46 protein-coding genes and 2 tRNA genes (1 of these 48 only partly in view) are annotated in these 57,671 nt (G+C 62.7%); 18 read left to right on the top strand and 30 right to left on the bottom strand.

Going from position 1 to position 57,671, the window contains the following annotated elements; all coding sequences use genetic code 11:
• The 4 genes from aspS to NKH28_RS04040 all read right to left on the bottom strand — a co-directional run.
• A protein-coding gene (aspS, locus tag NKH28_RS04055; RefSeq protein ID WP_352970558.1) for an aspartate--tRNA ligase crosses the window boundary here: on the bottom strand, nt 1-681 show its 5' portion. It extends 1,110 nt beyond the left edge of the window; 681 of the gene's 1,791 nt are visible here — the first part of the coding sequence; the start codon lies at nt 679-681; its stop codon lies beyond the left edge, outside the window.
• Between the two features lie 213 nt (nt 682-894).
• Nucleotides 895-1,719 carry a carbohydrate ABC transporter permease gene (locus NKH28_RS04050; protein ID WP_352977903.1) on the bottom strand — a complete coding sequence of 275 codons (825 nt, stop codon included), beginning with the start codon at nt 1,717-1,719 and terminating at the stop codon, nt 895-897.
• A gap of 36 nt (nt 1,720-1,755) precedes the next feature.
• Nucleotides 1,756-2,628 carry a carbohydrate ABC transporter permease gene (locus NKH28_RS04045; RefSeq protein WP_352472057.1) on the bottom strand — a complete coding sequence of 291 codons (873 nt, stop codon included), beginning with the start codon at nt 2,626-2,628 and terminating at the stop codon, nt 1,756-1,758.
• A gap of 68 nt (nt 2,629-2,696) precedes the next feature.
• Nucleotides 2,697-3,965: an ABC transporter substrate-binding protein gene (locus tag NKH28_RS04040; RefSeq protein WP_352926119.1), complete on the bottom strand. Its 1,269-nt coding sequence runs from the start codon at nt 3,963-3,965 to the stop codon at nt 2,697-2,699.
• A 388-nt stretch (nt 3,966-4,353) separates the two neighbouring features.
• Here NKH28_RS04040 and NKH28_RS04035 point away from each other — a divergent pair, with 388 nt between their 5' ends.
• Together NKH28_RS04035 and rnd are read left to right on the top strand one after the other, a co-directional pair.
• Nucleotides 4,354-5,601 (top strand): MFS transporter, encoded by a 1,248-nt coding sequence (locus NKH28_RS04035; RefSeq protein WP_023674455.1) that lies wholly within the window; start codon nt 4,354-4,356, stop codon nt 5,599-5,601.
• Between the two features lie 73 nt (nt 5,602-5,674).
• On the top strand, nt 5,675-6,826 hold the full coding sequence (gene rnd, locus NKH28_RS04030; RefSeq protein WP_023674454.1) for a ribonuclease D: 1,152 nt from the start codon (nt 5,675-5,677) through the stop codon (nt 6,824-6,826).
• A gap of 12 nt (nt 6,827-6,838) precedes the next feature.
• On the opposite strand, the gene NKH28_RS04025 is transcribed toward rnd, so the two are convergent.
• Genes NKH28_RS04025 through guaB form a run of 3 tightly spaced genes read right to left on the bottom strand, consistent with a single transcriptional unit; the run spans nt 6,839 to nt 9,360 of the window.
• On the bottom strand, nt 6,839-7,258 hold the full coding sequence (locus NKH28_RS04025) for an MAPEG family protein (protein ID WP_352472046.1): 420 nt from the start codon (nt 7,256-7,258) through the stop codon (nt 6,839-6,841).
• A gap of 28 nt (nt 7,259-7,286) precedes the next feature.
• Nucleotides 7,287-7,826 carry a hypothetical protein gene (locus NKH28_RS04020; protein WP_352542392.1) on the bottom strand — a complete coding sequence of 180 codons (540 nt, stop codon included), beginning with the start codon at nt 7,824-7,826 and terminating at the stop codon, nt 7,287-7,289.
• A gap of 31 nt (nt 7,827-7,857) precedes the next feature.
• Nucleotides 7,858-9,360, bottom strand: a complete 1,503-nt coding sequence (gene guaB / locus NKH28_RS04015) for an IMP dehydrogenase (RefSeq protein WP_352458563.1) — start codon at nt 9,358-9,360, stop codon at nt 7,858-7,860.
• A 295-nt stretch (nt 9,361-9,655) separates the two neighbouring features.
• Here guaB and NKH28_RS04010 point away from each other — a divergent pair, with 295 nt between their 5' ends.
• Entirely contained in the window at nt 9,656-11,077 is a 1,422-nt protein-coding gene (locus NKH28_RS04010) for an MFS transporter (protein ID WP_352977901.1), read from the top strand.
• Nucleotides 11,078-11,258: 181 nt separating this feature from the next.
• On the opposite strand, the gene NKH28_RS04005 is transcribed toward NKH28_RS04010, so the two are convergent.
• Both NKH28_RS04005 and NKH28_RS04000 read right to left on the bottom strand, forming a co-directional pair.
• Nucleotides 11,259-11,954 (bottom strand): RlmE family RNA methyltransferase, encoded by a 696-nt coding sequence (locus NKH28_RS04005; protein WP_352472049.1) that lies wholly within the window; start codon nt 11,952-11,954, stop codon nt 11,259-11,261.
• Nucleotides 11,951-13,333 (bottom strand): Ppx/GppA phosphatase family protein, encoded by a 1,383-nt coding sequence (locus tag NKH28_RS04000; RefSeq protein ID WP_352977899.1) that lies wholly within the window; start codon nt 13,331-13,333, stop codon nt 11,951-11,953. Before NKH28_RS04000 ends, NKH28_RS04005 begins: the two co-directional genes overlap by 4 nt.
• 328 nt (nt 13,334-13,661) lie before the next feature.
• On the opposite strand from NKH28_RS04000, the gene NKH28_RS03995 reads away from it, so the two are divergent.
• Nucleotides 13,662-14,594 (top strand): lysylphosphatidylglycerol synthase domain-containing protein, encoded by a 933-nt coding sequence (locus NKH28_RS03995; RefSeq protein ID WP_352977897.1) that lies wholly within the window; start codon nt 13,662-13,664, stop codon nt 14,592-14,594.
• A 110-nt stretch (nt 14,595-14,704) separates the two neighbouring features.
• Nucleotides 14,705-14,778: transfer RNA gene (locus NKH28_RS03990), tRNA-Gln, on the top strand.
• Nucleotides 14,779-14,946: 168 nt separating this feature from the next.
• Here the strand turns inward: NKH28_RS03990 and NKH28_RS03985 are convergent.
• Together NKH28_RS03985 and NKH28_RS03980 are read right to left on the bottom strand one after the other, a co-directional pair.
• The gene (locus NKH28_RS03985; RefSeq protein ID WP_352977895.1) at nt 14,947-15,867 is read right to left on the bottom strand and encodes a DUF2971 domain-containing protein; all 921 of its coding nucleotides are present in this window, start codon (nt 15,865-15,867) and stop codon (nt 14,947-14,949) included.
• 415 nt (nt 15,868-16,282) lie between these two features.
• Nucleotides 16,283-16,714 carry a YybH family protein gene (locus tag NKH28_RS03980; protein ID WP_352977893.1) on the bottom strand — a complete coding sequence of 144 codons (432 nt, stop codon included), beginning with the start codon at nt 16,712-16,714 and terminating at the stop codon, nt 16,283-16,285.
• A gap of 271 nt (nt 16,715-16,985) precedes the next feature.
• Here NKH28_RS03980 and NKH28_RS03975 point away from each other — a divergent pair.
• Nucleotides 16,986-17,059, top strand: a tRNA-Gln gene (locus NKH28_RS03975).
• A 166-nt stretch (nt 17,060-17,225) separates the two neighbouring features.
• Here the strand turns inward: NKH28_RS03975 and NKH28_RS03970 are convergent.
• The 7 genes from NKH28_RS03970 to NKH28_RS03940 form a co-directional block, all read right to left on the bottom strand.
• Nucleotides 17,226-17,468, bottom strand: a complete 243-nt coding sequence (locus NKH28_RS03970) for a hypothetical protein (RefSeq protein ID WP_352977891.1) — start codon at nt 17,466-17,468, stop codon at nt 17,226-17,228.
• Between the two features lies 1 nt (nt 17,469).
• On the bottom strand, nt 17,470-19,020 hold the full coding sequence (locus NKH28_RS03965) for a C25 family cysteine peptidase (protein WP_352977889.1): 1,551 nt from the start codon (nt 19,018-19,020) through the stop codon (nt 17,470-17,472).
• Nucleotides 19,021-19,060: 40 nt separating this feature from the next.
• Nucleotides 19,061-19,360, bottom strand: a complete 300-nt coding sequence (locus NKH28_RS03960; RefSeq protein ID WP_352977887.1) for a hypothetical protein — start codon at nt 19,358-19,360, stop codon at nt 19,061-19,063.
• Between the two features lie 98 nt (nt 19,361-19,458).
• Nucleotides 19,459-19,854, bottom strand: a complete 396-nt coding sequence (locus NKH28_RS03955; RefSeq protein WP_352977885.1) for a hypothetical protein — start codon at nt 19,852-19,854, stop codon at nt 19,459-19,461.
• Nucleotides 19,855-19,954: 100 nt separating this feature from the next.
• Nucleotides 19,955-20,935, bottom strand: a complete 981-nt coding sequence (locus tag NKH28_RS03950) for a heme-binding protein (protein ID WP_352977883.1) — start codon at nt 20,933-20,935, stop codon at nt 19,955-19,957.
• Nucleotides 20,936-21,020: 85 nt separating this feature from the next.
• Nucleotides 21,021-21,677: an acyl-homoserine-lactone synthase gene (locus tag NKH28_RS03945; RefSeq protein WP_352977881.1), complete on the bottom strand. Its 657-nt coding sequence runs from the start codon at nt 21,675-21,677 to the stop codon at nt 21,021-21,023.
• An 83-nt stretch (nt 21,678-21,760) separates the two neighbouring features.
• Nucleotides 21,761-22,483, bottom strand: a complete 723-nt coding sequence (locus tag NKH28_RS03940) for a LuxR family transcriptional regulator (protein WP_352614152.1) — start codon at nt 22,481-22,483, stop codon at nt 21,761-21,763.
• A 151-nt stretch (nt 22,484-22,634) separates the two neighbouring features.
• Between NKH28_RS03940 and NKH28_RS03935 the strand changes: the two genes are divergently transcribed.
• From NKH28_RS03935 to NKH28_RS03925, 3 genes are read left to right on the top strand one after another with little or no spacing between them, the layout of a single operon-like run.
• Complete coding sequence (locus NKH28_RS03935) at nt 22,635-23,282, top strand: cysteine hydrolase family protein (protein WP_352977879.1); 648 nt, start codon at nt 22,635-22,637, stop codon at nt 23,280-23,282.
• Nucleotides 23,279-24,598 carry a type I glutamate--ammonia ligase gene (locus tag NKH28_RS03930; protein ID WP_352977877.1) on the top strand — a complete coding sequence of 440 codons (1,320 nt, stop codon included), beginning with the start codon at nt 23,279-23,281 and terminating at the stop codon, nt 24,596-24,598. Before NKH28_RS03935 ends, NKH28_RS03930 begins: the two co-directional genes overlap by 4 nt.
• Complete coding sequence (locus tag NKH28_RS03925) at nt 24,598-25,374, top strand: N-formylglutamate amidohydrolase (protein ID WP_352770131.1); 777 nt, start codon at nt 24,598-24,600, stop codon at nt 25,372-25,374. Before NKH28_RS03930 ends, NKH28_RS03925 begins: the two co-directional genes overlap by 1 nt.
• Before the next feature lie 61 nt (nt 25,375-25,435).
• Here the strand turns inward: NKH28_RS03925 and NKH28_RS03920 are convergent, their stop codons facing one another.
• Nucleotides 25,436-26,200 carry a hypothetical protein gene (locus tag NKH28_RS03920; protein WP_352977876.1) on the bottom strand — a complete coding sequence of 255 codons (765 nt, stop codon included), beginning with the start codon at nt 26,198-26,200 and terminating at the stop codon, nt 25,436-25,438.
• 60 nt (nt 26,201-26,260) lie between these two features.
• Complete coding sequence (locus NKH28_RS03915; protein WP_352501475.1) at nt 26,261-27,136, bottom strand: DUF7847 domain-containing protein; 876 nt, start codon at nt 27,134-27,136, stop codon at nt 26,261-26,263.
• A gap of 152 nt (nt 27,137-27,288) precedes the next feature.
• Between NKH28_RS03915 and NKH28_RS03910 the strand changes: the two genes are divergently transcribed.
• From NKH28_RS03910 to NKH28_RS03885, 6 genes are all read left to right on the top strand, one after another.
• Nucleotides 27,289-27,915, top strand: a complete 627-nt coding sequence (locus tag NKH28_RS03910) for a DUF4129 domain-containing protein (protein WP_352977874.1) — start codon at nt 27,289-27,291, stop codon at nt 27,913-27,915.
• Nucleotides 27,912-29,111: a DUF4350 domain-containing protein gene (locus NKH28_RS03905; RefSeq protein WP_352977872.1), complete on the top strand. Its 1,200-nt coding sequence runs from the start codon at nt 27,912-27,914 to the stop codon at nt 29,109-29,111. The genes NKH28_RS03910 and NKH28_RS03905 overlap by 4 nt, the downstream gene beginning before the upstream one ends.
• A complete protein-coding gene (locus tag NKH28_RS03900; RefSeq protein ID WP_352449246.1) occupies nt 29,098-30,054 on the top strand; it encodes an AAA family ATPase in 957 nt (318 codons plus the stop codon). Before NKH28_RS03905 ends, NKH28_RS03900 begins: the two co-directional genes overlap by 14 nt.
• Complete coding sequence (locus NKH28_RS03895; protein WP_352977870.1) at nt 30,051-31,358, top strand: DUF58 domain-containing protein; 1,308 nt, start codon at nt 30,051-30,053, stop codon at nt 31,356-31,358. Before NKH28_RS03900 ends, NKH28_RS03895 begins: the two co-directional genes overlap by 4 nt.
• On the top strand, nt 31,355-32,386 hold the full coding sequence (locus NKH28_RS03890; RefSeq protein WP_352820539.1) for a stage II sporulation protein M: 1,032 nt from the start codon (nt 31,355-31,357) through the stop codon (nt 32,384-32,386). The genes NKH28_RS03895 and NKH28_RS03890 overlap by 4 nt, the downstream gene beginning before the upstream one ends.
• 64 nt (nt 32,387-32,450) lie before the next feature.
• Complete coding sequence (locus tag NKH28_RS03885; protein WP_352977869.1) at nt 32,451-33,239, top strand: RDD family protein; 789 nt, start codon at nt 32,451-32,453, stop codon at nt 33,237-33,239.
• A gap of 668 nt (nt 33,240-33,907) precedes the next feature.
• Here NKH28_RS03885 and NKH28_RS03880 read toward each other — a convergent pair.
• Entirely contained in the window at nt 33,908-34,594 is a 687-nt protein-coding gene (locus tag NKH28_RS03880; protein WP_352977867.1) for a D-lyxose/D-mannose family sugar isomerase, read from the bottom strand.
• Between the two features lie 246 nt (nt 34,595-34,840).
• Between NKH28_RS03880 and NKH28_RS03875 the strand changes: the two genes are divergently transcribed.
• Nucleotides 34,841-35,899, top strand: a complete 1,059-nt coding sequence (locus tag NKH28_RS03875; RefSeq protein WP_352978100.1) for a D-TA family PLP-dependent enzyme — start codon at nt 34,841-34,843, stop codon at nt 35,897-35,899.
• A 226-nt stretch (nt 35,900-36,125) separates the two neighbouring features.
• On the opposite strand, the gene NKH28_RS03870 is transcribed toward NKH28_RS03875, so the two are convergent.
• The 8 genes from NKH28_RS03870 to hutI form a co-directional block, all read right to left on the bottom strand.
• Nucleotides 36,126-36,878, bottom strand: a complete 753-nt coding sequence (locus NKH28_RS03870; protein ID WP_352820534.1) for a heme ABC transporter permease — start codon at nt 36,876-36,878, stop codon at nt 36,126-36,128.
• A gap of 446 nt (nt 36,879-37,324) precedes the next feature.
• Nucleotides 37,325-39,094, bottom strand: a complete 1,770-nt coding sequence (locus NKH28_RS03865) for a glucan ABC transporter ATP-binding protein/ permease (protein ID WP_352473659.1) — start codon at nt 39,092-39,094, stop codon at nt 37,325-37,327.
• Between the two features lie 363 nt (nt 39,095-39,457).
• Nucleotides 39,458-48,034, bottom strand: coding sequence for a glycoside hydrolase family 94 protein (locus NKH28_RS03860; protein WP_352977865.1), 8,577 nt, complete (start codon nt 48,032-48,034; stop codon nt 39,458-39,460).
• A 267-nt stretch (nt 48,035-48,301) separates the two neighbouring features.
• The gene (locus NKH28_RS03855; RefSeq protein WP_352977863.1) at nt 48,302-48,889 is read right to left on the bottom strand and encodes a HutD/Ves family protein; all 588 of its coding nucleotides are present in this window, start codon (nt 48,887-48,889) and stop codon (nt 48,302-48,304) included.
• An 8-nt stretch (nt 48,890-48,897) separates the two neighbouring features.
• Nucleotides 48,898-50,568: a urocanate hydratase gene (gene hutU / locus NKH28_RS03850; protein ID WP_352819690.1), complete on the bottom strand. Its 1,671-nt coding sequence runs from the start codon at nt 50,566-50,568 to the stop codon at nt 48,898-48,900.
• Nucleotides 50,569-50,600: 32 nt separating this feature from the next.
• On the bottom strand, nt 50,601-51,419 hold the full coding sequence (gene hutG, locus NKH28_RS03845) for an N-formylglutamate deformylase (RefSeq protein ID WP_352819688.1): 819 nt from the start codon (nt 51,417-51,419) through the stop codon (nt 50,601-50,603).
• A 409-nt stretch (nt 51,420-51,828) separates the two neighbouring features.
• Nucleotides 51,829-53,364, bottom strand: coding sequence for a histidine ammonia-lyase (gene hutH, locus NKH28_RS03840; protein ID WP_352571517.1), 1,536 nt, complete (start codon nt 53,362-53,364; stop codon nt 51,829-51,831).
• The gene (gene hutI / locus NKH28_RS03835; RefSeq protein WP_352682120.1) at nt 53,361-54,611 is read right to left on the bottom strand and encodes an imidazolonepropionase; all 1,251 of its coding nucleotides are present in this window, start codon (nt 54,609-54,611) and stop codon (nt 53,361-53,363) included. Before hutI ends, hutH begins: the two co-directional genes overlap by 4 nt.
• Nucleotides 54,612-54,709: 98 nt before the next feature.
• Between hutI and NKH28_RS03830 the strand changes: the two genes are divergently transcribed.
• Nucleotides 54,710-56,062 carry a formimidoylglutamate deiminase gene (locus tag NKH28_RS03830; RefSeq protein ID WP_352819686.1) on the top strand — a complete coding sequence of 451 codons (1,353 nt, stop codon included), beginning with the start codon at nt 54,710-54,712 and terminating at the stop codon, nt 56,060-56,062.
• Nucleotides 56,059-56,820, top strand: coding sequence for a histidine utilization transcriptional repressor HutC (gene hutC, locus NKH28_RS03825; RefSeq protein ID WP_352682124.1), 762 nt, complete (start codon nt 56,059-56,061; stop codon nt 56,818-56,820). The genes NKH28_RS03830 and hutC overlap by 4 nt, the downstream gene beginning before the upstream one ends.
• A gap of 401 nt (nt 56,821-57,221) precedes the next feature.
• Here the strand turns inward: hutC and NKH28_RS03820 are convergent, their stop codons facing one another.
• Entirely contained in the window at nt 57,222-57,566 is a 345-nt protein-coding gene (locus tag NKH28_RS03820; protein WP_023674415.1) for a RidA family protein, read from the bottom strand.
• Nucleotides 57,567-57,671 lie beyond the last annotated feature (105 nt).

Raw genomic sequence — 57,671 nt, 5'->3', positions numbered from 1 at the left:
GGCGCGCGGGTCCTCGTCGCGGAAGCAGGGCGCAATCTGGAAGTAGCGGTCGAAGCCGGACACCATGATCAGCTGCTTATATATCTGCGGTGCCTGCGGCAGCGCATAGAAAGTGCCGGGGTGGATGCGCGACGGCACCAGAAAGTCGCGCGCCCCTTCCGGCGACGAGGCGGTCAGGATCGGCGTCGAGAATTCCGTGAAGCCGACCTCGCCCATCAGCTTGCGCATCGAGGCGATGATTTTCGTCCGCGCAACGATATTCTTGTGCAGCGTGTCGCGGCGCAGGTCGAGGAAGCGGTATTTGAGGCGGATGTCCTCTGGATAATCCGGCTCGCCGAAGACCGGCAGCGGCAATTCCCTGGCGGCCGACAGTACCTCGATCTCGCGCGCGAAAATCTCGATCTCGCCGGTCGGCAAATTGGGGTTCACGGTGTCGGCGAGGCGCGCCTTGACCTCGCCGTCGACGCGCACAACCCATTCGCCGCGCAGGGTCTCGGCGATCTTGAAGGCAGGCGAATCCGGATCGGCGACGATCTGGGTCAGGCCGTAATGGTCGCGCAAATCGATGAACAGCAAGCCGCCATGGTCGCGCACGCGATGCACCCAGCCCGACAGGCGAACGGTCGAGCCGACGTCGGCCTTCCTCAACTGGGCACAGGTATGGCTGCGGTAACGATGCATTGTCATTCTTAAAGTCCGGATGTTGGGTTGCGGCCAAGGCATGATGGCCCAGCCTGAAAATTTGCGCGAAAAGCACATGAGAGGGTGCATTTGTCAAGGCAAGCGGCAGCCGGGTCGAGTTCGCGTTCTTCCCGCCCCTTCCCACCGGCATCAATTTATGCTCGAGGCGTCAATCTGAGTTCGCTGCTCTGTGCCCGCAGTTCAACTATGCACTCACCCCTTCACCCCGCCCGCCGTGAGACCGGAAATGATCTTGCGCTGGAAGATGAGAACGAGGACGACGAGCGGCACGGTGACGATCACCGATGCGGCCATGATGTTGCCCCACGGGATCTCGAACTGCGAGCTGCCGGAGAGCAGCGCGATCGCCACCGGCACGGTTCGCTGCTCGTTGCTGGAGGTAAACGTCAGGGCGAACAGGAACTCGTTCCAAGCACCGATGAAGGCGAGGAGCCCGGTGGTCGCCAGCGCCGGCCACATGAGCGGCAGGAAGACGCGGCTGATGATGATCCAGGGCGTGGCGCCATCGAGGATCGCCGCTTCCTCCAGTTCGATCGGCAGGTCGCGAACGAAGGCGGTGAGCACCCAGACGGTGAACGGCAAGGTGAAGATCATGTAGGACAAGATCAGCGCGAACGGCGAATTGTAGAGGCCGAAGGTGCGGATCAGCTCGAAAAGACCGGCAAGCACCGCCAATTGCGGGAACATCGAAACGGACAGGATAATGAGGAGCAGAGCCGAGCGGCCGCGGAAGCGGATGCGCGCCAGCGCATAGGCAGCGGTGACACCCAGGAACAGCGAAATGACGACAACGGCGCTCGAGATGAACAGCGAGTTCACGAGGTTGCGCAGGAAGGTCCCCTCGGTGAACACGGTCCTGTAATTGCTGAAGGTAATCGTCTTCGGCCAATAGTCGATCTGGAAGAGCGCCGTCCCCGATTTCAGGCTGGTGATGATGGCGTAGTAGAACGGGAACACCGTGACGACGACGATAACGGCGACGAGGAGGTAGAAAGCCGTGCGCTTGACGATCCACATGGTCAGTTGTCCCCCATGATCAATAGTCCCCCATGATCAATAGTCCTTGTCCAGTCGTATCCGGCCGAGCCAAAGAACGAGCATGGTCAGCAGAGCGAGGATAAGGAAGAGAAGCGTCGAGGCGGCGGAACCGGAAGCGAACTTGTCGAACTCAAACAGGCTCTCGCGGGCAAACACCGACATCGATTTGGTGTGTATGTTGTTTGGCGTAAGCACGTAGATCAGATCGAAGATGCGCAGGGCATCGAGACCGCGAAAGATCATGGCCACCATCAACGCCGGTCGGATGAGCGGCAAAGTGATCTTCCAGAAAATTCTCCACGCGCCGACGCCGTCGAGCTTGGCGACCTCGTAGATTTCTTGTGGAAGCATCTGGAGGCCGGCGAGAATGAGAAGCGCCATGAAGGGGGTCGCCTTCCAGATGTCGACAACAAGGACGGCGACCATCGCCGTGTCGGCGCTGGCCGTCCAGGCGATCTTGGTGCTGATCAGGCCGAGCTTGAGCAGGACGTCGTTGATGATGCCGAACTGGTCGTTGAGCATCCACTGCCACATTTTCGCCGAGACGATCGTCGGGATCGCCCAAGGGATGAGGATCGCGGCGCGCACGATGCCGCGGCCGCGAAACCTGGCGTTGAGCACCAGCGCGACGATCATGCCGAGCACCGTCTCGCAGGTCACCGAAATCACCGCGAAGCGCACCGTGTTCCAGACGGCGCGCCACCAGACCGGATCGGCGAGCAGCCCGTCATAGACGACGCGGCCGCTCGGCATTTGCACGACGGAGAAATAGTTGGCGAAACCAACCCAGCGGCGGGCTTCGAGGTCGGCGAGCGAGGCATCGGTGAAGCCGAAATAGATCGTGCGCATCAACGGCCAGCCGGCAACGGCGGCGAGCACGATGAGCATCGGAGCAAGCAGCAGCCATGCCGAGCGCACACGCTGACGCGCCAGCAGCGAGCCTGAGCGCGGCGAGGTCACCAGGCGGTGCCCTTGAGCCTGGTCAAGGAGAACTCCAGATCGGCAAGGTTGTCGGCGGCTGTGCCCTCGCCGGAAATAGTGTTGTGGACGGCGGTCCAGAACTCGCTCGATGCCTCATTGTACCGGCTCTTGGCTTGGGCCGAGGGACGCGGCACCGCGTTGAGGACGACTTCCTTCCAGCGCGGAATCACCGGCTGGGCGCTGGCGATGTCGGCATCGTCATAGAGTGCCTGGATGGTCGGCAGATATGCCCCCTTCAAGGCGCGGTACTTCTGCATCTGAGGCGAGGCGATCCATTTGACCAGCTCGATCGCTGCATCCGGGTTCTTCGAATATTTGGAAACCGCGAGATTCCAGCCGCCAAGCGTTGCTGCCGGGTGCGCGCCCTCACCAGACCCCGGCGGCAGCGTCGTCACCTCGAACTTGCCTTTGATGGGGGAGCTTTCGCTGTTGCCAAGCGCGTAGGCGTAGGGCCAGTTGCGCATGAAGACGGCGTTGCCGGTCTGCCAGACTCCGCGCGACTCTTCTTCCTGGTAGGCCAGAACGCCGGGCGGTGAGATGGTTCCCACCCAGCTCCTCGCCATTTCCAGCGCCGCAGCTGCTTGCGGATTGTTGATGGAGATGGTGCCGTCCGGCTCGATAATCTGGCCGCCGCCGTTCGACTTCACCCATTCGAGTGCATCGCAGGTCAGCCCCTCATAGGCGTTGCCCTGGAAAACGAAACCCCACATGTCCTTGTTGCCGGCCGCGCGCTCCTTATCCATGACAAGCTTGGCGGTATCGGCAAGTTCAGCCCAGCTGGCCGGGACCCTGGCGCCGTATTTGTCGAGGAGATCCTTGCGGTAGTAGAGCGCCGGAGCGTCGGTGAATATCGGCAAGGCGACGAGCTTGCCGTCCACGGTCTGCGATTTGATGATCGATGGGAAATGGGCGCCAACGACATCCTTGGTCGCTTCGGTCAGGTCGATGAACTGCCTTGCAAGCTGGGGGGCCCAGATGATGTCCGTTTGATAGACGTCGACGTCGCTGCTTCCGGCGGCAAGCCAGAGCCGGTATTGGCCAAACTGGTCCGTCGCCGAGGGGGGCAGCGGAACGACGCTAACCTTGTTGCCGGTCTTCTTCTCGTATTGATCGAGGATCTCGCGAAGGATTCTCTGGCCGTTGCCGGTATCTCCTGACACCATGGCGAGGTCGACAGCCCGCGCCGGCCCGGCCGCCAGAACTGCGGCCACGGCAAATGCCGCAAATGCGGAATGAAATTTCATGATGGCGGACCTCCCTTTGGAGCTTCAGGCCGGGCAGCAGAAACGACGTCGATGCTGACACCGTCTCCGCACACCGGCGGCTCACAAGACGCGTGTTCGCCCACCAGCACTGAACTACAAAGATACGCCTTGGTTCCCAACACGGAGGGTCCGGCGCCACGCGGTAGCGCAAGTTCTCCCGCGGTAATGCACCTAAAACGTGTCGCGTTCGATCGGCCTCATGCGACGCGCTTTAGGTCCTTGTTTTTATACATGTCGTTATCGCAAAACCGCTGCACTTTTGCGCGACATGCATTAAGGCCCCCGGCTGGCCCCAACGCCACCGGGAATTGCCGCTGGCATTGGCGAAGCCGATGGTTCAAGAAGGATCAACGACAGGCTTTCCTTCATGTCCTCCATCCGCCCGCTGATCCCCCTCCTGATCGCCGCCGGCATCCTGCTCGGCGGCAACGGCCTGCAGAGCACGTTGATTGCGCTGCGTGGTGCGCAGGAAGGTTTTCCCGCTTCCTCGATCGGCCTGATGGGCACGTTCTATTTCGCCGGCTTCCTGCTCGGCTGCCTTGCCGTGACCCGCATCATGAAGTCCGTCGGCCATGTGCGCGCCTTTTCGGCACTCGCGGCGATCGCCTCGGCGGGAACGCTGCTTCTGGTGCTGGTCATCGATCCGGTGATGTGGTGCGCCGTGCGCTTTGCCGGCGGGTTCTGCTTTGCCGGCCTGTTCACCATCATGGAAGCCTGGCTGAATTCCGGCGTCACCAACACCGACCGGGCGCGGGTGCTTGCCATCTACCGGATGGTCGACATCGGCTCGGTGACGGGCGCCCAGTTCCTGATCCCGATCTTCGGCGCCGGCGGCTTTGCCATCTTCGCCATCATGTCGATGATGATCACCGTTTCGCTGGTGCCGGTTTCGCTCGGCGACCGCTCCAATCCGACGCCGCCGGAAGACGTCAAGCTCGATTTGGCGCGCGTCTGGCGGATCTCGCCGCTCGGCTGCTTCGGCTGTATCGCCGTCGGCGTCACAAACAGCGCCTTTCGCACCCTGTCGCCGGTCTATGCCGAGCAGATCGGCATGTCGGTCGCCGACGTCGTCACCTTCGTCAGCGTCGGCATTTTCGGCGGCGCCATCATCCAATACCCGCTTGGCTATCTCTCCGACCGCTGGGACCGGCGCTCGGTGCTGCTGATGACGACGTGCTGTGCGATGGTGGCGGCACTGGCGCTGGCATTCGTGGCAGGCGGCAGCCCGTTTCTCAACTTCCTGCTCGTCTTCATCTTCGGCTGCTTCGCCATGCCGCTCTATTCGTTGTCAGCGGCGCATTCCAACGACCGCGCCGACAAGGGCGAGTTCGTGCTGATCAACGCTGCCTTGATGCTGTTTTATTCCTTCGGCGCCATCGGCGGGCCGTTCGCAGCCTCGACGGTGATGCAATTTTTCGGGCCGAGCGCGCTGTTCGTGTTCAGCGCCACCGTCTATGCGATCTTCGTGGCCGTCATCCTTTACCGGATGCAGGCGCGCTCCGCCGTGCCGGCCACCCATCGCAGCCGTTTTACGGCGCTTTTGCGCACTTCGACGGTTTTTGCCCGGCTGGCGAAGCGGAATGCCGATCCCGATGAACCCGCAAAGCCTGGATAGAGGTGCTTGCGCTTGACGAAAGCGCGCGCGGCTGAAATTGAAAGAGACCCTATCCCTTGCCAAAAGCGATTTGATGCACGTCATCACCACCCAGAAAGAACTCGAGACCGCTATTGCCGCCTTCGAAAAGGCGGAATTCGTCACCGTCGATACCGAATTCATTCGCGAAACGACCTTCTGGCCGATCCTGTGCCTGATCCAGATGGCAGCGCCCGGGGTGACCGCGCTGATCGATCCGCTGTCGCCCGACATCGACCTGAAACCGTTCTTCAGGCTGATGGCCAACGAGGCGATCGTCAAAGTCTTCCATGCGGCGCGGCAGGACATCGAAATCATCGTGCATCTCGGCGATCTGGTGCCGCATCCGGTGTTCGACACCCAGGTCGCGGCAATGGTCTGCGGCTTCGGCGACAGCGTCTCCTACGACCAGCTGGTGCAGCGCATCACCGGAGCGCGGCTCGACAAGTCCTCGCGCTTCACCGACTGGCGCCACCGTCCGCTGTCCGAAAAGCAGCTCGACTACGCGCTCGCCGACGTCACCCACCTGATCGAGGTCTACAAGCATCTCAGCGCCGAGCTGGTGCGGGAAAACCGCGCCCACTGGCTGAACGAGGAGATGGACGTGCTGACCTCGCGCGAGACCTACGATCCGCATCCCGAGGATGCCTGGAAGAGGCTCAAGATGCGGCTGCGCAAGCCGCAGGAACTGGCGATCGTGCAGGCGGTGGCCGCCTGGCGCGAACGCGAAGCGCGCGAGCGCGACGTGCCGCGCGGCCGGGTGCTCAAGGACGATGCGATCTACGAAGTGGCGCAGCAGGCGCCGCGCGACGCTGCGGCGCTGAGCAAGCTGCGTACCACGCCGAAGGGCTGGGAGCGCTCGTCGACGGCGACGGCACTGCTTGGCGCGGTAAACGCTGCCCTTGCCCTGCCCAGGGAAGAGATGCCGAAGCTGCCGAAGAGCTTCCAGCCGCCGGAGGGGTCAAGCGCCGCGGCGGAGTTGCTGAAGGTGCTGCTGCGGATCGTTGCCGAAAAGGAGGGCGTCGCATCCAAGGTACTCGCCTCCAGTGACGACATCGACCGCATCGCTGCCGAGGGCGAGGAAGCCGACGTGCCGGCATTGCAAGGCTGGCGGCGCGCCGTCTTCGGGGAGGCCGCGCTCAAGCTGGTGCGCGGTGAACTCGCCATCAGGTTCGACAAGCGCAAGATCGCTGTGTTCGATTTGTAGCCTTGAGCTTGCTCAGACCAAGCCGAGCAGATGCAGCGCTAGCCATATCCATCCAAGTGCAAGAACCACCGCGCCCAGGTAGAATGCCCTGCTGCGCAGGATCAGCTGATTGCTGGTCAAGTGGACCGATGCGTGAAGATAGCGGGAGACGACAAAGATCCACATCAGTGCCAAGGTCAGATAATTGACGCCATTGGTCACGTGCAGCGTCAAGCATAAGACGTAGAAAAGCACCGGCAGTTCGAACTGGTTGCTCAGATTGTCGGCGACGGTGACGCTGGAACCAGGCTCCGTCGAGCGCGTCTTGAACTGGCCGGCCTTGGCTTCGCCCGATCTGACCGCACCATGGCGGCGCCGGCCCATAACGACGTAGACGATATAGACCAGCAGCACCTGCGCCAGCATCGGCCAGAAGATCGCGGTCTGGTTCAAGATGCCCCCTGTCTTTGTCACCCAGCCTTCAAGACCGTTTCTGAGCCATCAGAGTGAAAGCCGCAGTGACGGTCACTGGTATCGCCAGCAGGGCGAATTTGGTGACGATCAGCGCCGAAGCGAAGGATAGCGAATCCGGATTAGCCGACAGAAAATCGGACAAAAGACGAGCCACGGCGATATTCTGGGCATAGTCGGTAAGCAGGTAGGGCAGCACCAGCACAACCGCGAATATCGACTGGGTTTGCGCAGGCAGTGCACGGAAATTCTTCAGCCGCCGGCCCGTGGCCAGGATCAGGCTGACCATCGTCAGCGACAGCAGCGCCGGAAAAAGCAGGTCGAAGGTCAGGTAATGCCAGACGAGAATAATTTCGCTGCCGCGCCGGCCGAGTGCCGTCAGCCAGGCCATGCCCTCATCCGGGGTGAAACCGGCATAGCGCATGTCGAGCGACGGCAGACCGCCGCTCAATTGGCGAAAATAGAGGAACTCCATTGCCGTCATGATGATGAAAACCGCCACGGTGGCGACACAGAGTGCGGCCGCGTGGCGCGACAGCCGCAGGATCATTGCCGCCAGATTGCGCCAAGACGCATGACGGTCAGGCTCCGCCAGGATAATTCGGGCTTTCGCGGGTAATCGTGACGTCATGGGCGTGGCTTTCACGAAGTCCGGCATTGGATATCCGCACAAAAGTGGCGCGCTCGCGGAAATCGGCAAGGTCGCGGCCACCGACATAACCCATAGCGGCTTTCAGGCCGCCTGCAAGCTGGTGCAGCACGCCAGACACAGGTCCTTTGTACGGCACCTGCCCTTCGATGCCTTCCGGGACCAGTTTCAGCGTGTCGCGCACCTCGGCCTGGAAATAACGATCGGCGGAGCCGCGCGCCATCGCGCCGACCGAGCCCATGCCGCGATAGGCTTTGAACGAGCGGCCCTGGTGCAGATAGACCTCGCCCGGGCTCTCGTCCGTGCCGGCCAGCAGCGAGCCGATCATCGCAGCACTTGCGCCGGCGGCCAGTGCCTTGGCGAGATCGCCCGAATATTTGATGCCGCCATCGGCAATGACCGAAACGCCGGATTTCTGCGCCGTCTCGACCGCCGACATGATCGCCGAGAGCTGCGGCACGCCGACGCCGGCGACGATGCGGGTGGTGCAGATGGAGCCTGGTCCGATGCCGACCTTGACCGCGTCGGCGCCGGCATCGATCAGCGCCAAGGTGCCTTCCGCGGTGGCGACGTTGCCGGCCAGGATGCGAACCGAGTTGGACAGTTTCTTGGCCCGCGTCACCGCATCCAGAACGCGCTGCGAATGACCGTGCGCGGTGTCGATCACGAGAAGGTCGACGCCGGCGTCGATGAGGCGCTCGGCGCGTTCGAAACCGTCATCGCCGACGCTGGTGGCGGCGGCGGCGCGCAAGCGCCCCTGCGCATCCTTGGTGGCGTGCGGGTTGAGCTGCGACTTCTCGATGTCCTTGACCGTGATCAGCCCGACGCAATTGCCGTCCCGATCGACCACAACAAGCTTCTCGATGCGGTGCTGATGGAGTAGCCGCTTGGCCTCGTCCTGATCGACGTTCTCCTTGACCGTGATCAGGTTCTCGCGGGTCATCAGCTCATAGACCTTTTGCGCCGGATCGGACGCGAAGCGGACGTCGCGGTTGGTCAGGATGCCGACGAGCCGGCCGACCGTGTGGCCGCCGGTGCCGCCGTTCTCGACCACCGGAATGCCCGAAATGCTGTAGGTGCGCATCAGACCCAGCGCATCGGCAAGCGTCGCCTCGGGACCGATGGTGACAGGATTGACCACCATGCCGGACTCGAATTTCTTCACCTGCCGCACCTGCTCGGCCTGTTCGGCCGGCGAGAAATTGCGGTGGATGACACCGATGCCGCCGGCCTGGGCCATGGCGATGGCGAGCCGCGCCTCGGTAACCGTGTCCATGGCGGCCGACAGGATCGGCACGTTGAGGTCGATGTCGCCGGCGATGCGGGTGCGGATGTCGGTCTCGCCGGGCATGACCTCGGAATGGCCCGGCTGCAGCAGCACGTCGTCAAAGGTCAGCGCCAATGCGCCGGTGGACGTCTCGATGATTTTTGCCATGGCCAGCCCTCGGAATGCAGGAAAGGCGCTCGCCCTGGATGGACAGCGCCGACTCGTCTTCTTCCCTTTCAGGATTGGCGCTGGCTCGTAACACGTCCCGTGGCCGTTGAAAAGCCGATGGTTGTGTAGTGGCGAAGCTGCATTTTGCCCCAGGGGCTGCGAGACTTGCGGTCGCACAAACGTGACAGCAAATTAATGCGACATCCGGGCCAAGCCATGATAACCGCCCTACCTGTCGGTTTGGCCCCCAGGGCCGGCAAGCAATCGCGACGCACATTTCAAGGCCGGATCCATCGTGAACCGCACCATTCCGCTTATCCTGGCGGTCGCTCTATTCATGGAAAATATGGATTCGACCGTCATTGCGACATCGTTGCCGGCGATCGCCATCGACATCCACACCAGCCCGATCGCGCTCAAGCTGGCGCTGACCGCCTATCTGGTATCGCTGGCGATCTTCATTCCGATCAGCGGCTGGATGGCCGACCGCTTCGGCGCCAAGAATGTCTTCCGTGCCGCGATCGCCGTGTTCATCGTCGGTTCGGTCGCGTGCGCCATGTCCAATTCGCTGCCGGCTTTCGTGGTGTCACGTTTCCTGCAAGGTATTGGCGGCGCCATGATGACGCCGGTCGGACGCCTGGTGCTGGTACGCGCGACGCCGAAAAGCGAGCTCGTCGCCGCCATGTCGTGGCTGACTGTCCCGGCTCTGGTCGGCCCCCTGGTCGGCCCGCCGGTCGGCGGCTTCATCACGACCTATTTTTCCTGGCACTGGATTTTTCTGATCAATGTGCCGATCGGGCTGATCGGCATCTGGCTGGCCACGCGTTTCCTGCCGAAGACCGACGCCGCGCAGACGCCGCCGCTCGATCTCATCGGTTTCGTGCTGAGCGGGCTGGCGGCATCGGGCATCGTGTTCGGCCTGTCAGTGGTCAGCCTGCCGGCTCTGCCGCCCGTTGCCGGCTTTATCACCGTTGCCGTCGGGCTGGCATCGGCGGTGCTTTACCTGCTGCACGCGCGCCGCGCCAAGAACCCGCTGCTGGCGCTCGAGCTGTTTCGCAATCGGGTGTTCCGCTCCTCGGTGCTCGGCGGCGGACTGTTCCGCATCGGCATTGGTGCCGTACCTTTCCTGTTGCCGCTGATGTTCCAGATCGGTTTCGGGCTGACGCCGTTCCAGTCCGGCATGATCACCTTCGTCTCGGCAATCGGCGCCATAGGCATGAAATTCGTCACCGCGCTGATCTTCAGGGTCGCCGGCTTCCGCCGTGTGCTGATTTCAGGCTCGCTCATCGCTGCCGCGTCCATCGCCATCAACGGCCTGTTCACACCCGACACGCCCTACGGGCTGATCCTCGCCATGCTGCTCGCCGGGGGCTTCATCCGGTCGATGTTCTTCACCGGCATCAATGCGCTTGCCTACGCCGAGATTTCGGCCGCCGACACCAGCAAGGCGACGCCGATCACGGCCGTGTTCCAGCAGTTGGCGATCGCGCTCGGTGTGGCGCTAGCCGGCGGCATCCTGGAAGTGTCGACCACGATCCATGGCGGCCCGCTGACGCTGAGCGACTTCCACACCGCCTTCTTCATCGTAGCGGCGGTGTCGGCGGCAGCCTCGCTGTCGTTCATGCGGCTGGCCCCGGACGCCGGCAATGCCGTGTCTGGACATGGCCGGCTGACACCGCCGAAGACGCTGGAGCCGGTGAGCCCGCCGGGGAGTTGAGAACCCCTTCCCTTCTCCCCTTGTGGGAGAAGGTGGATCGGCGCGCAGCGCCGAGACGGTTGAGGGGTGTTGGAAGAAATGAGGCGATGATAACTGCAAGCGTGTTGCCAAGCTGGAACACCCCTCATCCGACCTCGCTTCGCGAGGCCACCTTCTCCCACAAGGGGAGAAGGAAAGGGCGCTACCCCTTGAAATCCTTCGCCAGCAAATACAGCTCCACCGATTCGTCGCGTGAGGCCGGCGGCTTGACGTGATGGACCGAGCGGAAATTCCGCTTGAGTCTCGCCAGCAATTCGTTCTCGGCGCCGCCCTGAAACGTCTTGGCCAGGAAATGCCCGCCAGGCTTCAATACCGACAGCGCGAAATCGGCCGCCACCTCGCAAAGATGCATGGTGCGGATGTGGTCGGTTCGCTTGTGGCCGGTGGTCGGTGCGGCCATGTCGGAGAGCACGATGTCGGGCTGGCCGCCCAGCGTCTCGGCCAGCCTCTCCGGCGCCTGCGGATCGAGGAAATCCATCAGCAGCACCGGCGCGCCCGGCACGGCGTCCATCTCGAGATAGTCGATGCCGACGACGTTCGGGTGTTCCGCGGTCGACTTGGTACGCGCGGCGGCGACCTGGCACCAGCCGCCGGGCGCCGCACCAAGGTCTATCACCTTCATGCCTGGCTTGAGCAGATGGTGCTTGTCGTCGATCTCGATCAGCTTGTAGGCGGCGCGCGAGCGATAGCCGTCGGCCTTCGAGCGCTGGACATAGGGATCGTTGATGTGGCGCTGCAGCCAGCGGCGCGACGATTCCTTCAGGCCGCTTTTCTTCTTGATCTTCGTCTTCAGCACGCGAATGCCGGCGGAGCTCGGTCTTTCCGGTTTCTTGGTCATTGCCGGCCTCGCCGCCAGACGCCGTCATCGGCCATCAATTCGCTCAATATGCCCTCGCGCAGGCCGCGGTCGGCGACACGCAGCCGCTCCGACGGCCAGACGGCGCGGATCGCCTCCAATATGGCGCAGCCGGCCAGAACCAGGTCGGCGCGGTCGGCGCCGATGCAAGGGTTGGCGACGCGTTGCTGGAAATCCCAGCCGACCAGTTTTTCGACCATGCGGTCGACGCTGTCGCGATCCATCCACAGCCCGTCGACGCGGCGGCGGTCATAGCGTTCGAGATCGAGATGGACGCCGGCCAGCGTCGTCACCGTGCCCGATGTGCCGAGCAAATGGAATTTCGGGCTGGCCAGGAGGTGGCTCAGCCGGTCGCGCCCGTCGAAGGCGCGCAGCCGCATTGCGACATCCTCGACCATGGCGCCAAAGATCTCGCGTGTCACCGTGCGGCCGCCAAAACGCTCGGCCAGCGAGACGACGCCGACCGGCAGCGACGTCCACGAGACGATATGGTTGGCAAGCCTTGGCGAGCGCTGACCGGTGAGGTCGATCAGCGCGATTTCGGACGAGCCGCCGCCGATGTCGAACAGCACGACGCCTTGCGTGTCGCGCTCGACCAGCGAACCGCAGCCCGACACCGCCAGCCGCGCCTCGGTCTGGCGGTCGATGATCTCGAGCTTCAGGCCGGCCTCGCGCTCGACGCGCTCGAGGAACTCGACGCCATTGGCGGCGGTTCGGCAGGCCTCGGTGGCGATCAGCCTGGCTTTCCTGACCTTGCGGTTGCGCAATTTGTCACCGCAGATCTTCAGCGCCTCGACCGCGCGGTCCATTGCGGCGTCGCCGAGCCGGCCATTGGCGGTAAGGCCCTCGCCCAGCCTGACGATGCGCGAGAAGGCATCGATGACGCGGAACTGGCCATGGCGCGTCGGCACCGCGACCAGCAGCCGGCAATTGTTGGTGCCGAGATCGAGCGCGGCAAACACCGGCAATTCCTGCAGCGGCGGCGGTGTGCGGGCACCTTGCCCCGGCCTTGGCGGAGCTGAGGGCGGAGGCGCGTAAGCCGCTGGCTGGGGCGGGCGCGCGGCCGGGGCCTCGTTGGCGGCGGGCACCGAAGCGCCGGCCGCCAGCGGACGAGTCTCGTCGCGTGCGAAAACCTTGCGCCCGCGCCGGCGCTTGCGCCGTTTCTTGGGTTTGCCGTTCTGATGCGGGCCGTTCTGACCCTTGTGATCGTGGGACGTGTCGCCAGCCTGTCCATTGCCGGACCAGGGTTGCACCTGACGGCCGTAGCGTCCGGTGGATGGGCTTGCCTGGCCGGACGGCGTCGGCGAACCCCTGGACACGCCCACTTCCGGCGCGCCAGCGCCGGCGTCGTGGTCTTCCACTGTCGTTCCTTCCGGCGCCGCGCGAACCGGAGACCGGACGCAGCAGGCGCTTTTACATGTTCAAGTTGCCGCCAGACTATCAGCGCACGGCCGGATCACCAAGAGCGCTCGCGGCGAATTTTGCCGGCGGCGTGAAGGCGGCGACGTCGGTGAGCCCTTGTCCCCTTGGGAGAAGGGAAGGCGCGAGCGCCACAACGCGCCTTCCCGGTTGAATAGCCGGCTTCAATGAGGCATTTCTGAAATGGAGGGTAAATCATTCGGCAACGCGGGCGGTTTGCCTGCTGCGAACCGGAAAACGGTACGGGCTGCAACGCATGATCGTCATGCCATGAACTGGAGGCGCTATTTCTGGCCCGTCATCGGCATCGCCGCGGTGGTGTTCTCGCTGTGGCTGCTGTTGCACGAATTGCGCGGCATCTCGCTTGACGATGTCTGGGCCGGCATAATCGCCATCCCGGCGCGCGGCTGGGTGCTGGCGGCGCTGAGCTCGGTCATCGCCTATGCCTCGCTCGCCGGCTACGACCACATCGCGTTGCTGCACATCGGCAAGAAAGTATCGTGGCTGTTCGTCACCTTCTGCTCGTTCACCACCTACGCGCTGTCGCACAATATCGGCGGCTCGGTGTTTTCCGGTGCGGTGATCCGCTACCGCGCCTACGGCACCAGGGGCCTGACCGGGCAGGACGTCGGCATTCTGGTGGCGATCTGCTGGATCACCTTCGTGCTGTCGACGCTGTTCGTCTCAAGCATCGTCCTGCTGCTCGAGCCCGAGGTGATCGACCGGTTTTCCGGCACGCCGCATCACCGGCTGTCGCAAGCAGCAGGGCTCGCCATGCTGCTCGTGGTGGCGGCCTACATATTCGGCAGTTGGCTGCATCTGAGACCACTCAGGATCGGCAGCTTTCAGCTGCATTATCCGGCGCTGCCGATCGTGGCGCGGCAATTGCTGGTCGGCCCGATCGAACTGCTGGCGGCGGCGGCGATCATCTTCTTCGCCCTGCCCGCCACCGGCAATCCCGGCTATTTCATCGTGCTCGGCGTTTTCCTGGTGTCGTTCTCGATCGCGCAGATCTCGCATGCGCCGGGCGGGCTGGGCGTGTTCGAGGTGGTGTTCCTCGCGGGCTTGTCACATATGGACCAGGTCGGCGTGCTGGCGGCGCTGCTGGTGTTCCGGCTGTTCTACCTGATCATCCCGCTGCTGATCGCGCTCGGCGTGGTGCTATTCTTCGAGCACTCGCAATACAGCCGCAGCGAGAGTTGAAGCGCCGGAAGCCGACGATTGAAGCCAGACACAGGGTTGACTATTTTCCGGCGGCGGCTACAAGGGCCGCGCGGCTGCCTGGCGGCCCACCCTGCGCGACAAGCGCCTGCTGGGGAATAGGTTAACGGTAGACCCACGGACTCTGACTCCGTTAGTCCTGGTTCGAATCCAGGTTCCCCAGCCAACGTCTCTTTTTTAATATTTTTTTGATACTTAGCGTACTTTAGAAAATGCTAAGTGTTACACTCAACCGGATGATCACATGGCATTTGACCGTGGCAGGATGCCGGGAGCGTCGTTGTCTGCGGCCCGCCAAGCTTGTAGACCGCCGGATTGACGCCCCGGCGGCTGGTTATGGTGCGCTCTTAAGATAAGATTCGAGCAGTCCATAATGATCGAGTATTCTAAACGAATTGCTCATCGCGGCACGTTGTCTTACATCATCATCGATGTCACACCACGAGCAGCGGAGGACGCCCTTGGCAGTTGGTTCCTGGCATTCTTCGCAAAAATATTCGATCGCATGGATTTGGCCCTCGTCGAACCCGAAGGGATGACCGCTTTGATCGACCATAAAGGGTATCGCCGAACTCCTGCCAATACGAAGCTCTAAGTATCTACATTCGATATCTCTAGCTATCTCTTTAAGCTTTGCCTTAGTCTCGCCAGTCGCCCTTGCTCCGCAGATGATACTCGTAATCGCCTCGCGAGGAACATCTAAGAGCATAAGATCGTCGGCAGCTCTGGTATCTGATTTGTCGACAATCATTCTACGCTCTTGCTCATAGCTCCAACACAAGGTTTTCGTGAAGTAAGCCGAAGAGAATACTGCACTCATTAACCAGAGATTATATCGGAATTTCTTGATCTGATGAGCTCTCATGAGCAGATCAGACAGATCGCGATTCGGCGTATCCGAGTATTCGACGCTTCCAAAGCGCGCCTCAGGGAACAAATCTTTTAATTTTTTCTCCGAAAATTCTATTATAAAGCCACTATGATTCTGCGTATAGTGCGCCCACATGGGAACAACAATCGGCGATATTGAAAAACATGTAGTAGGATGTTGTAAATTTTCTCCAATTAGATCAAAATAAAATGCAAGTTCTTCCGGATCACGATTGAAATCAATAGTTAAAAATAATTCGTACGGGTCATTGAACTCACTTGGCAACGAGAATTTCAGTGTGGCCTTCTCCGCATCAGCGAAGACATTATCCACGTTACTATGTGATACGTATTTATATATATATGGCTTCAGTTCTTCGCTCATTTGACTGCCTCAGTTTGTCGGGTGGATCGATATAGCGAGACGCGAGTGCCGTCTGCAATTCCGTGAGAAACAGGGCGCCACAATTTCCAACGCGTCGTCGGCGACCACTCGTCGTCACTTTTGAATTACTGTGACAGTGCACTTTTTATCATATCGCCCCGCCTGTTGCGTCTAGAACTGACCGCTGGTGCACCTTGCCCACGTTCCCGGGTCAGCCGCATCCCCCGACTATGTGTTCCGCAAGAACTGCTCATCGAGTATTGCCGCGTCGCCGATGTCGCGGTTTTCGATGCACCCGTGTGCCGAGCATCGCCGGGCAAATCGGCAAAGCCGTGAAACCCGGAAAACGAGGCAGGCGGCGAAAAGAAATTAGTGCACTGTCACCGTAATTCCTAAAACCTCTCCGGCAACCCTTCTACTCCCCGACAATGGACGTCGGCGGGCGTGCCGAGGTTATCGGATCGGCATGACGAAGGACGATCCTCCACGTGCCTTCCTCGCGCCGGAATATGGTGGTGACTCGAAGCGCAATCGGCACCAGTTTGTTGCCACCACCGACCTTGGATTGGAACCGCTCGACCTCGATTATGTATCCCAAGTCGCCTGTCGCATACTCCGAGATGCGCTCAAAGCCGATGGCCTTGCCGTGCCGGTAATTGGTGGCGGCCCGTTCCATGGTCTCAGCGGCCTTTCTCCATCCCTTCGCCGGCGGGCCAAAGGGATTGGCAATAATGACGTCGTCCTGTCGCGAGTAGAGGTTTTTCAAGGGCTCAGGATCGCCCTTTACGAAGGCATCCAGGGCCAGATGATCCTGCTCGATAAATTTCGTCAGGTCGGAGGCTAACATCTTGACATCGCCACATGACTACAAAGAGAACTCTATCAAGCGCTTCATCCGCCCTTCGCCTTGCCACAGGCGTTCGGGCTGGTGTCCGGAGTATAGATCAGAATTACGGTGAGTGCACTTTTTACCATGTCGCCCCCGCCGCATGGTGTACCTTGCCGGCGTTCCCGGTCCGTCGCATCGCGGGGCAAATCGGCAAAGCCGTGAAACCCGGAAAACGAGGGCAGGAGGCGAAAAGAAAATAGTGCACTGTCACCGTAATCCCGCCGCCTGCTGGGGAATAGGTTAACGGTAGACCCACGGACTCTGACTCCGTTAGTCCTGGTTCGAATCCAGGTTCCCCAGCCAGTCGGTTTCCTGTCCAAAATCGATATTTGATCAGCTTTGAAAAAATACGGTACGGCAACTGCCAATGCTGCCTGCCGGCTAGATCGTGGGCGATCAAATTATGCGCCGTAGGCCTCAGTGGGTCCCGATCCGTACAATGCATCGCGAAACGCCCGAACTGTGACGCTTATTTGATTTGCCACTCGCGCATAATCAAAGTGTTTCCAAGCGCAACGCCATGTGTATGAATGGAGCTGCCCACAAGACTATCAAGCGCGCCGTCTCCAAAACTAGGTCCGTCCTTACGGCGCAGAACGTAGCTGTCGCCCTGATCCGTTTTCAAAACAACGGCGTCGCGCTCGCTTTTTGACCCGGAGTCAACGTTTTCTCGGACTACCCGCCCGGAAAGTTCAACCAATTTGGCGTCCATGTTAGCGGCTTTCGCTCTCCTCGATGGCGGTAATGCCATCTCCGAGTATATAGGCCACCAGTACATGAAAGGAAGGGAGCTTCTTCCCGGTCTCAATATCATGGTGATTGTCTCTTTTTTGCGAGACCACAACAACCTGAGGTTTTCTTTTCATCTCCTTGGTCACGTTGAGAAATTGCACGCCACCCGTCACGGAAAAAACCTCCGGCTCGCCCGAAAACCCTTTGCTCTTCGCGATGGTGCGGACCCGCTCTATTGCCGTAGCTGAACCTTTCGTGCGGCGACTGGAATAGCTGGCTGCCTCAGCAAGCGCGCGTCCATCGCTTTTGAGTTGGGCGCGCTTTGACTTTCTGCTGCTTTCAAGGTCTTTGGCGGTGGTCTCCGCTGATGTGTCTACACTGGCGAGCCCATCGCTGGCGGTTTTGGGTGGCACAACGGCGTGAACCGAAGGATCTCCGTAAAGCACAAATTGCACCAGTGTTTTGAGGTTCGACGGGCCTGACATCGATTGACTTGAGACGAACTTCTGGCGTGCCTCGAGCATAGCCCGTCCGATGGATGCTCCCTGCAGTACTCTTTCAAGAAAATACTGTGAAATCAGATCCGCCTGCCCGTTTGATGCCGCCGGGCCATAGGCAATCGTTGTGCTGCCCATGAAAGCAATCGCTCCGTTCAAGAGATAGCTCATGCATATCGGCTGTGCATTGCCGAGCAGGTTGTTGTTGTAAAGTTCCGCGCCATAACAGCATTCGGCCGCCACGACCGCCCCCGACCTGACATTCGGGCTCGTGCGTAGGCTGTCCATTGAAACCGGGTAGGACTGCGCCAGCTGACCGTAAAATGAAGGATCGCCTTGTCCGCCGTGACAGTTGATAAAATGTGTGAGTCGATTCTGATAAGTATCGATTGCTGGATGCGTTCCTGCTGGTGATAGTTTCAAGTCAGCGTGATTGCCGAACAACGCACTGAGGCTGAGCTGCGTTGATTGTTGCCAGACGCCGGCGCTAATTGCGAAATAGGACGAATAGTGATCGGGAGTAGTAGGCGTGAAGTTGGCGCACCGGTCAATAAGCGTCGCAAAGGCGGCGGCGTCGGAAGAGCCCTGCGTCATCGGTAGCCGACCAACGACACGAGTTATCGCCAAATAGTTGCTTGCCTTCTGACTAAACCCTCCGAGGGAAGCGTAAGGCAGATCACTGTCTATTGTCTTGTCATTGTCTGGGAGGCCTGGGATTCTGGATAGGGCGATGTGGGGAATGACGTCGGGACCGTCTAGCAGCAGAATGTAATCGGGGTTAAGCTTGGTGTAGATTGCATCAACCGCCCGCTTGGCCCCCGCCTGGTCGGACCCATTGACGATTGCCGCGCCGCCAACGGACGCCATCTGCTTCGCATCGTCAATATTGACTATCGACGTGGTGAGGCCGCGTGTTGCATCCGCCACTATCAATCGCTGAAGCGCGGCATCGATGACTACAAGTCCGGGTGTGCCATATTTCGTGTCCATACCAGAGCGATTGGCCACCACGACCTTGTCGACTGTTCTTGGCATTTGCTGATCTCCAAGCAGGCAAACCGAGGCGGGATTGAGGTCAACGGAGTTTTTGAAGCGTCGAATCCCACGCATAACCCGCGAGAATCGCCGCTCTGAAATCCGTCAGATTTTCCCCGGCAAATGCGACGACGAGAACAGCCGTCAGCGCGGAAGCCACGCCGAGGGCTGCGTAGGGGCGCACCAAATCCCATAGCGCCACGATTTCCCCGAGGCCTTTCTGATCAGCGTTCGGCAGCGGGAATTGCGAGCGCACATATGCCCAAAGGATCGGAAGCACCACGCTGATCAGGATGCCCAAGAGGCACCACAGGTAAGGCACATACAGTTTTTCAGACATTACCCCTCCCTCGCTCTCGCTAGCTTCCACGACCCACACTTTGGAGACACTAGGCGATCGGAGGCATGCCGCTGTCCTGACTGATGCGCTGGCCACTTTCAGGCTTCGATAAAGACAAGGTCAAACCGCTCACGTGCCTCAGAAAGGATGCCGGCGTCTAGCGCTCCACCAAGATCCTCGAGTATGCCGGCACCGGCGCCGGTATCTTCGCCCGTGTAGCGAATCTGGAGTGCCCTGCCGCTTTGTAGCACGTTCAGCAGAATGAGCGCCTGTGAGATAGGGCGCGACATTACAATGTAAGGTCCACCTGGCTGCAACTTTCCGCCGAGATGTCCCTCGACCGGTGTATCGGAAAGATAGATGTAGCCTGCGTCGCCGCCATCTGGACGTTTCAACTGTATCCAACCGAGGAATTTTCCTGCTGCGGCCGGCTCGTCGCCAAGAAATGCCGTTCTGAAACTACTGACCGGATTTGTGACTGACACGAATGCCATAATAGATTTCCTCTTTTTATCTATCGATTTTCATCCCTAGTGAGATTCCCGCTGAAACCTGTCATCGGCAGAACTCCTTATCGAGCTACTTCTTGACGGATTAGAGGGGCCGAAGCGTCGCGACCGTAATATGCGGCCAACTCAGCCCATTGAAGTTGAGAAGGACACGCTGCGTATATTGGAGTTGCAGCAGCGGCAGTCCTTGGGCGTCCGTACCTTCTTCTATCCAGAAGGTCGAGGTGACGGTTGGGGCGTGGGCATTGGGGCCGCTGGGCGGCTTGCCTACAAGGAAAGCCGTATTGTCGGTGCCGCCGCCGGCATCGGGAACCGAGCCTGCCGGAGTGCTGTCTGACGAGACTTGGATCACGACAGTCCTGGTGATAGTTTGACCAGCGATCGCCTGAGAGAGAAAAATATTAGGGTCGGTAAGCTGCTGTTGCGTGAGGCCGGCGACGTTGGCGAGAGGCGTACGGGACTCCGTGACGTTGGTCAGAATCTCTTCGGGGAAGTGAATGAGGTTGGTCGCGGCGTCATCGGCACTGCCTATCGTGAAAGGCGTGATGCTGGCCGACTGGAACTGCGGTTGCGCAACTTCGAAGGCTCGGCCTTGTAGATTGATTGTGGTGCCATGCGGGATCGTGCCCATTCGGACAACCGTCGCGGGTTCGCTGGGATCGGTTGTCTGAGGCACATTGTTCCAGACGCCGGGCTCAAAATGCTGGCCACTGTTATCGAAGCTGTCGTTGATCGTCTGCAGATAGGCAACGCCTCCGAGAAATATTCCCTCCTGCAGCAACCCGCGATTTGCAATCCCAGTCGGCCCGGAGATGTCGTTAAAGTCCAGCGTTTCGTCGGTAAAATTCAATTCAAGAAAAAAATCCGTCGGGCCAAACTCGTTTCCGAAATTTGGCCGCCAGATCATGTTGAAGCCGCTGCCCGTCCAAGTGCGCTGGGCTTTCCCGTCCGCCTTAGGCGCGCCCACGAAACCTCTGAGCAGGCCGAGAAAGTCGGGTGGCAGGGCATGGGGCTGCTCGCCCGCCGGATGTAATTGCTGAAATTTAAAATTAGTCTCAATCGGCACAATGTTTCTCCTCTGATTTTAGTAGACTCTACGAATTCACTAAGGCTTATCTAAATGCGCTGATTTCCACAGCAGAAGTCAATTTCTATACGACACTGCCGAACATTTTGTGCTGCTCGATAAACGGCAACTGCCTGCCACGCCGCAGCAGCAACGAATGGTCGATCCCCAGTATCTTCCGCACGCTCGCCAGCGCCGCCTCATTCACGTCTATGTAAGCCACGATGTACCATTCGCCGTTCTCTTCCCTGGCCATGCCCATCGGCTCGGCACGCCATTTGAGCGCGCCATGGTGGGGCATGAAGTAGGTTTCCTGGATGCCGCCGACGGCGGCTAGTCCCTCGTCGAGAGCGTATTCCATCACCGCGCAGCACAGCTGCGTCAGCGTGCCCCTCAGTCCGGCAGTGCGTTTGTCGGGAACGACGAAGGTGCGGGTCCATTCGGCCCAATCGGGACGTCTTGGGACGCCCGATTTTTCACACATGTGAGAAAAAACCTCCGAGACCATGTGCGGCTCGCTCGTTGGGATCAATCGAGCCGAAGTCACTACGCGACCATCTTCGATACCAAGCAGGTAAGTCGCCGCGTCGGTATCGAATTGGTCCAGCTCGCGACCGTCCGGGCTTGGAGGGCGCCAATGTTTCTGGTTCACGAAGAAGTCGTGCCGCCGGCGCAGAAACTCGTCGAATTCGTTTTCATAGAGATGCTTGTTATGCGCATTGACTACGTGGGCCGTTATCATGGCGCGATCCCCCGATCGTTCTCGCAGGGATACTCGCAGTCGCGCTAATATACGTCACCTGTCCGATGGGACAGTTGACGCGTTCAGGGATGGATCAGGCGCCGGCGCACCGCTTCGACGACCGCTTGCGTGGTCGTGGCGACGCCGAAAGCTTCCCTGGCTCGTGTCGAGTGCCATTTGACCGTGCGCTCGGTCAGGCCAAGGATCTGCGAGGTTTCCGATGAGGTCTTGCCGGCCGCGGCCCACAAGAGCACTTCTTTTTCGCGGTCGGTCAGCACGCCCTCGTGGTCGTCATCGTCATTCGCCAAGGCCTGGATCGACATGCCCGCGTATACCGCCATGGTCACCAGTTGCACCTGATGGCGCGGCGACAGGGTGCAGGCCTTCGCGGAAGAGGCAAACGACAGCACGGATTGCCAATGGTGAACGCTGAGCATCGGTACGGCGAAGCCGCTACAGATGCCGAACTCCGTCGCCTCACCGGCAACGCGTCGTGAGCCTTCCGTATCCGACCACTTTGCCGGGACTTCGGACCACAGGAACGGCTTCAGGGTCTTTGCCGAGTAAATGCAAACACCATCAGCCGCGGCATGCTCGGCCTCGACATAGCGTTCGAACCAGCCGGCCGGCCAGCCATTCAGCTCAACCATGGGTGCAAGCTTCTGGCCACCGAGCGGCACACCGCTCAGGATCAGGTGCTCGAAGCCGAGATTTCGCACGGTCTCGAGCAAGTCACCCAGCAGCGGCCCGGTGGCTGTGTGTTTCCTGCAGCGTTCGACAAAGTCGAACACGTCTGAATCGATCATGACAGAGACCCCCCGTCTCCACGCCCGAAAACAAAGCTTATCTTAAATTAGTGACTTCGAATATCCCAATAAGTGCGTGCGCCACGCAGGACGCGTGGACCAAAATCAGCTAAATCAGCCAGACGTGATCAGCGAAGCAGGACCCCCAAGCATGACGCCATCACTGCCAAAACGAAACGAGCCGTTCCGGGCTGGCGAAACCGCGCTGCTGCTGGTCGACATGCAGCGGGTCTGGCTGGAGCCCGGGGCCGATCCGGCGCATCCGGAGCGTGGGCCCGATCACTATTTCTACCGGCAGACGGCGTCGCAGACGATCCCCAACCAGGAGCGCCTGCTGGCGGCGGCGCGGGCCAACGGCGTCGAGGTGATCCATACCATCATCCAAAGCCTGACCGAAGACGGCCGCGACCGCTCGCTCGACCACAAGCTGACGCCGATCCATATCGCGCCGAGCCGGCCGGAAGGCCTGCCGGTCCCGTCGCTGGCGCCGGTCGGCGACGAGGTCATGCTGCCGAAGACATCGTCGGGCGTCTTCAATTCAACCAACATCGACTATGTCTTGAAAAACCTCGGCGTGCGTTATCTGATCGTCGCCGGCATCATGACCGACCAGTGCGTCGACATGGCGGTGCGCGATGCCGCTGATCGCGGCTATCTCGTCACCTGCGTATCCGATGCCTGCGCCGCCGCCTCGCAGGAGCGTCATGACGGCGCGCTCGAGGCTTTCGGTGGCTATTGCTGGGTCACTGATACCGCCACCGTTACGGGCCGTTTCGAAGCCTTGGGAAAAGCTGCATGACATCGGCCGTCGAACCGCTGGTTGCCGTCGTCACCACCGATCTGTCGGCGATCACGCGCGGCCGCTCGGTCGTCGAAAGCAAGCTGCAGAAGATCGCCGCGACCGGCGTCGGCTGGCTGCAGGCCAACCTGTCGCTGACGCCGTTCAACTCGATCGTCGATCCCAATCCGTGGGGCTCGTCAGGCGATGTGCGGCTCGTTCCCGATCTCAACGCGCGGTTTCGCACGGCGCTGACCGGATCGGCGACGCCTTTCGACATGGTCGCCGGCAACATCGTCGAACTCGACGGCAGCCCGTGGGTCGGCTGCACGCGGACCATGCTCAAGGATGCGCTGGCGGAGTTGAAGGCGGCGGCCGGGCTTTCCGTCACCGCGGCGTTCGAGCATGAATTCCATATCGAGGGCGACTTCGGGCCGGCTCATTCGATGTCGTTGGCCGCACTGCGCCGCGCCGATCCGTTTGCCGCCAATCTGATGGCGGCGCTGGCGGAGGCCGGCGTCGCGCCGGAAGTGGTGATCGCCGAGTTCGGCACCGACCAATTCGAGGTGACGTGCGAGCCGGCCGATGCGCTTGCCGCGGCCGATCGCGCCGTCGCCATCCGCGAGATCACGCGCGAAGTCGCGCGATGCGCCGGCTGGCGGGCGAGCTTCGCACCCAAAACCGCGCCGGATGCCGTCGGCAACGGCGTCCACATCCATTTCAGTTTCGTCGACGAGGCCGGCAAGCCGGCGACCTACGGTCCGGCCCAGCCGGGCGGCCTTTCCAGCCGTGCCGCTTCGTTCTGTGCCGGCGTGCTGCGCCATCTGCCCGCGATCACCGCCATGACGGCGGCGAGTGTGTCGTCCTACTACCGGCTGAAGCCGCATAGCTGGAGTTCGTCCTACACCTGGCTTGCCGATCGCGACCGCGAGGCGAGCCTGCGCATCTGCCCGACGGTGACGATCGGCGGGCGCGATCCGGCGCGGCAGTACAATATCGAATACCGGGCAGCCGACGCCACCGGCAATCCCTATTTGTCGCTGGCAGCGATCGTGCGCGCCGGGCTGGAGGGGCTGAAGGCCAAGCTGCCGGCGCCGCCGCTTGTCTCGGGCGACCCGACGCTGATGAGCGGTTCCGAGCGCAAGAAGCTTGGCCTCGTGCGGCTGCCGGAAACGCTGCCTGCGGCACTCGACGCGCTCGTTGCCGACAAGACCGTCACCGGATGGTTCGCGCCGGTGTTCGTCGAGACCTTTGTCGGCCTCAAGCGGCATGAGACCGAGCGCCTCGCCGGTCTCGACCCAGTGGCGGTCTGCGATCTCTACCGGACGCTGTATTGATGGCTGAGCCGGTTGCCAACGCCATCCTACCGGAAGGTTGGCCACCCGCGGTCGACGCAATCAACGAAACGGGGCGTTCCGATATCGTTCTGATATGCGAGCACGCGTCCAATCATATTCCGGCCGAGTATGCGCGGCTCGGTCTCGACAGCCGCCATTTGCAGCGCCATATCGCCTGGGATATCGGCGCCGCCGAAGTGACCCGCGCTCTGTCGAAACTGCTCGATGCTCCGGCTTTCCTCAGCTCCTATTCGCGGCTGTTGATCGATCTCAACCGGCCGCTTGGTTCCAGCGGCAGCATTCCGGCGCTATCGGAGGACACCGGCATCCCCGGCAATGTCGGCCTCGATCCGGAGGAGCGAAGCCGGCGTGCCGAAATCATGTTCGCGCCGTTTCATGACCGCGTGGCCGCCCATCTCGACGACCGGGCGAAGCAGGGCAGACCGACGCGGATCGCGACGGTCCACTCCTTCACGCCGGTCTTCCTCGGCATTGCGCGGCCCTGGCACGCCGGCGTGCTTTACGACCGGGCAGTCGATTTCGGCCAGGCAGTGCTTGCCGGCCTGCGCGCCGACGGTGCGCTCAACGCCGCGGCAAACGAGCCTTATGCGATCAGCCGCGACGGCGACTACGCCATACCGGTCCATGGCGACGATCGCGGCATTCAGGCCGTCCTCATCGAGATCAGGCAGGACCTGCTGGCGGGCCGCTCCGGCATCGAAGAATGGGCGAAGCGGCTGGCCGCAGCGTTACCGGCGCAGACACAGGGTTTGTGAACAAGCTCGGCTGCTCGAGCGCAACACGAGATGGCACACGGTGAAAAGCCTCCACCCGTCCTCAGGAGAAGATTTCCGCCAAGTCTTCGACGCTCGTGCCTTCCTTGACCTGGCGCAGCTCGACATAGCTGACGGCGATGGCAACGGAAAACACGACTTGCTCGACCGTGCGCGCCAGAGCGTCCAGGAAGAACACGAGCGGAATGCCTAAGTGGGATAGGACGCGGCCCAACGTGAAATTTGTTGCGACCAAAGCTACGAACAGGGGGAACCAGAGACTGAGCAGAGACCAACGGCTGCCCTTGGAAAGATCGCGGCTGCGGCCCAAACTCGCGAATACCCCCAGTTTTTCCTGAATCAGAACCGGTATCGCTACAACCCAGAGAACCAACAACAAAAATCCCGGAACGACGAGCAGCACGAGGCCGACTGTGAAGCCAATGTTGACAATCAGCGAAATGCCGATTGCCGGCAGCAGGAGTGCCAGGGCCGTCCCGATGCAATCACGCATCGACGGCCGCTTGCCGCTCAAATCCTCGATGGCAGCGCGCGTCAAAGCCACCTCCAGCAAGGACATGAGGACAATATAGCCGATCGCGCCAACCACCGTGAGCGCGACCCGTTGAACCGAGAATTCCGGGCCGCCATGCTCGACATTCGTAACGGTATTCCTGAACCAGAGCGCAAATACGAATCTCGGCAGGGCGGAGAAAATCAAGGCAAGCCCTAGGCAAAGAACGGGATTGCGTCCGATGACGGCAAAGCTGTCGTTGAAAACCCTGCCGATGCGAAATTTGTCGGGCTGTTCCAGCGTTATTGACGCCACGATATTACCTATCCAGTCCAGACCGATCCTGACGCGATGAAGGCAGCAAATCCCTTGCCGCTACGAGAAGATTTCCGCCAAGTCTTCGACGCTGGTGCCTTCCTTGATTTGTCTCAGCTCGACATAGCTAACGGCGATGGCAACCGATATTACCGTCGACACGACCGTTGACACAACGGCGCTTCCAATCGCGCCCACAATCAGGCCAACGGTCGAGAGGCTGCCGGTAAGGGCGAAAGCCAATCCAAACACCAAAGCGAATGCCATTTGGAAGGCAATCGCCACCAAGAACAGAATCAGCAAAAGGCCGAATAGTGACCAGCGGCTGCCCTTCGTCAGGGCGCGGCTCCGCGACATCGAGCCAAACACGCCAAGGCGCTCCTGGATCAGCACGGGTACGGAAACCGATATACCAAGCAACCACATGATGCCGGGAACAAGCAGCATCACGAACGCGATGATCGTCCCGAAGATCGGGATAATCAGCCCTGCGACGGCAATCGCAACAACCCCGAGGACCATGACGAAAAAGACCACCAGCCCGATCCCAAGCGTCGGGAATATGCAGCGTAAAGCTATTTGGATGCAGTCACCGATTGCCGGGCGCTTGCCGTTCAAGTCTTCTATCGTCGCCCTCACCAGTGATGATTGAAACAACAAAGCCAGCACAAGATATATCAAGCCAAAAGCCACCGATATTAACGAGTTGCGTAGAATCGCCGAGGGATCGGCAACAGCCAGAGTTTCGGGACTAGCAATATTGATGTTGGCAAAATTGCTGTAATTCCAAAGGTTAAGCACCAGTGCCGGAAGGGCGGAAAAAAGAGCCGCTAGTCCGACCAACAGACCCGGATTGCGGCCGATAACCGCAAAACTGTTGCTGAAAACCCTGCCGATGCGAAACTTGTCCGACCGTTCCAATGTCGTTGAAACCATGATGCGTCCCCCGCTTAATCACCGCATATCGGCTGGTGATCCCCGCATTAAATGTGCCAACATTGGAGGTCGACGTCTAGTCCACTTGCAATTGTCTTGCCGCATTGCCAGTGTCGGCTGGGGAACCACAGGTTGCAGGGGAGCGGGTGGCGGTGGCACAGCCAGGCACAGCGGAAGCCGAACGGCTGACCAATCTGCACAAGCAGCTGATCGCCGATGAGTCGATCCAGTTCGACCTGCCGGCCTATGTGCCGCCGAAGCCGCCCGAGTGGCTGAAACCGCTGCAGGATTTTTTGTCGTGGCTCGGTCCCTACATGATCTATCTGTTCTGGGGGGCGGTGATATCGGGCGTCGCAATCATCCTGCTTTTGGTCTTCCTTGAGGTGAAAGGCATCGCCTGGCGGCTGCCGTGGCACCGCCCTCGACCCGAAGTCGAAGACGAAGAAGCCTGGCGCCCCGACGCCGGCGCCGCGCAGATCCTGTTGTCGCAAGCGGATGCGCTGGCCGCACGCGGCGACTACGACGAGGCGGTTCACCTTTTGCTTCGGCGCAGCGTCGCCGATATTGCCGGCCGGCTGCCGGACTTCCTGCGCCCGTCGCTCACCGCGCGCGACATCGCCAATGCCCCTTCCCTGCCGGGAAGGGCGCGCCATGCGTTTACCGAGATCGCCCGCATTGTCGAGGCGGCGCTGTTCGCGCGCCGGCCGGTCGGCGCGGAAGGCTGGCGGCAGGCGCGCGGCGCCTATGAACGTTTCGCCTTCCGGGATGCCTGGACGTGAGCGCACCGGCCGTCGAGGCACAGGAGCCGTTCAATCGAAAGACACTGTTTTGGGGGATTTTCGCCAGCCTCCTTGCGGCAGCCGGTTTCTTCCTGCTGTCCACCTATGCTCCCGATTTCCGGCAACCCGGCAATGGCGGCGCCACGCCGCTGTCGAAAAGCGGCGTCGGCTACGCCGGCCTGGCGGAATGGCTGCGGCTCACCGGCGAAGCGCCCTTGATGGCGCGGACCGAAGACGATCTTGCCAGAGATATACTGCTGATCGTCACCATCTCGCCCGACAGCGATCCGGAGGCGCTTGACCGCATTCTTGAGCTTCGCGATGACCGCGAGACTCTCTTCGTGCTGCCCAAATGGCAGACCTTGCCCCTCCAGCAGCATGAGGGATGGAAGATGAAAATCGAGCGTTTGCCCGACACCGTAGTCAACAATTGGCTCGGCCGGATCGCCAAGGCCAAGCTCGGTGTCGGCAGGAGCACCGTCGAGCAACTCGAGATCCGGGGCCATCTCGTCGCCGCGCCGCAAGACATGCAATGGGTTGCCGACGATCACCCGATCATTGCGGCAGGCAGCGGCAAGGCCGTCCTCGTCGAATTCCAAGACAAACCCTTTTTTATCCTGACCGACCCCGACCTAATCAACAATTCCGCGCTTGGAGATGCCGACAAGGCGGCCGCGGCGCGCGACCTGATCCAATGGCTGCGGCCTGGCAAGGGTCTGGTCATGTTCGATCTGACACTGCACGGCGGGGCGCGGAAATATGACCTCGCCAAGCTTCTGGTCGAGCCGCCGTTCCTGGCGCTGACACTGACGATCCTGATCGCTGCGGCGCTGGCGTTCCTGCATGGCCTTGGCCGGTTCGGCCCGCCGCGTATCGACCAGCGCGCTTTTGCCTTCGGCAAGCGTGCGCTGGTCGATACGACGGCGATGCTCATGCGGCGTGCCGGCCGGCTGGACGAACTGGGAGGCCGCTATGCGGCCTTGATGCGGGTACGCGCCGGCGCGCTGCTCGGGGCACCGCAAGGGTTGCAAGGCAAAGCGCTCGACCACTGGCTCGACTCTCGCGATAAGGAGCAAGCTGGCGGCTTCACGACGCGCTCGCAAGCGGCCGGCGAGGCGAAGAATCTGACACAGATGCAACAGGCAGCAGAACGGCTGCATGACTGGACGGCAAGGAGGCTCGGTGAACGTCGATGATGTGAAGGCCCTGGCGACACGGATCAGGGAAGAAGTGGCCAAGGCGATCACCGGGCAGCACGATACGGTCGACCTGATGCTGACCGCCTTGTTTGCGGGCGGGCATATCCTGCTGGAAGGTCCTCCGGGCACGGCCAAGACCATGACGGCGCGCTGCTTCGCCCAGGCGCTTGGGATCGCCTACGGGCGGATCCAGTTCACGCCGGACCTGATGCCCGGCGATATCGTCGGGTCGAACATCTACAACTTCCAGACCGGGCAGTTCACGCTGACGCGCGGCCCGATCTTCTGCGATCTCCTGCTTGCCGACGAAATCAACCGCACGCCGCCCAAGACGCAGGCCGCACTGCTCGAGGCGATGCAGGAGCATGCGGTCACCTTCGACGGCACCACGCATTCGCTCGGCCGCAATTTCATGGTCGTCGCGACCCAGAATCCGATCGAGCACCAGGGCGTCTATCCGCTGCCGGAGGCGCAGCTCGACCGCTTCCTGTTCAAGCACCGCGTCAGCTATCCCGGCCCCGAGGAAGAACGAGCCATCATCGTCCATCACGGCGGCGGCTCCGCCTCGCACGACATCGCGCAATATGGCATCGAAGCGCAGACGGACCGCGAGACGCTGCAGGAGGCCCTTGAAGTCGTCGGCTCCGTCACCCTTGTCGACGATGTCGTCGGCTACATAGCGGCGCTGGTTCGGGCTACGCGCGAAAATGCCGATCTGGAGGTCGGGGCCAGTCCGCGCGCCGGCGCCATGCTGGCGCGGGCGGCGCGTGCCCGGGCGGCGCTGGACGGACGCGCCTATGTGATCCCCGACGATGTCAAGGCGCTGGCGGTGCCGGCGCTGCGTCATCGCGTCATCCTTTCGCCTGCCGCACAGATCGATGGCCGGCTGGTCGAGCAGATCGTCTCCGACCTGGTCGACCAGACGGAAGCACCACGTTGATCTATCCCAGCGGCCGAGCGGTATGGGCAGCTGCGGCCGGCGCGGTGCCGGCCTTCCTGGTCGCGCTGGCATTGCCGTCGTTCTGGTATCTGGGATTGCTGTGGAGTTGCCTGCTGCTTGCCTTCCTGGCGGTGGATGCCGCGGCCGGACGCGGACGGACATCGCTGAATGCCAGCATCGATGCGCCGCAGCAGGTCGGTGTCGGCGGCGAGTTCAGCGTGCACGTCGCCGCCCGTCACTCGGGGCCGCGCGCCGCGGAGGCTCGGGTCGGCCACGATGCGCGTCTGGCGCCGGTGAGCGGCAGCGGCGGCGCCTTGCAGCCGACCGCTGGAGGCGGGTCGCTCTTCCTCCGCTTCCAGGCGCTGCGGCGCGGCGTCGCCAGCTTCGACCGTCTCTGGGTGCGCTGGCGCGGGCCGTTCGGGCTGGTCTGGAACCAGGTCGTGCTGCCGGTGGAAAGCAAGGTTGCGGTGCTGCCCGACGTCAGCAGCGCTCGCGGCGAGGCGATCACGCTGCTGCAACATGCGGCGCTTGCCGAAGGCCATGCGCAGCGCCGCGCCGGCCAAGGCCGCGAGTTCGACGCGCTCAAGGATTACCAGCCGGGCATGGGCCGGCGGATGATCGACTGGAAGCGCAGCGCCCGCCACGGCAAGCTGTTGGCGCGCGAGTTCCGCATCGAGGAGAACAACAACATCGTGCTGGCCATCGACAGCGGACGCCTGATGTGCGAACCGGTCGACGGTGTGCCGAAGGTGGACCGGGCGGTGACGGCCGCCCTGCTGTCGGCATTCATCGCGCTGAAGGGCGGTGACATGGTCAGCCTGTTCGGCTTCGATGCAAGGCCGCGCGTTTCGAGCGGCGCCGTGCGCGGCCCCGCCAGCTTTGCGATGATCCAGAAACGGGCCGCCGAGATCGACTACTCCAGCGAGGAGACCAATTTCACGCTGGCATTGACGACGCTGGCGGCGCGGCTCGACCGCCGCTCGCTGGTCATCATCTTCACCGATTTCGTCGATCCGATCAGTGCGGAATTGATGCTGAGCACCGTGGGCCGGCTCACCGAACGGCATCTCGTGCTGTTCATGATGATGAAGGACACCGAACTGGAGGGCCTGGCCGACCTGCCGCCACGCTCCGGCGAGGATGTTGCCCGCGCGGTCGTTGCCGGAGGGCTCTTGCGCGAAAGGCAGGTCGTCATCGGCCGGCTGCGCCTGCTTGGGGCGCATGTGATCGAAGCCGACCACAACCGGCTCGGTCCGGCGCTGGTCGAGCGCTATCTGCAGTTCAAGCAGGAGGATTTGCTGTGACGGCGCCGGTACGCGGCAATGCGGTGCGCGGCGACGCGGTGCGCCAGTCGCTGGCCAGCTTCCGCCGCGAGCGCGAGGCCGACTGGAAGGCATTCGAGGCGCTGCTGGCGCGTGTCGAGAAGCGTGCGCCGCGGACGCTTTCCGAAGAGGAGCTGCTGTCGCTGCCGCTGCTCTATCGATCGGCGCTGTCTTCCCTATCGGTGGCGCGCGCGACATCGCTCGATAATGCGCTGGTCGGCTATCTCGAAGCGCTGTCGCTGCGCGGTTATTTCTATCTCTACGGCGCGCGCCGCGGGCTGCGGCAGCGCCTCGCCGATTTCTTCCTGCATGACTGGCCCGAAGCCATTCGCGACCTGTGGCGCGAGACATTGGCGTCGGTCGCGCTGATGGTGATCGGCATTGGTGCAGGCGCCTGGCTGGTGGCATCCGACAAGAGCTGGTTCGACGCGATCATCCCGCCCGGCCTCGCAGGAGGCCGCGGCCCCGACACCTCGGCCGAGCTGCTGCGAGGCATGCTTTATGATGGCGACAATGGCTTTCTCTCAGGCTTTGCCGCCTATCTGTTCACGCACAACGTCCAGGTCGCAATCCTGGCCTTCGCCCTTGGCTTCGCCTTCGCGGTGCCGACGGTGCTGCTGATGCTGTACAACGGCTGCATGATCGGGGCGTTGTTCCAAGTCTATTGGTCCAAGGGGCTTGGCATGGAGCTCGGCGGCTGGCTGGCCATCCACGGCACCACCGAATTGTTCGCAATCTCTTTGGCCGGCGCGGCGGGCATGCGCATCGGCACCAGCATCGCCTTTCCCGGCGAATTGACACGCATGGCGGCAGCGGCTCGCGCCGGACGCATCGCCGCGAACGCCATGGTCGGGGTCTCGGTCATGCTGCTGTTTGCCGGGCTGCTCGAGGGCATTGGCAGGCAGACCATCACCAGCGACGTCACGCGCTACGGCATCGGCGGTGGCATGCTGGTGCTGTGGATCGGTTATTTCTACCTGTTCCGGGCGGTGCGGCATGGCGATCGTTAAACGCGCCGCCTTCGCGGCTATACGGCCGCTGATCACGCCCGAAGGCGTCGATCTCCGGATAAAATTGGCCGACGCCGGCACGCGGGCCTCCGCCTTCCTGCTCGACATCGTGTTCATCGCCGTGGCGGCAATCGTGATCACGATCGTCGCGCTGTTCGGGGTGGGAGGCCTTGGCAGCGAGGGATTTCAGCCGCTCTTCGTCGTCTGGATCATCCTGATCTTCTTTCTGCGCAACGCCTACTTCATCGTCTTCGAAGCGGGCCGGCGCGCGTCTACGCCCGGGAAGCGGATCGTCGGCATCCGGGTCGCGTCGCGCAGCGGAGACGGCCTGTCGATCGACCAGGTCATCGCCCGCAACCTGATGCGCGAGATCGAGGTGTTCCTGCCGCTGTCGATCATCGTTGGACGCAGCGGGACCGACCTCGCCGACACGCTGACGACGGTGTTCGGACTGGTGTGGACGCTGCTGTTTGCCTTGTTCCCGCTGTTCAATCGAGACCGCATGCGGATCGGCGACCTGTTGGCGGGGACCTGGGTGGTCGAGGCGCCGAAACGCGCCTTGCTTGAAGACCTGTCGGCACGGCAGGATCCGGCGGCCGGCGCCTTCCGGTTCAGCCACGCCCAACTCGATGCCTACGGGATTGCCGAACTCCACAAGCTGGAGGAGGTGCTGCGCCGCGACGACTATTTCGCACTGCGGACGGTGGCCGAAACGATCGGACGCAAGATCGGCGCGGCACCCCAAGCCCATGACGCACGCGCATTCCTGACGGCTTACTACGGCGAGCTACGGGCGCATCTCGAGCGCAAGCTGCTGCTGGGCAACCGCAGGGCCGATAAGCATCAGCGGTAGGTTCGCTTTCGCAGCCCTTCTATTGGAGAACTACGATGGCTTGGGTTTGGTACGATCGATTGGATACGTCGTTTCAGCCGGCGACTTTTGACTACGGTTCTCCAGTAACCCCCGTTGATGCGATGACCTCCGTACCAATCGAGGAATCTCGTGGTCGGCCGGTGCTTCGTGCCAGATCCAATTTAATCAATTTTGAAAGCCTTCACTGCCCACCAACTGGCAGCCCTCCGGCTGTTGATGATACGTGGCAGGAAATAATTTTGAAATTCGTGCCCCAAGAGTTTGTTCAATTTTATCCAATAACCTTAGTGGCCCGCGACGGAACGACTAACAAGTTTTCTTGGGTTCTGCCACTCAGCCGGGTTCGCTGCATAGATCCAGAACGATCTGATGTTGCCAGCGCGGTGGAAGGAGGTAACGTCTTACATATAATTTCTTGTAATTTTTACGTTCACTTTGAGCACTGCTTAGGCACTATTCATCTGGCTAGAGATGAGCAGCAGTTAAATCATATAGTTTTGTCCGACGAATTGAGAACTGCACTCGCCGTAACAGGCGAGTCCTCAATGTTTTTTCGACCAGGCGACGTTCCCACGTTGATTAGGCGGAGGGTCCACTGACCAAAGATAGCGCAAACTTTGCCAACCGGCCAGACCGCCCGTCGCTTCTTACCCCACCCACTTCTCATAATCGGACACCAGCAGGTGCAGCGGTGCTGTGTCCTCGTCGATGTCCGCGAAGCGGCCGATTGGTTCGCGGAAGACGTTGTCGGTGAGATCGTCGTTGACGGTCGAAACCTCGCCGATCAGCACGTCCTTGCCCTCGGCCCAGAAGGCGTGCCAGACGCCCGGCAGCAAGGTGACGCTCTGGCCTGGGTCGAGCTTCAGGAGCCCACCCGCAGGTAGTCTGTGGATGGTTCCGTCGACAGGCACCGATACTTCGGCCTTCAGATCGATGCCGCCATCGCGATCATGCATGAACAGCTCCAGCACCAGTTTGCCGCCGCCGCGGTTGATGATGTCCTCGGCCTTGATGTTGTGGCGATGCATCGGCGACAACTGGTCCTTGCGCGAGATCATGATCTTTTCGGCATAGAGCATGCCCATGCCCTTCTTCATGTCCTCGTAGCGGCCGTTGCGGACGGTGAACAGGAACAGGCCGAGCTCGTCGAATTTCTCCTGGCCGTAGTCGGTGATGTCCCAGCCGAGCCGGGAGGAGAAGATTGCCGACGAATCCTGCCGGCGCGCCTTCATCTCTTCCGGCGACCAGTAGGCGAAGGGCGGCATGATGTAGCCGAACGAGCGGATGAAGGCGTCGGCGTCGCGGATGATGTCGTTGATGGCGGAGCGTTTCATGATCGTGGTTCCTTCCCGTCGCTTTGCGAGCGCTAGAACGGTTCATCGTTTCACGGAAACGCCGAACCGCTCGATCTTTTTTTGGACGCAATTCCGGACGGAAAACCGTTTCACACTTTTCCTGGAATTGCTCAAACCGCAATAGCCGAACGTCCATCCGGTGTCGATGCAAACTGCTGTCGCTGGCCCCATGACATGCGGTCCGATCAGGGCCATAAGGTCAACCAATTTTCCGATGGTGAGACCATGCGCAGCATAGACGACCTCGATACGCCGGCGATCCTGATCGATGCCGACCGCGCCGAAGCCAATATCGCGCGGGCGCAGGCCCATGCCGACCGGCACGGGCTGAAGCTCAGGCCGCACGTCAAGACCCACAAGCTGCCCTACTTGGCAAAGAAACAGATCGCGGCGGGCGCCGTCGGCATCACCTGCCAGAAGATCGGCGAGGCCGAGGTCATGGCCGATGCCGGACTGACCGACATCTTTCTGCCCTACAATATCGTCGGGCGGGCCAAGCTGGAGCGCCTCAAGGCGCTGCAAGGCCGCGTAACCCTGTCGGTGACAACGGACAGCATGGACACGCTGATGGGGCTTGCCGCCACCTTTGCCGATCCCGGCCACCGCCTGCCGGTGCTGGTCGAATGCGACACCGGCATGGGCCGCTGCGGTGTGCAGTCGGCCGGCGAGGCAGTCGCGCTGGCGAGCGAGATCGACAAGGTTCGGGGGCTCGTCTTCGGCGGCTTGATGACCTACCCGGGGGCCGGCCGCGCCGCCGAGACCGAGGCGTGGCTCGCCGAAGCGCGGCAAGCACTTGCCGCAGCCGGCCTTGCTTGCGAGCGCATCTCCAGCGGCGGCACACCCGATATGTGGCGTTCCGGCGAGCACAGCGTCGTTACCGAATACCGGCCCGGCACCTACATCTATCTCGACCGCTACCAGGTCGCCAAAGGCGTCGGCAGCCTCGACGATTGCGCCCTGACGGTGCTGTCGACGGTGGTCAGCCACCCAACGCCGACACGCGCGATCCTCGACGCCGGCAGCAAGGCCCTGTCCAGCGACACACTGGGGCTCGCCGATTTCGGTGAGCTGCTGGGCATTTCAGGCGCAAGGGTGACCAGCCTCAGCGAAGAGCACGGCAACGTCACGCTGTCAGGCGGCGCCGAGCTTCGCATCGGCGAGCGCGTGCGCGTCGTGCCCGACCATTGCTGCGTCGTCACCAACCTGTTCGACGAGGTGCATCTGATCGAAGGCGACAAGGTGCTGGAAACGCTGCCGGTGGCAGCACGCGGGCGGATGGGGTGAGTCCAGCTGGAGCGCGTGCGCTTCAGGTACAAAATCCTTCAAACGCTGGAGGGACAGCACCCCCCCTCTGGCCTGCCGGCCATCTCCCCCTCAAGGGGGGAGATCGGTAGCTTCGCCTCTCTTTCAACATTCGCGATTGGCGAAACGATACGTGACATTCAATCTCCCCCCTTGAGGGGGAGATGTCCGGCAGGACAGAGGGGGGCGCGAAGGAACTCGACGGCGGTCAGTTAGCCTGCCTTGCCGCGACGCGGCGCATCGAAATGACTCGGCGGCGGAGGATTTCCGTGCGCATCGCCGCTAGGTGCAGCGCGAAGAAAAGCACGGTGAAGCCGAGTGCCATCACCAGCAATGGCCACAACAGGCTTGGGTCGATGGTCGGGCCACCGAGCCGGAACACCGACGCCGGCTGATGCAGCGTGTTCCACCAGTCGACCGAAAATTTGATGATCGGAATGTTGATGAAGCCGACCAGGGTGATGATGGCGGCGGCCCACGCGGCGCGCCCGGCATCGTCGAGCGCGCGGGTCAGCGCGATGATGCCGAGATACATCAGGAACAGGATGAAGACCGAGGTCAACCGCGCGTCCCATACCCACCAGGTGCCCCACATCGGCTTGCCCCAGATCGAACCGGTGATCAGTGCAAGGGCGGTGAAGACGGCGCCGATGGGTGCCGCCGATTTCAGCGCCACGTCGGCCAGCGGATGGCGCCAGACCAGCGTGCCCAGTGCCGAGACCGCCATCAGCGTGTAGCACATCATGGCGAGCCAGGCGAAAGGCACGTGGATATACATGATGCGAACGGTGATGCCTTGCTGGAAGTCCTCGGGCGCCGTGAAGCTCATGTAGAGGCCGACAGCGAGGATGATGGCGGCAACGCTCGCCAGCCACGGCACGACCTTGTCGGCCAGCCCGACGAACCGCGTCGGGTTGGCAAGGTCCATCCAGCCGGAGAGGCGTGAAGTCGTGTCGCTCATGCCGCCTTACATAGACCGCCGGCGGAGTTGCGGCAACCGCAGCGGCGGTACGGCGTCTCCCGTTCTCCCCGTGAACGGCGGGGCAAGTTGTGTGCGTCAAGTTCTGCAAAATGGCGTGGCATTGCGTTGACGTTGGCGTGTCCGCCGCGCAGCCCCCGTGTTTAGCGGAGCGGCGGACACAATCGCATTTGGATTCTTACGAAGATGGACCCCCACCCTAACCCTCCCCACAAGGGGGAGGGAACGCTGCCGCATGCCCTTACTTCCCCTTTTGGCGCCGAAAGGCAGGCAAATTTGCCGAGGTCAGCGCCAACGGAAGTCTCCCTCCCCCTTGTGGGGAGGGGTTAGGGGTGGGGGTACATCGTAGAGCGAAAGCCTCGGCTCTCCACCTGCGATGGCGCTGCCCCCCTTGTGGTTCCCATAGGGGAGAAGGCAAGCCGCGCTGCTCAAGCGGCTTCGTTCACCGGACGGCTGAGGCGGCGGACCTCCTCGTCGTTGAGCAGGCCGCCGGCGCGCAGCAGGCTGGCGAAGCGACCGTTGCGCAGCGACAGTTCGGTGAACCCGCCCATCTCGACCACCCGGCCCTTGTCCATGAACACGACCAGATCGGCATCGCGAACGGTGGTCAGGCGGTGGGCGATGATGAAGGTGGTGCGGCCGCGCCGCAATTCGTCGATGGCGTCCTTGACGCGGTCTTCCGTCTCGACGTCGAGCGCGCTGGTCGCCTCGTCGAGAACCAGGATGGGCGCGTCCTTCAGCACGGCGCGGGCGATCGCGATGCGCTGGCGCTCGCCACCGGACAGCTGTCCGCCGCGTTCGCCGACGACCGTGTCGTAGCCCTCGCTCTTTGACAGGATGAAATCCTGCGCGGCGGCGGCATTGGCCGCCGCATGGACCTCGTCATAGCTCGCCTCCGCGCGGCCGACGCGGATGTTGTCCTCGATCGAGCGGTTGAGCAGGCCGGCATCCTGGAAGACGGTGGCGATCGAATGGCGCAGCGACTTGCGGGTCACCGTGCGGGTGTCGATGCCGTCGATCAGGATACGGCCGCTGGACGGGGTGAAGACGCGCTGCAGAAGGTTGATGAGCGTCGTCTTGCCGGCGCCCGTCGGGCCGACGATGGCGACGGTCTGGCCGGCCTGGACCTCGAACGACGCGTCGTCGACGCCCTGCCCGGAATTGCCGAACTCGAAGCAGACATTCTCGAAACGCACATGACCCGTGACGTTGACGAGATCGCGCAGCCCATCGGGCTCGGCGGCGTCGGATGCAGAGTCCTCGAGATGATAGAATTCCTCGAGCTTGGCGCGCGCCTCGGAAATCTGGTTGGCGAAGGCCGACATCTGGTCGAGCCGGGCAATCAGCAGCGTGGCAAAGCCGGTAAAGGCGATGACGTCGCCGATGCGCAACTGGCCGTGCGTCACCAGATAGGCGCCGATCAAGAGCACCACCATCATCGAAATCGTCGACGACAGGCGGTGCAGCGCGTTGGCCATCGCCCACCAGTCGAGCACCGGATTCTGTGCGTCGAGCAGGTTCTTGACGTAGCACTTCAGCGCCTCGGTCTCATGGCCGATGCGGTTGTAGCTCTGCAGGACGGCGACGTTGCTGACCGAGTCGGTCACATGCGCAAATACCTTGTGGTAGTGCCGCTCCACGGCCGCCTGGCCTTCCTTGGTGCGCCGCATCACCAGCCGTCCGATGCCGACATAGAGCGCGCCAAGCGCCAGCAGCACCATCGACATGCGGATATCCATGCTGAGCGCGGTGGGCACCAGCAGGACCAACGCAACCGCCGTCGACAGATGCTGCCGCATGAATTCCAGCCAGAGGCTGAACAAGGTCTCGACCGCGCGCAGGAGCGTGTGCAGGGAATTGGAGGTGCCGCGCTGATGATGCCAGGCAAGCGGCATGGTGATCACGCGCTCGAACGACTGGCAAAGAACCTCGCTGCGCCGCTGGTGGGCAAAGCGGTCGGCGCCGCGCGCCACCAGCACGAAGGCGATGATGTTGAACGCGCCGAGGCCGGCCCACATTGCGAGCGTCGCGAATACCGAGCCGCGGTCCGAAATGGCATCGATCACCCGGCCGAACATGATCGGCTCGAGAATGGCGATAATGGCAAGCGCGACATTCGCCCCGCAGATAAACGCAACGCGTTTCCTGTCGGCAGCGAGATAACCAAGGGCTCGCCAGTAGATTTGCAGAAGTGACACTTCAGCTACTCCGCCAATTATTTATGGTGCAGTGCGTCATTTTTTGACTCGTATCGGTTGACGCGTCGCAAAACAATGCTCGTCTAGCTCTTCCGTTCCCATTCCGCGAACAAAAGATGACGACGCTTCGAAATTTGCCGTGATCGTCTAACAGTTTGAGATAAAAGGTGAAATGTCAGCGTTGCGGCAAAATCATGGCAGCTGGAAAGCACTGCCACAATTTTAATCAGCAAGACCCTGGGCACGACGTCTAAAGTCGTGTGCAGGCATTCAGCAAGGTCAAACGCAAATATAACCGGTAGAGGCACTTGGAGCGCCCGTGCGTGCCCTGGGAACGCTAAGCGACGCTCCAAACCCTTGAATCTAGGCCGGTATTCTGACGACCACCTCGGCGCTATCTCCGGCTTTTGGCTCGAAGGACGAAGATTTGGTCTTCGTGCCATTCACTTCAAGTGAGATGGCCCGGGCCTTTTTGTCGCGGACGACGCGTACCTTGATCTCGGCGCCCAGCATCTTCAGAGTTGCCGAATAGCCGTCCCAATGGCTAGGAAGCCTCGGCGTGAACTGGAGGCGCTGTCCGCGGCGCTCTATGCCGAGAATGCTCTCGACCGCGGCGCGATAAAGCCAGCCCGCCGACCCGGTATACCAGGTCCAGCCGCCGCGGCCGCCCTTGTCTTGCCCGGAATAAACATCGGCCGCGACGACATAAGGTTCCACGCGGTAGCGCTCTGCCGCGGCTTCATCGCGCGCATGGTAGACCGGATTGAGCATTGAAAGGCAGCGGTAGGCATCGTCGGTGCGGCCCATTTCGGCGAGCGCAATGACGAACCATGTTGCCGCGTGCGTGTATTGGCCGCCGTTTTCACGGACCCCCGGCGGATAGCTCTTGATGTAGCCCGGGTCCTTTTCCGTCTTCGAGAAGGGCGGGGTGAACAGTTTGACGATGTTGAGGTCGTCGTCGACGAGCGCTTTCATCGCCTGCGCCATTGCCGTGGTCGACCGCGCCGGGTCGCCCTCGCCCGAAAGCACGCTCCAGGACTGGGCGATCGAGTCGATCTTGCACTCGTCCGACTTGCGCGAGCCGAGCGGCGTGCCGTCGTCGAAACTGCCGCGCCGATACCACTCGCCATCCCAGGCGGTGCTCTCCAGCGCCCGTTTCAGCACCTCGGCGTGCTTCGTCCAGGCCTGCACGCGCTTGGCATCGCGCTCCGCCTTGGCGACAGCGGCAAAGTCGCCCAGCGTCTTCAGCAGGAACCAGCCCAGCCATATGCTCTCGCCCTTGCCGTGCTCGCCGACGCGGTTCATGCCGTCGTTCCAGTCGCCGCCGAGGATCAGCGGCAGCCCGGCCGGGCTGCTGCGCTTGACGGCAAGATCGAGCGCCCGCGCGCAATGGTCATAGAGCGAGGCTGTCTTCTTCGAGATTTCCGGGATGAAGAAAGCATCGTGCTCGCCTTCGCCCAGCGCCTGCCCTTCGATGAAGGGCAGTTGCTCCTTCAGGATCGCGGTGTCGCCGGTCACCAGCAGGTAACGGGCCGTGGCGTGGGCCAGCCAGACCACGTCGTCCGAGATCATGGTGCGGACGCCGGCCTCGGTGCGCGGCAGCCACCAATGCTGCACGTCGCCTTCGGGGAATTGCCGCCGCGCCGCATTGAGGATCTGATCACGCGCCAGCTTGGGGTCATGCGCCAGCAAAGCCAAGGTATCCTGCAGCTGATCGCGGAAGCCGAAGGCACCGCTCGCCTGATAGAACGCCGAGCGGGCACGGATGCGGCAGGCCAGGCTCTGATAGGGCAGCCAGTGATTGACCATGGCGTCGAGTGCCTTGTCCGGCGTCTCGACCTGGATTGTGTCGAGAAAGCCGCGCCATGTGCGCTCGTTGTCGGCCAGCCGCTGATCGAAATCCCTGGAGCGATGGGTCTGCACCAGCGCGCTGGCCGCCTCGGGCGAGGCCGCGTCGCCGAGCAGCCAGAGCAGCGTGACGTCGCCGCCGGCAGCGATGTCGATGTCGCGTGCGATGGCCGCGCAGGGATCGTCGCCGGCCTCGACACGGCCGGACAGGCCGGCGCCGCTCAGCACGGCATGCGGAAACTCGCTCGTGCCTTGCCTGCCGATGAACTCGCCGCGATCGGCGGTGACCGAATGCACAGCACCGTCGGCGGCCAGAAAGGCGATCCGCTCGCCGAAATCGAGCCCATAGGGATTTTGCGCCAGCAATGCGCCGGTTGCGGCATCCCTCGACGGAACGATGCTTGCAGCGGTGCGCGAGCGATGGCCGCCAAGAACCCATTCCGCATAGGCGTAGACGCGCAGCCGCATCGGCACCGAACCCGAATTCTGGATGCGCAGCCGCGATATCTTCACCGGATCGACGGGATCGACGACATGGGTCAGGTCCATCGACAGCGGCCCGCGTTTTGAGCGGAGCGTCGAAAAACCCTGCCCGTGCCAGGTTTCGTAGGTCATTGTCGGATCACGCACCACGGCAGCCATTGGCGAGAACGCCCTGCCACTGGCGTGATCGTAGATGTAGATGCCCTCGCCCGGCCGGTTAGTGACCGGATCGTTCGACCATGGCGTCAACTGATAGTCGCGGCTGTTGCGGCTCCAGGTGAAGGCAGCGCCTTCAGCCGAAATGTGGAACCCGAACGATGGGTTGGAGATGACGTTGATCCACGGCTGCGGCGTCGTGCGCCGGCCGGCAAGACGCACGACGTAGTGGCGTCCGCCGCCGTCGAAGCCGCCGAAACCGTTCCATTGGTCGAGCCCGCTGCCGTCGACGCGGCCCTCGATCAGTGCCTGGGCGGCCGATGCTTGCGACGTCGGCACCGGCAAGGACGGCTCGCGAAGCGCTGCAAGGTCTGCCGGCTGGAGGGCGGCGTCCCGCGCCTGCAATGCCGCGGCCTCGGCACGCTCGATCTGGTCGAAGATGGTGCCGTTGCGCGTATGCAGCACCACCCGAGCGACGGCGAGCAAGGTCCGGTAGGTCGTTTCCTCCATCAGATCGCGGCGCACCGCGAAGATGTGCTGGCGGGGTCCGAGTTCCTTGCCGCGCAACCGGCTGTTTTCGCACAGCGTCTCCACCGCGCGCTGCAGGTCCTGCACGTAGGATGACGCCTGCTCGTTGACGACGACAAAGTCGATCATCATGCCGCGGGCGCGCATGTATTCCTGGAAGCGAAGCGCCTGGGCGACGATCTCCAGATCGGCGACATCGGCGATCCTGACCAGGAAAATCGGAAAATCGCCGGATATGCTGGTCGGCCACAGGCTGGACTGCCTGCCGAGCCCGGAGACGATGGATTCGCCCGGAAGGCGCAGGAACGGATCGGGATAGATCAGATAGCGCGCCAGCTTCTGCACATTGGCGGCGTCGGACAGGCTGAGGCCAAGGTGCCGGGTCTGCACCTGCGAGCGCGTCCAGGCGAGCATCGCCTGGCGGGCGAAGCTTTCGGGATGGTCGAGCCGTGCGATGGCGGCATCCAATTCGGCGCGATGGGTACCGACGACGGTCCAGAACGTCAGCGAAATCTTCTTGTTGGCCGGCACGCGCACCTGCCGGCGAAGCGATGCGATCGGATCCAGGGTAAAGCCGGAATGGCCGCCAAGCTTGGCGCCGGGATCAAAGGCCGCCGCTTCGGTGATGGTGCGGCCGCGGCCGATGAAGGCGCGCCTGTCGGTTTCCGCCTCGGCGTCTCGCGCCGATCCAGACGGGTCGGTGACGAAATGCACCATGGTGACGTCGGGTTCGTCCTTTTCGCGCTTGCGCCTGGTGGCGAAGATCGCGCCGTTGTTCGGCGCGATTTCGGTTTCCACGAACATCTTCGAAAAAGCCGGATGGGCATTATCCGAGGGCTCGGAGCCCAGCACCAGTTCGGCAAACGAGGTTACTTCGATATGCCGGTCGGCGGGGCCATCATTGTGGAGCGTCACCCGTCGGCCCTCACCATTGCCTTCCGAGATGACGATGCACTCGACTTCCGAACGCAGCGATCCAATCGATTTGACGAAGCTCGCCTTGTCGTCGGAGAACAGCGTCTGCGCACGCTCGCCGGCGGCGCGCTTCGGCTCGGCGGTGGCCGACCACCAGTCGCCGTTGCTGGCGTCGCGCAGGAAAATATAGGAACCAAGGCGGTCCTCGGTCGGATCCGGCTGCCAGCGCGTGACGGCAAGTTCGCCCCAGCGGCTGTAGCCGGAGCCGGTGGCGGTCACCATGACCGAATAGCGGCCATTGGACATGACACTGGTCGAGCGCAGCGCCTTGAGCGGATCGAGCACGATGCGGGTATCCGGGCTTTCCAGCTCGGTCTCGTCCTTCGAGCGCTCGTCGGCCTCGGTCCTGACGGTCGCAGTCGGGATGTCGCGCGGCGCCCGTTCCTGCAGCAGCAATTCGGCCGACTCGATCACCGGATCGCTGTGGAAGCGGTCGCGCAGGCGCCCTTCGAAGATCGCATCGGCAACTGCGGCAATCGACATGCCGGAGTGGTGGGCCATGTAGTTGAGCACGACGGCGTGGTCGGTGCCCTCGGGGACGCGTTGCGGCGTGAAATCCACCGCATCGTAAAAACCGTGCCGGCCCAGTGCGCCCAGCCGCCTCAGCCTGGCCAGGTTCTGCACGGATTCATGCGGCGTGAACTGCGCTGCCAGCACGGTCGCGTAAGGCGCGATCACCGTGTTTTGGCCAAGGCCGCGCTTCAGGCCGAGCCCGGGCACGCCGAAATTGGTGTACTGGTAGGTCAGTTCACGGTCGCGGGCGTTGTAGGCCGCTTCCGAAATCCCCCAGGGAACGTTCTTCGAACGGCCATACTGGATCTGGCGCTTGATGATGAGCTTGCTGGTCTGGTTGAGAATGCTGCCTTGCGGCTCCTTCATCACCAGCGGCGGCATCAGATATTCGAACATCGAGCCGGACCAGGACATCAGTGCGCCCTGGAAGCCGATCTCGACGATCGGCCGGCCGAGCCGGAACCAGTGCTCGGTCGGCAAATCGCCCTTGGCGATGGCGAACAGGCTGGTCAGCCGCGCCTCGGACGCCAAAAGGTCGTAGCAGCTTTCGTCGAGCTGATGCTCCTCGACCCGGTAACCGATCGACAGGAGCTTGCGCTCGGGCCGCATCAGGAACGAGAAATCCATCTCGAAGGCGAAGCGGCGCGTGCGCTCGCGCAAGGTCAGAAGCTTGGCCCGCAACGCCGCGACCGCGTTTTCGTCGCTGTGCGCGTCGTGCACATGCGCCTCGCAGGTGGCTTCGAGCCTGGCCGCCCAATCGGCGATGGTGTCGCTCTGGGTCGACGCGGCCTCGGTGTGGATGGCTGTCGCGAGCTTGCGTATCTCGCCGGCCAGGACGGCCAGGTTGATGGTACGGATCGACGCCATCTCCGGCTGCGCCTTGATCAATTCGACGGCCCGCCGCATGCCGTCGAGACGGTCGGCGAGCCGCTGGCGCAAGGGCCGCAATTGACGCCGGTCGTCGGGCAGTTCCTCAAGGCTTTCGTCGAGGATGGTGACGGTGTCGAGGATGCCTTCGAAGTCGCCCTGCACATGCACCGACGGCGCTTCGGCCCATTCGGCGCAGGCAGCGGCCACGGCCACCAGATGGCCGGCGAGATTGCCGCTGTCGACCGCCGAAATGTACAGCGGGTAGAGCGGCTTCAGGGTCGTCGTGTCATACCAGTTGAAGAGATGGCCGCGGTCGCGCGGCATGCTCTCGATGGTCGACATGGTCGCGTCGATGCGGTTGACGGCGTCGGAGAGGCTGATCCAGCCGAAATCGCGTGCCGAAATCACCGACAGCAGGTAGACGCCGATATTGGTCGGCGAGGTGCGGGGCGCCACAACGGGGGCCGGGCTTTCCTGGAAATTGTCCGGCGGCAGATGGTGATGCTCGGCCGTCACGAAGGTCTCGAAATAGTGCCATGTACGCCGCGCCACGGTGCGCAGCGCGTGAATGTCGGCGGCCGATATGCGCAGGCGGTCCTCGGTTTCGGCCGAACGGCTGATCCAGCAGGCGATGGCGGGCGAGCCGATCCAGAACAAGGCAAAGAAGAAGGCGACGAAAGCGCCGGTGGAATCGGCCAGCACCGGCACGGCGAGGCCGACGACGCCGATGATCACGGCGCCGTACATGATGCTGTAGTAGGAGCCGAGATCGTTGTCGCCGCCCTTGTGTGCCTGCGAGGCGGTGCGCCATTCGAGCAGGTTCTGGCGGCTGACGAACAGGCGGTAGAGCGTGCGGATGATCGCGTCGCCCATCATCCAGGCAAGGTGCGCCATCAGCACGATCTTCAGCGCCACCAGGGCAGTGCCGAAGGCAACGTCGCGCGCCAGTGCCGAGAAATGGCCGCGCGGCGTCTGGTCGCCGCTCTTCGGCAGGATGGCGTCGACGATGTCGAAAGTGGGCGCCATGAACAGCGTGAGGATCAGCAGCGCCTGCCATTGGGCGGCCTGCGTGAAGGGCAGCAGCGTCCAGCCGGCGATCGCGGCCATCACCCAGAAGATCGGCGTCACCGAGCGGCGCAGATTGTCCACCATCTTCCAGCGCGACAGCGCTGGCACGTTTGAGCGCGGGCCAAGAATGAAGCCCAGAAGCTGCCAGTCGCCGCGTGCCCAGCGATGGTGGCGCGACGCGTCGACCGAATAGCGGGTCGGATAGTCCTCGACCAGTTCGACGTCGGTGACCAAGGCCGAGCGCGCCAGGGCGCCTTCGAGCAGATCATGGCTGAGGATGGTGTTTTCCTCGATGCGGCCCTTCAACGCCGCCTCGAAGGCGTCGACATGGTAAAGACCCTTGCCGGTGAAGGAACCGTCGCCGAAGATGTCCTGGTAGAGGTCCGACACGGCAAAGACGTACGGATCGAGCCCGCGATTGGCGGAAAAGACACGCTGAAAGAACGATGCCTCGTCGCCACTGGTCAGCGACGCGGTGATACGCGGCTGCAGGATGGAATAACCTGCCGTAACCTCGCGCCGTGCGACATCGAAATGCGGACGGTTGAGCGGGTGGCAAAGCTTGCCGGCCAGCGCAGCGACGGCGTCGCGGGTGGTGCGGGTGTCGGCGTCCAGCGTCATCACGTGGACGACGCTCTCCGGCAATGGCACTTCCAGCGGCAGGAAGGTGGTGTCGCTGTCGCCGCGCAGCAGAAGGTTCAATTCGTGCAGCTTGCCGCGCTTGCGCTCCCAGCCCATCCAGACGCCTTGCGATGCGTTGTAGAGCCGGCGCCGATGCAGCAGATAAAAGCGCGGCGCCCCTTCCGAGTCCGAGGGATAGCGGGCGTTCAGCCTGGCGATTTCGGCGCGGGCGAATTCGAGGATTTCGACATCCGCCGTATCGATCTCGGTCTTGGAGTCCGGCCAGTCGGAAAGCAGCGCGAAATAGACTTCGCCCGCCGTGTTGGCGAGGTGATGCACCTCGATGTTGCGGATGTTCTCCTCGACATCGTCGCGCGAGCCGATCAGCGACGGCACCACCACCAGCGTGCGCGCCTCGGGCGGCACACCGTGCCTGAAATCATAGCCGATGAGACGCGTCGGCTTCAAAAACAGCGAGACGACGGTGTTGAAGAATGCGAGCGCGCCTTCGCTGGCCGGCACCGCGAACAGGGCCAGCATCAGGACGATCGACGGCACCGACAGGCCGAGATTGGCAAGCGCATTGCCGGAAACGACCAGAAGCAGGACCGTCAGCGCAAACACCGGCACGACAATGCCCAGCCATCCGGTCTTGCGGAAGGTCCGGTTGAGCGTCTTGCCGATGGTCGGCCGGTAGCCGATCGACCGCTCGAGCTCCTGCCGGCGCGGGCCGACCAGAAAGAAGCCGACGTCGGTGTGAGCGATCGGACCGGTTTCGGAGCCCGGTGCAGCGGCAGCATGGCCGGCGAGCTCGATCGCCCTTTCGGCAACGCGAAATTCGGAGAGATCGGAACGGCGCGCCAGCTCCTCGATCGCAGTCCGGTACTGGTCGCGCGAAAAGAAATCGAGCGCGGCGAAATCGGTGCGTTCGCGCAGCAAGGTGTCGATGCGGCTGACGCCCTCGAACCACACCGTCCAGTCGATGTCGTTGATCAGGCGCAGGCCGCGGATGATGTTGCCGGTGGTCACGTTGCCGCTGGACAGCGTGTGGTGCTCGCTGAGGATGATCTCCTCGGCGTCGGAGCCGGTCCGTTCCAGCTCGCCCTCCAGCCATTCCAGCGCCCTGCCGGCATTTTGCGAGCCGTCACGCAGCCGGTAGAGCAACTGGGTGGCGAAGGTGGTGTCCTGCGCATGGGCGCTGTAGTGGGAAAGTATCGCCTGCCGGTCGGCGCTGTCGTCCGTCGCCAGCACACGGTCGGCGACCTCGTTGGCGATCTGGCGCAGTTCCCGCGTGCGATTGACGCGGACCGCGATCCGGCGAAGGTTCTCGATCAGGACGAAGCGCAGCAGCGACGGCAGCGCCCATAATTCGCCGATCTTCAGCGGCTCGACGGACTGGAAGCCTTCGACAATCGCCTTGAACATGGCCGACGAGACGGAACTGTCGGAATGCGCGACATAGGTCCACGCGACCGCCAGTGCGCGCGGCACGCTGGATCCGTCGGACAGTTTCAGCGTCGGCAACTGACGGTAGAAGCGGCGCGGCAGGTCGCGCTTGACCTGAAAAATGGTCTCCTCGACTAGGTAGTTGTTGTCGAGCAGCCACTGCGCCGCGGGCGTGATCGTTTCGCCCCTCGCCTGGGCAGCGTTGGTGGAACGGTAGACATCGAGAATTTTCCTGGCGCTGTCGCGGATGCGGGCCTGAAAATCGAAAGGCGTCAGACCGAACAAGTCCTTGGCATCGCCATTGGCAAGGGCTGCGCCCACAGCGCGCAGCCGATCTTCCGGCAGGAAATTGGAGCGTATCGGCTCGTCGGTGACAGCCGGGAAGCTGGCGCTCGTCTTTTCGATCTGTGCGAGATTGGTCTGGATATTCATCTAAGGTTCCGTGTTGGGGACGCAGTGCGGCGTCACCGCCACGGCAATGTCCCTAAAACCGGTCCAAATGCAATTGGTTGCATCGCAACACTTGGCCGAAAGTTTGTTTCCGCACCACGACAAGATGCCGTCTTTCGACAACTTCCAGGCGAGCACTATGAGCATCGTTTCGGCTTCTGATCGGCGGAAGATTCAGGCTTTTTCGTGATGCAGCGACCAGCTTACGCGATATTTGGCCGGCGTCACGATCATGTTTGGAAACAGACGTTAATCGTTGCCGGCAATGCGGTCGATGCGGATCACGAACAGCATGGCCGGCCGGACCGGATCGAGGCGCAGTTCCGGCACTTGCGTCCCGGGCAACAGCGCGTCGAGCGGGCCAAGTTGCATGGGCGCCGCGCCGACCACGCTGAGTTCGCCGTCGACGCACAGGATGAGTGTTTCATCGGCTTCGGCCTGGATCTCCGTCGGAGCCGAAATCAGCAGGCGCTCGACCGTGTGGATCGCCCGGGCGCGGCGGGTCATGACGTTGAGGTCGGTGATCGGACCGGCGATCAGCGTGGCTTGCGTCGGCACGTCGGCCGGAAAGGCAAGCGGTGCGGAAGCCTTGGTGATTTCGACCGGTAGCCGGCCGGCGATGTCGAGGACCATGCCCTCGCCTTCCAGCAGGGCCAAGGTCCGATCGACGCCGGCGAAGCCGGAGAACGGCCCGCTGCTCTCGACGCGCGCCATCGAGACGCGCCAGTCGAAATCGTCGAGCCCGGCACCTGGCGGCGAGACGGCAATCTCCGTCGTCACCCCGCCGCCGTTCTTCCACGGCATCGACCGGTATTCGGCTGCCCGAAGGATGCGCAAGGCGCGGCTCAGCCCAAAATGCCGGGCAGGTTGAGCTGGTTCTCCCGGGCGCACTCGATCGCGATGTCATAGCCGGCATCGGCGTGACGCATGACGCCGGTCGCCGGATCGTTCCACAGAACCCGCTCCAGGCGCTTGGCCGCCTCGGGCGTGCCGTCGGCGACGATGACCATGCCGGCATGCTGCGAAAAGCCCATGCCGACGCCGCCGCCATGGTGCAGCGACACCCAGGTGGCGCCGGACGCGGTGTTGAGCAAGGCATTGAGCAACGGCCAGTCGGAGACGGCATCGGAGCCGTCCTTCATCGCCTCCGTCTCGCGGTTCGGCGAGGCGACCGAGCCGGAATCGAGGTGATCGCGGCCGATGACCACCGGCGCTTTCAGTTCGCCCCTGGCGACCATCTCGTTGAAGGCGAGGCCGAGCCGGTGGCGATCGCCAAGCCCAACCCAGCAGATGCGCGCCGGCAGGCCCTGGAAGGCGATGCGCTCACGCGCCATGTCGAGCCAGTTGTGCAGATGGGTGTTGCCGGGGGTCACCTCGCGCACCTTGGCGTCGGTCTTGTAGATATCCTCGGGATCGCCGGAAAGCGCTGCCCAGCGGAACGGGCCGATGCCGCGGCAAAACAGCGGACGGATGTAAGCCGGCACGAAACCCGGGAAGGCAAAAGCATTCTCGAATCCCTCCTCCTTCGCCACCTGGCGGATGTTGTTGCCGTAGTCGAGCGTCGGCACGCCGGCGTTCCAGAACGCCACCATCGCCTCGACATGCTCGCGCATCGACGCGCGGGCAGCTTTTTCGACGGCCTTCGGGTCGGAGGTGCGTTTCTCGCGCCACTCGGCCAGCGACCAGCCCTTGGGCAGATAGCCGTTGAGCGGGTCATGCGCCGAGGTCTGGTCGGTGACGATGTCGGGGCGCACGCCGCGCCGCACCAGTTCCGGCAGGATGTCGGCGGCGTTGCCGACCAGGCCAACCGATTTCGCCTCACCGGCTTTGGTCCAGCGCTCGATCTTTTCCAGAGCCTCGTCGAGCGTGTCGGCGCGCTCATCGACATAGCGGGTGCGCAGCCGGAAATCGATGCGATCGGGATCGCATTCGACGGCCAGGCAGCAGGCGCCGGCCATCACCGCGGCGAGCGGCTGGGCACCGCCCATGCCGCCGAGGCCGCCGGTCAGGATCCATTTGCCCCTGAGATTGCCGCCATAATGCTGGCGGCCGGCCTCGACGAAGGTCTCGTAGGTGCCCTGCACGATGCCTTGCGTGCCGATGTAGATCCACGAGCCGGCCGTCATCTGGCCGTACATCATCAGGCCCTTTCTATCGAGCTCGTTGAATTTCTCCCATGTCGCCCAGTGCGGCACGAGATTCGAGTTGGCGATCAGCACACGCGGGGCGTCAGGATGAGTGCGGAACACGCCGACCGGCTTGCCCGATTGCACCAACAACGTCTCGTCGTCGCCAAGCGTCTTCAGCGAGGCAACGATGCGGTCGAAATCGTTCCAGGTGCGCGCCGCCCGGCCGATGCCGCCATAGACGACCAGTTCGTTGGGGTTTTCGGCGACGTCTGGGTCGAGATTGTTCATCAGCATGCGCAACGGCGCTTCCGTCAGCCAGGTGCGGGCGTTGAGCTCGCTGCCGCGCGGGCTGCGCACTTCACGGATGTTGTGGCGAGGATCGGTCATGATTGTCCCTTTCGAGTGAGGTGCACCGCGCGTCAGCGTTCGGCCCAGGCGATCGCGGTTTCCAGGATCTTCTTCAGCGTGACGCGGATCGGCGCCGCGAATTCGGCCTCGTAAGGCACCGGCCAGTTAGCCGGTTCGCCCTTGCCTTCGGGCTCGCGCATATAGCCGCGGTTGGAGAGTTCCATCTGCAGCGCGTGGACGCCGGCTTGCGGCTGGCCGAAATGGCGCGTGATCCAGCCGCCCTTGAAGCGGCCGTTGACGACGTAACTCTCGCAGGTTTCGGCGAGGATCTGGCCAACCGTCGCTTGCAGCGTCGGATCGGCGCTCTTGCCGTCATTGGTGCCGAGATTGAAGACCGGCAATTTGCCTTCGAAAAGGCGCGGCAGCACCGAGCGGATCGAATGGCAGTCATAGACGACGACCTTCCCATGCAAAGCGTGCAGCCTGTCGATCTCAGCCTGCAGGGCGGCATGATAGGGTACGAAGAACTTCTCGCGGCGCTCGTCGATCTCAGACGGCCCCGGCTCTTCACCCTTGCGGTAGAGCTGATCGCCGTCAAAGGTCTCTGTCGGGCAGAGCCCGGTCGTCGTCTGGCCGGGGTAGAGCGAAACGCCGGACGGATCGCGGTTGACGTCGATAACGGTGCGCGAAATCGCCGTATGCACGACCGTCGCGCCGAGGCTCTCGGCGAAGTCATAAAGCTTGTCGATCCACCAGTCGGCGTCACGGCGGCCGAGCCAGGGCGAGACCAGCCGGCTGTCGAGGCCGGCGAGATCGATGCCGGTATGCGGGATCGAAACCAGCAGGGGTGCTGTGCCTTGGGTGACGGTGAGCCAGGAGGGTGAGGTCATCGGAAGTCTCCGCGCGAAGGAACGCGACTTTGCAATCGTCCTTGAACACCGACTTCGGTTTTTATCGCTCGCAACGCATTTTGTTCTTGCTTTGTGCCGGCAGCTATGCCACTAATTTCGGTATAGTGCTGATTCGGCCCGACGACCCGCCTTTGAGGCGGGTTTTTTGTTTCTGGATTTGAAAGTTTCGGTGTTGCCGGGGTGAGGTCGGCGGGACAGCGCCCCCCTCTGTCCTGCCGGACATCTCCCCCTCTAGTGGGGAGATTGGCAGCTTCGGCGCCTCGCTCAGTCCTGCAACGCTGGAGATTGGCGAAAGCCGAGACGACAGCCAATCTCCCCCCTGGAGGGGGAGATGTCCGGCAGGACAGAGGGGGGCGCGACAGAACGCGACCTGTCACGGTACACCGCCTCATGACGCAACGCCCGGCAGTTTCACCGCACCCGCGGCCTTCACCGCCGCGCCGCTGCGTATCATGGCGATGGCCTTCTCCATGTCGGGGTGGAAGTGCCGGTCGTTGTCGAGATGCGGCACCTCTGCCCTGACCAGCCGGCGCACCGCCTCCAGTGCCGCGCTCGAGGCCAGCGGTGCGTGGAAATCGCAGCCTTGCGCGGCGGCCAGCAATTCGATGCCGATGACGGCCGTCGCATTCTCGACCATGCCGATGAGGCGGCGCGCGCCATGCGCCGCCATCGAGACGTGGTCTTCCTGGTTGGCCGAGGTCGGGATCGAATCGACGCTGGCCGGATAGGCCTTTTGCTTGTTTTCAGAAACCAGTGCTGCCGCCGTGACCTGAGGGATCATGAAACCGGAATTCAGACCCGGCTTGGGCGTGAGAAACGCCGGCATGCCCGACAGCGCCGGGTCGACCAGCATGGCGATGCGCCGCTCCGACAGCGAGCCGATCTCGCAGACGGCGAGTGCGATCATGTCGGCGGCGAAGGCGACCGGCTCGGCATGGAAATTGCCGCCCGAAAGTGCGGAGTCGTCCTCGGCAAAGATCAGCGGATTGTCGGTGACGCCGTTGGCCTCGGTGCCGAGCGTCTCGGCGGCCTTGCGGAGCACGTCGAGTGCTGCGCCCATCACCTGCGGCTGGCAGCGCAGGCAATACGGATCCTGCACGCGCTCGTCGCCGACGCGGTGCGATTCACGGATGGCGCTGCCGGCCATCAAATTGCGCAACGCCTCGGCCGTCTCGATCTGGCCGCGATGTTTCCTGAGCAGATGGATGCGTGGATCGAACGGAGCGTCGGAGCCCTTGGCGGCATCGGTCGACAGCGCGCCGGCGACCAGTGCCGACTGGTAGAGCACTTCCGCCTCGAACAAAGCGGCAAGCGCATAGGCGGTCGAAAACTGGGTACCGTTGAGCAGCGCCAGGCCTTCCTTGGCGCCCAGTGTCACCGGCTCCAGGCCGTGCGAAACGAAGGCGACCTTGGCGGGAAAGCGGCCATGCGGGGTAAAGCACTCGCCGACGCCGATCATCACGGCGGTCATGTGCGACAGCGGCGCAAGGTCGCCGGAAGCGCCGACCGAGCCTTGCGCCGGCACCACGGGGATAACGTCGTTGGCCAGCATCGCCTCGATCAGCTCGATCGTCCGCGGCCGCACGCCGGAGGCGCCCTGTGCCAGGCTGGCCAGCTTCAGCGCCATCATCAGCCGGCAGATTGCGACGGGCATCGGCTCGCCGACGCCGGCGGCATGAGACAGCACGATATTTCGCTGCAACGTTTCCAGATCGGCGGCGGGGATGCGGACGCTGGCCAGCTTGCCGAAGCCGGTATTGATGCCATAGACCGGCTCGCCCTTGGCAACGATCCTGGCGACGGCCTCGGCGCTGGCCTTGATCTTCGGCCGACAGGCATCGTCGAGCCTCAGTGCGGCGCCGCGATAGATGGCGCGCCAATCGGCCAGCGTGGCATTGCCCGGCCTTAGCTTGAGTTCGGTCATTGTCCCCTCCAGATGCGGGCATGCAGCGGGTTGAAGCCCATGCGGTAGACGAGTTCGGCCGGGCGCTCGACGTTCCAGATCGCCAGATCGGCGGATTTTCCGGCCTCCAGCGTGCCGGTCTGTCCAAGCAGCCCGAGCGCGCGGGCAGCCTCGCGGGTAACGCCGGCAAGGCATTCATCGACGGTCAGGCCGAACAACGTCGCGGCCATGTTCATGGTCAGCAGCAGCGAGGTCAGCGGCGACGTGCCGGGATTGTTGTCGGTGGCAACGGCCATCCTGACGCCATGCTGGCGAAACAAGGCGATCGGCGGCTTCTTGGTCTCGCGGATGAAGTAGTAGGCGCCGGGCAGGATGGTCGCCACGGTTCCGGCCTTCGCCATCGCCGCCGCACCGGCCTCGTCGGTGTATTCGAGGTGGTCGGCCGATAGCGCACCATAGCGCGCCGCAAGTTCGGCGCCGTGCAGATTGGACAGCTGGTCCGCATGGAGCTTGACCGGCAGGCCCGCAGCCTTTGCGGCATCGAACACGCGGGCGATCTGCTCCGGCCAAAAGGCAATGCCTTCGCAAAAGCCGTCGACGGCATCGGCCAGGCCCTCGGCAGCGACGGCCGGCAAAATCTCGTTGGCGACAAGATCGATAAAAGCGTCCTTGTCGCCTTTTGCTTCGGGCGGCAGTGCATGAGCACCGAGGAAAGTGGTCCTGACCGTCACCGGCCGCTCACCGCCGAGCCGTCGTGCGGCGCGCAGCGACTTCTTCTCGTTTTCGAGGTCGAGACCGTAGCCGGATTTGATCTCGACGGTGGTGACGCCTTCGGCGATCAGCGCATCGAGGCGCGGCAGCGACTGGGCGACCAGCTCGTCCTCGCCGGCGGCGCGCAGTGCCTTGACCGAGGAAACGATGCCGCCGCCGGCCTTGGCAACCTCTTCATAGGTAGCGCCGGCCAGCCGCATCTCGAATTCATTGGCACGGTTGTCGGCGTGAACCAGATGGGTGTGGCAGTCGATCAGGCCGGGCGTAATCCAGCGGCCTTCGCAGTCGGTCGCCTCGGCGTCTTTGCCAAGTGCTCTGGGGCGGAGCGCTGCCGGCATGTCGGCTTCCGGCCCGGCATAGACGATCCGGCCATTGCGCACGGCGATTGCACCGTGCTCGACAACGCCTGACCCGGGGCTGCTTTCGGCCATGGTCGCGAGGCGCGCATTGCGCCAGAGGCGAACCTCCCCTGCCCGGCTTTTGCTCTCTGCAGCCATCATCTTTTCCATTTCAATAGGTGACGATTATGTATATACATATGAAAAGGCACTGCAAGCGCTATCATCGCACGGCAGACCGGGATTTGGAGAAAAACGTGACAGCAATCTTTGCAGAACAGGCGCTTCTGCCCGACGGCTGGCACAGCAATGTGCGGATCGTCATCTCCGACGGCAGGATCGCCACGGTCGAGGCGAATACCTCGCTCCTGCCCGGCGACGAGCGCCGTGCCATCCTTTTGTCCGGCATGCCGAACCTGCACAGCCATGCCTTCCAGCGCGGCATGGCCGGCCTTGCTGAATTGCGCGGCCCTTCCGCCGACAGTTTCTGGAGCTGGCGCGAGGTGATGTACCGTTTCGCGCTGTCGATGACGCCGGACCAGGTCGAGGCGGTCGCGGCCCAGCTTTATGTCGAGTTGCTGGAGGCCGGGTTCTCGCGCGTCGGCGAGTTTCACTATCTCCACCACGACCGTGATGGCCGGCCCTATGCTGACATCGCCGAGATGGCGCAGCGCATTGTTGCCGCAGCGTCCGAGACAGGCATCGGGCTGACTTTGCTGCCCGTGTCCTACGCGCATTCCTCTTTCGGCGGCGCTGCGCCAAATGAAGGCCAGCGCCGGTTCATCAACGATGTGAACCAGTTCTCGCGGCTTGTTGACAAATGCCGAGACTCCATTCGCGCGCTGAATCAAGGCGTCGTCGGCGTCGCCCCGCACAGCCTGCGTGCCGTGACACCGGAGGAACTGGAAGACATCACGGTGATGGCGCCGGAGGGGCCGATCCACATCCACATCGCCGAGCAGATGAAGGAGGTCGAGGACTGCCTTGCCTGGTCCGGGGCGCGGCCGGTCGAATGGCTGCTTGCCAACGCCAAGGTCGACCGGCGCTGGTGTCTCATCCACGCTACGCACATGACCGAGACCGAGACGGTGCAAATGACGAAAAGCGGCGCCGTTGCCGGCCTCTGCCCGATCACCGAGGCCAATCTCGGCGACGGCACCTTTGCCGCGTCCTTGTTCATGCAGCATGGCGGCCGCTTCGGCATCGGCTCGGATTCAAACGTACTGATCGGCCTGCCGGACGAGTTGCGGCAGCTCGAATATTCGCAGCGCCTCGCCCACCGCGCCCGCAACGTGCTGGCGGTGGCCGGTGGCTCGACCGGCCGTGCTTTGTTCGATGCAGCGCTCGATGGTGGCAGTGCCGCGTTGGGCGCCGGCCTCTCGCAGATCGCAGCAGGTGCCTCGGCCGATTTCGTCTCGCTCGACGGCAAGCATCCATCGCTGGCCGGCAAGACGGGCGATGCAATCCTTGATGCCTGGATTTTTGCCAACGGCACCAAGGTCGATTGCGTCTGGGTGCATGGCAAGAAACTGGTCAGCGGCGGCATGCATGCCAGGCGCGATGCCATCGCCGAGCGCTTCCGCAAGGTGATGACGGCGCTTTCGGCATGAGCATGATCGGGACAATAAGCGCGGATTCCGGAAGCGCGGACGGCGGCGAGGTTCTTTCGCTGCACCAGCGCATCCTGTCGGACATCAGCGAACGGATCCTGTCGGGTGCCTGGGCGCCCGGCCACCGCATCCCGTTCGAGCATGAACTGACGGCCGAATACAGATGTTCGCGCATGACAGTGAACAAGGCCCTGTCGCAACTGGCCAAGGCCGGGCTGATCGAGCGCCGGCGTCGCTCGGGCAGTTTTGTCCGCCAGCCGCAGTCGCAGGCAGCCGTTCTCGAAATCCACGACATCCGGATCGAGGTCGAGGCACTTGGCCTGCCCTACCGCTATGAGCGCATGGCGCGAAACAGAAGGCGCAGCAGCGCCGACGACCGCGCCCTGCTGGAACTCGACGTCGCCGGGCCGGTGCTGGTGCTGGAATGCCGGCATTTCGCCGGCAAGCGGCCGTTCGCCCACGAGCAGCGGCTGATCAATCTGGCCGCCGTGCCGGAGGCTGTCGAAGAGGCGTTTTTCGACACGGCGCCCGGTCCGTGGCTGATCGGGCGCGTGCCGTGGAGTGCCGCCGAGCATCGGATTCGCGCCGTTGCCGCCGAAAAGCACATCGCGGCGGCGCTCGACATCCAGACCGGTGCGCCGTGCCTGGTGATCGAGCGGCGGACATGGAGCGCCGAGCACCCCGTCACCCATGTCCGCTTCACCTATGCGGCAGAGAACCACACGCTGGTGGCGCGGTTCACGCCGTCAAGGGGGTAACCCTCAAGGCAGGGCAATCGCATTTGGATTCTTACGAAGATGGACCCCCACCCTAACCCTCCCCACAAGGGGGAGGGAACGCTGCCGCATGCCCTTACTTCCCCTTTTGGCGCCGAAAGGCAGGCAAATTTGCCGAGGTCAGCGCCAACGGAAGTCTCCCTCCCCCTTGTGGGGAGGGGTTAGGGGTGGGGGTACATCGTAGAGCGAAAGCCTCGGCTCTCCACCTGCGATGGCGCTGCCCCTCAAGGGGAGGGTCGCGGAGCAAATTGCCGCATGGCGGCATTTGTGACGCGGGTTGGGGTCGGTGCAACCTCGCCGACCCCACCCAGTCTCGCAGTCTCCGCTTCGCTCCGACTACTCGCCGACCCTCCCCTTGAGGGGGGAGGGTTAGGAGCCGCGCCTCAAATCGCCGCGGTAACAATAATCTCGACCAGATATTCCGGTCCGGCAAGCTTGGCTTCGCCGGTGGCGCGGGCCGGCGTGTTGCCTTGCGGTACCCATTTGTCCCACTCCGCGTTCATCTCGGCAAAGGTGCTCATGTCGGCCAGCCAGATGATCGCCTGCAGGATCTTGGTCTTGTCGGTGCCGGCCTTGGCCAGCAATTCGTCGATCGCCGCCAGAATGTCCCTGGTCTGGGCACCGACGTTTCCGCCCGGCTTGCCGACCTGACCGGCCAGATAGACGGTGTTGCCGTGGATGACGATCTGGCTCATGCGCGGGCCTACATCGATACGACGAATGCTCATTGGATATTCCTTCTCCTCTTGTCGCTGCGCCTGTTTAGGGGCCGGGTTCGCCGGGGGCAAGGCCGCTCGAGCGGAACTTCTTGAGCCAAGCCAAAGCACACAACA

The sequence above is a fragment of the Mesorhizobium sp. M1227 genome (assembly GCF_040318315.1).
GTDB lineage: Bacteria > Pseudomonadota > Alphaproteobacteria > Rhizobiales > Rhizobiaceae > Mesorhizobium.
This window is presented reverse-complemented; position numbering and strand designations above follow the sequence as displayed.

Coding starts and splice junctions, on each gene's coding strand:
- NKH28_RS04005 (WP_352472049.1), bottom strand. CDS start 11,954: ATGACCAAGAAACCGGAAAGACCGAGCTCCGCCGGCATTCGCGTGCTG.
- NKH28_RS03915 (WP_352501475.1), bottom strand. CDS start 27,136: ATGGTTTCAACGACATTGGAACGGTCGGACAAGTTTCGCATCGGCAGG.
- NKH28_RS03930 (WP_352977877.1), top strand. CDS start 23,279: ATGACATCGGCCGTCGAACCGCTGGTTGCCGTCGTCACCACCGATCTG.
- NKH28_RS04045 (WP_352472057.1), bottom strand. CDS start 2,628: ATGCTCATCGTGCTCGCCGCCGTTGCCGGCTGGCCGTTGATGCGCACG.
- NKH28_RS03945 (WP_352977881.1), bottom strand. CDS start 21,677: ATGATAACGGCCCACGTAGTCAATGCGCATAACAAGCATCTCTATGAA.
- NKH28_RS03995 (WP_352977897.1), top strand. CDS start 13,662: ATGAACTGGAGGCGCTATTTCTGGCCCGTCATCGGCATCGCCGCGGTG.
- NKH28_RS03935 (WP_352977879.1), top strand. CDS start 22,635: ATGACGCCATCACTGCCAAAACGAAACGAGCCGTTCCGGGCTGGCGAA.
- NKH28_RS03940 (WP_352614152.1), bottom strand. CDS start 22,483: ATGATCGATTCAGACGTGTTCGACTTTGTCGAACGCTGCAGGAAACAC.
- NKH28_RS03980 (WP_352977893.1), bottom strand. CDS start 16,714: ATGTTAGCCTCCGACCTGACGAAATTTATCGAGCAGGATCATCTGGCC.
- NKH28_RS03860 (WP_352977865.1), bottom strand. CDS start 48,034: ATGAATATCCAGACCAATCTCGCACAGATCGAAAAGACGAGCGCCAGC.
- hutG (WP_352819688.1), bottom strand. CDS start 51,419: ATGACCTCACCCTCCTGGCTCACCGTCACCCAAGGCACAGCACCCCTG.
- NKH28_RS03870 (WP_352820534.1), bottom strand. CDS start 36,878: ATGAGCGACACGACTTCACGCCTCTCCGGCTGGATGGACCTTGCCAAC.
- NKH28_RS04050 (WP_352977903.1), bottom strand. CDS start 1,719: ATGTGGATCGTCAAGCGCACGGCTTTCTACCTCCTCGTCGCCGTTATC.
- NKH28_RS04035 (WP_023674455.1), top strand. CDS start 4,354: ATGTCCTCCATCCGCCCGCTGATCCCCCTCCTGATCGCCGCCGGCATC.
- NKH28_RS03925 (WP_352770131.1), top strand. CDS start 24,598: ATGGCTGAGCCGGTTGCCAACGCCATCCTACCGGAAGGTTGGCCACCC.
- NKH28_RS03880 (WP_352977867.1), bottom strand. CDS start 34,594: ATGAAACGCTCCGCCATCAACGACATCATCCGCGACGCCGACGCCTTC.
- NKH28_RS03955 (WP_352977885.1), bottom strand. CDS start 19,854: ATGGCATTCGTGTCAGTCACAAATCCGGTCAGTAGTTTCAGAACGGCA.
- NKH28_RS03960 (WP_352977887.1), bottom strand. CDS start 19,360: ATGTCTGAAAAACTGTATGTGCCTTACCTGTGGTGCCTCTTGGGCATC.
- rnd (WP_023674454.1), top strand. CDS start 5,675: ATGCACGTCATCACCACCCAGAAAGAACTCGAGACCGCTATTGCCGCC.
- NKH28_RS03820 (WP_023674415.1), bottom strand. CDS start 57,566: ATGAGCATTCGTCGTATCGATGTAGGCCCGCGCATGAGCCAGATCGTC.
- hutI (WP_352682120.1), bottom strand. CDS start 54,611: ATGGCTGCAGAGAGCAAAAGCCGGGCAGGGGAGGTTCGCCTCTGGCGC.
- hutC (WP_352682124.1), top strand. CDS start 56,059: ATGAGCATGATCGGGACAATAAGCGCGGATTCCGGAAGCGCGGACGGC.
- guaB (WP_352458563.1), bottom strand. CDS start 9,360: ATGGCAAAAATCATCGAGACGTCCACCGGCGCATTGGCGCTGACCTTT.
- NKH28_RS03985 (WP_352977895.1), bottom strand. CDS start 15,867: ATGAGCGAAGAACTGAAGCCATATATATATAAATACGTATCACATAGT.
- NKH28_RS03875 (WP_352978100.1), top strand. CDS start 34,841: ATGCGCAGCATAGACGACCTCGATACGCCGGCGATCCTGATCGATGCC.
- NKH28_RS03970 (WP_352977891.1), bottom strand. CDS start 17,468: ATGGACGCCAAATTGGTTGAACTTTCCGGGCGGGTAGTCCGAGAAAAC.
- NKH28_RS03965 (WP_352977889.1), bottom strand. CDS start 19,020: ATGCCAAGAACAGTCGACAAGGTCGTGGTGGCCAATCGCTCTGGTATG.
- NKH28_RS04020 (WP_352542392.1), bottom strand. CDS start 7,826: ATGATCCTGCGGCTGTCGCGCCACGCGGCCGCACTCTGTGTCGCCACC.
- hutU (WP_352819690.1), bottom strand. CDS start 50,568: ATGACCGATCCTCGCCACAACATCCGTGAAGTGCGCAGCCCGCGCGGC.
- hutH (WP_352571517.1), bottom strand. CDS start 53,364: ATGACCGAACTCAAGCTAAGGCCGGGCAATGCCACGCTGGCCGATTGG.
- NKH28_RS04040 (WP_352926119.1), bottom strand. CDS start 3,965: ATGAAATTTCATTCCGCATTTGCGGCATTTGCCGTGGCCGCAGTTCTG.